Raw genomic sequence first — 57,671 nt, 5'->3', positions numbered from 1 at the left:
GTTTTGTGAAGGAACGATTCACCCGGTGCCAGTGTCCGGGTCAGGGTGTCGCGCAGGACAACCTGATCATTGACGGCATAGGCCAGCGGGATCTGCGTAAGCGTCGTCTGTCCGTGATTGCTGACCAGTACCTGAATCCGGCCGGGACCACGGCGGGCCGTAAACACATCCGGACCTTCGATCTGCCCGACGCCGGCGTCTTGTGTGGCCAGGGTAAAACCCGGACCGGTTGCCGGTTCGCCCGAACCGGCATATTCGGCCGTGATGGCCGATTTGGCCTTGTTCTTCAGCACCTCAGAGCCTGTGCCGTCAAACGGGAACCAGGCAACCAGGCCGGCTTCGTTTCCTTTCAGCGTAATCCCCCGGTCGCGGAGGATTTCGGCGGCTGTGCGGCTGCGGTTCCAGATCCGGACGTCATCAATCAGGCCGGTAAGGCCACGGTTGTCATAATAGGCTCCGCCGACGCGGATTTGTTTTCCGGAAGGAATATAGGCGGAAGCTATTGTGCGTTGGCCGGCCAGTTGTCCGTCGACATACAGGGACACCTGCTGGTGGTTTACAACGGCGGCTATGTGGTACCAGCGGCCGGCAGTCATGGTTTGCGGGCCGCGTACTTTTATCTCACGTTCGGAGGTGCTGAGGGCCAGTGTCGGGTAGGCGTTGGGGCGGTTGCCACCTGCCCGCACCACAAAACCGTGGTTGGTTTCGGGGTCTTCCGTACAGAATAAGGTACTGGCAAAATGGGTGTTTTTCCAGTCGTCGGCCTTCACCCACGCTTCCAGGGTAAAGGTCTTGCCGGCCTCCAGCGCTTCGCTGTTGAGCAGGGTCAGATAATTATCGGCTGCGCCGGATAAGCGCAGGCCGGTGCCCGGTGTTTTGGCATTCCGGACGGTAGATTGGGCCAGCGCGCGGGTGAGGAGTAAGCTGAAAAAGAATAACAGAAGACACACAGGATATGTCTTCCGTACGAGGTTACCAGGCCGGACTGCCTGATCGGTAAGTCGGAAAAGTCGGTTACGATACATGTTCCCTGCGGGAAAATTTGATGCTATGGTAACCGACAAAAGTATAGGCCTGCTACCGGTATTTCCCTACCCAAACGGGTAGTTTTTTAGCGGTAACAGGCCCTTATTGTGTGTTTTTACAAAAAAACTATTCGCTCTTCAACGATTTAACCGGATTGATCATGGCCGCTTTGATGCTCTGGAAACTAACCGTCAGCAAGGCGATGAGGACGGTCAGCAGCCCGGCGATGGCAAACATCCACCACTGAATGGCTATCTTATAGGCAAAGTCCTGCAGCCATCTGTCCATGACATACCAGGCAACCGGTGAGGCAATAACCAGGGCGATCAGAACGAGTTTGACAAAGTCAATTGAAAACAGCCCGACAATATGAGCGGAGGTTGCACCCAGTACTTTCCGGATGCCCACTTCCTTCGTCCGTGATTCGGCCATAAACGCCACGACCCCATACAACCCTAAACAGCCGATGAACAAGGCAATGCCGGCCAGTAAGCGGAAGAGTGCATAGAACTGCTGTTCATTTTTGTAGAATTTGGCCAGTGAATCGTCCAGAAACTCATACCGGAACACAAACTCCGGATAAACCGCCGACCAGGCCGTTTCGACCTCGGATAACAGGCTGTGCAGGGCATCGGCACCCCCTTCGCGTGTCGACAGCTTTATGCCCAGTGAGCCATACTGATCACGGAACGAAGCCAGTACCGTTGGCGGAGTTTGTTCATGCAGCGAGAATGTATTAAAATCCTTTACGACACCAACGATTGGTTTTTTGATGTCTTCGCCATTGACCCGCAGGTATTTGCCGATCACCTGCTCCGGACGGCGGAAACCCAGTTTTTTCATAAACGCTTCGTTAATCACAAACTCACGCATGCTGTCGGCGGGCAGGAACATACGGCCCGCCAGCAGCTTCAGCCCGTACGTATGGACGTAGGCCGTGTCGGCGGGGCGCATCAGAACGCCGTAATCCGGCTCTTTATTGTCATTTTCAAACCGGAAACCGGTTGTCCAGTTGGCGCTGGAAGAGGGTGTGGTCATGGCAAACGTGTAGGATTTTATGCCGGGTAAGCCTTTGATTTTAGCACTCAGGTTTTCGAGCATACCCGGGTCGTGGCGCGGAATCGGTATGGTGATAACAGCCTCATGGCTGAACCCCAGATCGGCCGACCGGAAAAACTGCATCTGATTATAGGCGATGATGGTGCCGATGATCAGCATCTGGGAAATGGCAAACTGAGCAATGATCAGGCCACGGCGCAACGTGAAATACTGGCCTGTGCGGGTTGCCTTGATACGGCCTTTCAGGGCCAGAATCGGTTGGTAACCCGAAAGGACCAGCGCCGGATAGAAACCGGCCAGTACGGTAGTCAACAGCCCGATGAGTACCAGAAAACCGGCCACCACCGGATTAAACACCGTTACGGCCTCCGGCTGCATGTTCAGTAGTTCGCCGACATACGGCAGCGCCAGCCAGCCGGCCAGCAAGGCCAGTCCGATTGACATACCGGTCAGGATGCCGGTTTCTCCCAGAAACTGCCGGATCAGCTGCCCGCGTGTACTGCCCAGTACTTTCCGGACGCCGACCTCTTTGGCGCGCCGGATGGCCTGGGCAGTTGCCAGATTAATAAAATTGATGCAGGCCGTCACCAGGATAAACCCGCCGATCAGTACCATCGCCCAGATCATTTCCATACTGATGCTCCGGCGGGCATAGTTGGTCGTCTTAGGGTCGAAGTGAATAGCCGTCAGCGGTTGCAGGATGTATTTCAGTTTCTGGACGCCTTCGGCGTTGTGGTATTTCTGCACAAACCCGAGCAGCCGCTGCTCCATACGCGCCTGTGAAAGGTTATCGGGCAACTGCATGTATACATGCGCCCCTCCGTAGGTCGATTGCCAGTCGTCGGGGTTGGTGGTGTAGCCGAATTCTTTCATCGACGAAAACGACAGCAGTATCTCAAACGGAATACTGCTCGTAGCCGGTTGTTCATGGACAATGCCCGTTACCAGAAAATCCATTTTGTTGTCGACACGGATGGTTTTGCCCATCGGATCGGCGTTCCCGAAATATTTACGGGCGATCCGTTCCGACAGCACGACGGTTCCGGGGCGGTTCAGGGCCGTTTGCTTGTTGCCGCTGATCCAGTCGTAACTGAAAAGGCGGAAAAACTGGGGTTCGGCCAGGGCAATGATGCCATCGGTTTCCTGAAATTTCTGTTTCCCCTCCTTACCGCCGACCGTCACTACCGCTGTTTTGACGCGGCTGGTCATGGTTACCTGGTCTTTTATTTCGGGGAAATCGTTGCGCAGAGCGGCGATGGCCGGATGCGGAATACCGGTATTCGGTTTCTGATCGTTGTCGGTTTTACTTGCCTGAAGCATCCGGTAAATTTTACCGGCGTTGGCATGATGCTGGTCAAAGCTAAGCTCGTAGCGTACGGCCACAAAAAGCAACAGACAACAGGTCAGGCCAAGGGTCAGGCCCAGCCCGTTAATGACCGAATAGCTCCAGTTGCGCTTCAGTGCGCGCAGGGCTGTAAGAAAATAACGTTTAATCATGGTATTTGCTGTTATAAATCGTAAAGTGCCAGGCGTATCAACCCTGCTAACCGAAGATTTTTTTACCACATAGCCACATAGAAAACATAGTCTAGAATAGCCCGGGAGGCAGGAAGCCCGTCACTCGTTCACCACAATCAAGGGCCGCTCATTCACTCTTTCGCTCATTCGCTCTTTAATGACCGTATCGGATTCACCAGGGCGGCTTTGATGCTCTGGAAACTGACGGTGACCAGGGCGATGATGATAGCCACGATTCCTGAGAGGGCAAACAGCCACCAGTCCAGTTCGATGCGGTAGGCGAAGTCCTGCAACCAGACGCTCATCGCGTACCACGCAACCGGAATGGCCAGTACGAGGGCAATGCCAACCAGCTTCAGGAAGTCGGCCGACAGGAGCGCAGCCACACTCATTACCGAGGCCCCCAGTACTTTCCGGACGCCGATTTCCTTTTGCCGCTGTTCGGCCGTAAACATAGCCAGACCAAATAGCCCCAGACAGGCAATAAAAATGGTTAATCCTGAGAATAGGCCCAGAATCAGACCGGTGTTTTGTTCGGCGCGGTATGTATTGGCAAAGCGCTCATCCAGAAACGAATAGGTAAACGGCGCGTCGGGCATGAATTGCTGCCATTGCTTCTGTAAGGAGGTCAGCAAGCCGCTGATGTCTGCCGGGTTTACCTTGAGAATGATCGTTCCGGTATTTTTGCCCAGCACCATAACCAGGGGCGAAATGGCCTCGTGCAGTGATTTAAAGTGAAAGTCTTTTACGACCCCGATAACGGTAAAGGTGCGCCGTGTCCCGTCATTGTCGGTATGGGTAATATGACGGCCCAACGCATTGGTTGGCCAGCCAAAGGTTTTAGCCGCCGTCTCATTCAGGATTACCCCCGACGAATCGGTACCGTAGGCCTTCGAGAAGTTCCGGCCGGCGGCCAGTTTCATACCCAGTACCGAAAGGTAGTCATAGTCAACGTCGTAGCGCAGGGTTTTTACCAGTTGTGCGGTGTTCGATTCGGGCGCTACAAAGAAGTTATTGTTGTTGGACGGACCCGCCGGTACATAGCCGGAGACGCTGGCGCTGATGATCCGCCGGTCCTGTAGAATCTGTTCGCGGAAGGCCGCTTCCTTATCGCCCAGCAACCATGTTTCAGGCAACACCAGTACCTGTTCTTTAGTGTAGCCCAGCGTTTTATGCTGGATATAACTGAGCTGGCGATAAACGACGAGCGTACCGGCAATGAGCGTGACGGCAATAAAAAACTGGAAGACCACCAGCCCGCTGCGGAGGCTCAGCCGGTTAGGAACGGCTTTGAACGTGCCACCCTTCAGGACCGAAACCGGTTTGAAGGCCGACAGGAAAAACGCCGGGTAACTACCTGCCAGTAAACCCACGAACAGGCCGAATACCAGCAGGGCCGGTAAAATCCAGGGTCGGGCCAGCAGATTAATACTCAGTGTTTTGCCGGTAAATTCATTAAATGCAGGCAGGGCCATCAGCACCAGCCCATAGGCCAGTACCAGCGCAAAAGCTGTTAGCAGCATCGACTCGATCAGAAACTGGCTGGCGAGACTTTGGCGCACCGATCCCAGTACTTTCCGGATCCCCACCTCACGGGCGCGCCTGGACGAACCGGCCGTCGACAGGTTCATGAAGTTGATGCAGGCAATGACGAGGATAAACAGAGCGATCACACTGAAGAGATACACATACTGCTTGTTGCCCGGAGGCGACAGATCGAAGGCAAAATCAGAATGCAGGTGAATATCAGTCAGGGGTTGCAGGTAAAGGCCGATGTCGTTGCCTTTCCGGCGGAACTCGGCAAGGCTCATCCCCATGCCTTGCTGAAGCTGCGGACCGATGTATTTCCCGATAACCTGCGGCAGTTTGGCTTCCAGCTGTTTGTAGTCATACCCGTCGGGCAGCACCAGATACGTATAGTACTCCGACATCATCCACGAGGGCGATTTCGCTTCCTGGTTGCCGGCCATCGCCATCAGCATATCTTTGTGGAAGTGCGAGTTGGCCGGGATATCTTTCATCACACCGGTGATTTTAACGGTTGTGTTCCAGCTTTTGAGCGTCAGCATGTTGCCCATGGGACTGGCATTGCCGAAATACTTCCGTGCCATGCTCTCGCTGATAACGGCGGTATTGGGTTGCGTCAGTGCCGTTTTCGGATCGCCTTCGACGAAGGGCAGGGTAAAGACCTGCGTAAAGTTCGAATCGACAAAGGCAATGGACGACTCTTTGAAGGTCTTGTTGCCGTAACTGATCAGCGGCGAGCCGGCATCGCGCAGGCGGGTGGCTTCGAGAACTTCGGGATAATCGCGGTGCAGGGTTTGGGCCACCGGTGGCATCACGGTTGATTCGTTGATGCGGCCACCGGCCGAACTGCCCCTGAAAATAACCCGCACGATGCGGTCCGCTTTGGCGTGGAACCGGTCGTAGCTCAGTTCATCGAGTACGTACAGGCTGATAAGCAGACAGGTTGCCAGCCCGATGGCCAGCCCGACAATGTTAATGGCCGAAAACGTACGGTTCCGGATCAGGTTCCGCCACGCAATTTTTATGTAATTTAGAAACATGATGTTGATGGCTGCGTCTTACAATGTCTGAACCGCTTTTTATAAATACCACTTAATTCTGTTCTACCAATGACTTACCCAGATATTCCGTCGTACAAATCAGTCGTCAACGAAGACGATATGGGCGTAAATGCTCCCTTACGACACCAGCAGGTTATTTCACGGCTGCATGTTGAACTGGGCATCCTTTATTACAAAACGAGAACCATCCCGTATGAACCGCTGCCTGAGACTATGCTGGCCGAAGGATACGGTAATCCGGTCCCCGACCTGTTGCTCTATGATCACGAAGCCGAACAAACCCGTATCATCATCGAAATCTGCCAGACCAACGGTGAGCGCAACGATGTCCTGAAAGTAATCCGGCTGATCGACGAACAGGATTACGGCATTCAGGAAGGTTTTGTGTTTAATTACAAAACCGGCCGTTGGCTCCGCTACCGCAAAGGCGATGGCGGGCTCGTTACCGAATCCGCTTTTTCTGACTTGTTACAGCTGGATCTGAGCGGATTCCTGCACTGATTACTCCGATTTCAGCGACTTTACCGGATCAATCAGCGCGGCTTTGATGGCCTGGTAGCTCACCGTCAGCAGCGCAATGGCCAGGGCGATAATCGCCGCTGCCACAAAGAACCACCACTCAAAATCAATGCGGTAGGCAAACTTTTCGAGCCAGCCCGACAGGAAATACCACGCAATCGGAAAGGAAATGACCGCCGCAATCAGGACCAGTTTTACAAAATCTTTCGACAGCATACCGACCAGATTCGGTACCGAAGCCCCCAGTACTTTCCGGACACCGATCTCCTTGGTCCGCTGTTCGGCGGTGAAGGCGGCCAGCCCGAAGAGGCCCAGGCAACTGATGAAAATGGCCAGGAATGCAAAGTAGTTCGACAGTTTGCTGACCGTGTTTTCGGCCTTGTAGCTGTTGGCAAACTCCTGATCGGTAAAATAGTATTTGAACGGGAAATTCGGGTTAAACTGCTTAAATACCTTTTCCATGCTGGCCAGTGCCTCGCGGGTTTTCCCGGCTTCGGCCCGTACCAGCACATTGCCCCAGTTCTCCTGTTTCGGTTGCAGGCGCAGAATCAGCGGCTCAATGTTTTCGTGCAGCGAATTGTAATGGAAATTCTTCATGACCCCGATAATCGTCCCTTTTTTGTCCCACATCGTCATTTGCTTTCCAACGGCTTTTTCGGGCGTCTGGTAGCCCATTTTCTTCGCCGTCGATTCGTTGATAATGTAGTTGCTGGTATCTACGCCATATTCAGGACTGAACTCGCGGCCGCCAAGCAGTTTGATCTGCATGGTCTTGATGTATTCGTAAGAAACCGCGTTCTGGGAAAACAGAATTTGCTGGGTTGTATCCTTGCCCGGCCACGTAACGCCCATGGTTGAGCTGCCGACTTCGAGCGGATCCGACTGCGAACAGGTAACGCCACGGATGCCCGGCTCTTTGCTCAGCTCCTGCCGGAACGTGGCAAAGTTCTTTTGCAGATCGCCTTCGAGGGGCATATACAGCAGGTTATCGCGGTCGTATCCGAGGTTTTTGGTCTGAATAAAGTTCAGCTGCCGGTAAATCACGATCATCCCCAGAATCAGCATAATCGACAGGCCGAACTGGAACACGACCAGCCCTTTACGGAACAGGGTAGCACTTGGCTTAAACTTCAGCGCGCCTTTCAGGACAATGATCGGGTTGAGCGACGACATAAACAGGGCCGGATAGCTGCCCGACAACAGGCCGGTCAGCAGGGTAAGGCCAATGAGCAGCGCCGGCAGCAACGGATTGGTAATGTTGAACGATAAGTGCTTTTCGGTCAGTGTATTAAAGGTCGGCAGTAATATCAGTACCAGCATTACGGAGAAAAAGAGCGCCAGAAACGCGATCAGGACCGACTCCCCGATAAACTGCCCGATGAGGCTGTTGCGGTAAGCGCCCACCACTTTCCGGATACCCACTTCCTTGGCCCGTTTCACCGAACGGGCGGTCGCCAGGTTCATAAAATTGATGCAGGCAATGACCAGAATGAAGATGGCGACAATCGAAAAGATGCGTACGTACTCGATGCGGCCGCCACTCTGGATGCCGGATTCCCATTTGCCGTAGAGGTATGATTCGCCGTAATTCTGCAGGAACAGCTCAACGTTGCTGTCCTTGTTTTTGGTTTTGATGTAGTTTTTAATCTTCGCGTTCACCTTGTCGATGGATGTGTTTTCGGCCAGGAGAACGTAGCAGCGCGGCCCGTTGTTACCCCACTGTTTCGCCCACTCGTTGCTTTTCAGCCAGCGGTCAAAGCTCATCAGAAAGTCAAATTTGAGCGATGATGCTTCCGGAATGTCGGCCAGTACACCCGTCACAATCACATCGTCTTTATTGTCGATGCGTATGGTTTTACCGATCGGGTTTTGTCCCTTGAAGTATTTATCCGCCAGTTTTTTCGAAATCACCAGACCATCGGGGCGTTTGAGGGCCGTTTTCGGGTCGCCCTGCGCCAGTCCGAAGGAAAACATCGTCAGGAAATCGCCCTGGACATACCGGCCTTTTTCCTTTTCAAATGTGCTGCCGACGGTAAACAGCGGGCTTTCTTCCCACAGCATCTGGCTCGCCATTTTGATTTCCGGAATATCCTTCGTGATGTTATCGGCCAGAATACCGGGCGTCGACGGATAGGTATTGATCACACCGGTATAGTGCTGGTTTTCCATAACCCGGTATAGCCGCTGGTCGTTTTTGTGAAAGCGGTCCATCGCCAGTTCATCCTGCACCCAGAGGGTAATCAGCAGGCTGCACGTCATACCGAGGGCGAGGCCCATGATGTTGATGAAGGAAAACATCTTGTTCTTCCACAAGTTCCTCCACGCGATTTTAAGATAGTTCCGGATCATGATCAATTGAGTGATTTAGTGATTGAATTATTGAGCGGTTGTGTGAATGAGTGATTGAGCGGAATGTCAATTCATAATGCGACAGCAAATCACTCAATCGCTCAATCACTCATTCACTCTTTAGTGACCTTACCGGGTTGGTGAGGGCGGCTTTGATGGATTGGAAAGAGACCGTGATGAAGGCAATCAGGATGGCGGCCAGGGCAGCTACGGCAAACACCCACCACTCAATCGTGATTTTATAGGCGTAATCCTGCAACCACTGGTTCATGGCGTACCATGCAATCGGTGAAGCAATGACAATACCGGTAATGACCAGCTTCAGGAAGTCTTTCGACAAGAGCAGGACGATGCTGCTCACCGAGGCTCCCAGTACTTTCCGGACGCCGACTTCCTTGGTACGCTGGGCCATCACCATGACCGCAATCGCAAACAGACCCATACACGACAGCAGAATCGCCAGCACGGCGGCGCTGATAAACAGCTGCGACAGGCGCTTTTCGTTCTGGTACTGCCGGTTGGTGTTTTCGTCGAGGAAACTGCCCTGAAACTCGCCTTTGGGCGAAATTTCTTTCCAGATGCGTTCCAGCATGGCCATGGTTGCCGGTACGTGGTCGGGCGCTACTTTGACCAGAATGTAGAACAGCGGCGTTTTCGGGTCCAGAATCAGGGAATTGGGCTGGATCGTGCGTTTCAGGCTTTCGTGGTGGTAGTTTTTGACCACACCAATGACGCGCATCGGCTGACCGGGATTGACGTTCAGCAGCGTGCCGACCGGATTTTTCTCGTTCAGCTGCTTCGCCATTTCTTCGTTGATGATGATGCTTTCGACGGAGTCGGTAGCAAACTGCGGTGAAAAGTCGCGGCCGGCAATCAGTTTGATATCCAGCGTTTTCAGATAGTCGTAATCAACGATCTGCCAGTGTGTTTTTACCTCGCGGTTTTTGTGCTCAAAGCCCACAATGGATGTAAAGGTGGAGCCATCGCGGCCACGACCGAAGTTTTTATAGGCTCCCGTTACACTCAGGACATTCGGCTCCTGCGCCACCCGGTCGCGGAAGAGTTTCAGAGCCTGACGACCGTTGACCCCGCCATTGACCGGAATACTGATGACCTGGTCTTCGTTGAAGCCCAGCGGCATGTTTTGCAGGAAGGTCATCTGTTGCCAGGCAACCAGCGTACAAATCATCAGCAGGGTAGCAATGCCGAACTGAACAATCAGGAGCACATTCCGCAGTGAGCCCGCCCTCCCGATCGACAGTGAACCTTTCAGGACTTTCACCGTACTGAAACGAGTGATAAACCAGGCCGGATAGCCCCCGGCAATGAGGGTAATGAACAGAAAACCCAGCAACAGGCTAACCAGAATCACCGGCTGTTTCAGGTACTCGATGGAGGTAGCGCTTTTGAAAATGCTTTTCAGCTCCGGCAGCAGCGACCAGGCTAGTATACTGCCGATTGACAGGGCAATCAGGCACAGAATCAGCGCTTCGCCCCAGAACTGGATAATCAGCTGGCTTTTGATAGCGCCCAGCGCCTTACGCATGCCCACCTCACGGGCGCGGCTAAGCGAACGCGCCGTCGACAGGTTGACGAAGTTGATACAAGCGATTAAGACAATAAAGCCCGCCACGATCAGCAGCAGGTACGGATACGATTTTTTGATCGCCATGACACTACCGCCACCAAGGTCTGTAGCGAAGTGCATTTCCTCATAGGGCAGCAGACGCAGGCTGAGCAGGTCGCCTTTTTCGTCGGGCTGACCACCGTCGCGTTTCAGGTTTTTGACGTTACCGGCATAATATTTTTTGACAAAGCCACGGAGCTGTTCTTCGACCGAAGCTTGCGTCACGGAAGGAATTAACTGTAGATAGGTGCTGTGATAGCGGTTATCCCATGTGTCTTTGTTTCGGTGGTAATCGGCTTCGGCCTCAAAACGGGCCAGTGCATCGAACCGGATACTGGAGTTTTCCGGCGTATCGGCAACCACGGCTGACACCACAAACGGCACCCAGCGCTCCTGCTGCTTCATCTGAACCGTTTTTCCGACCGGATTTTCCGCTCCGAAGATGGCTTTGGCCGTAGTTCCGGTCAGAACAAGGCTGCTCAGGTTCCGGAGCGCACCGGCACCTTTCTGCCCGTTCAGTACCGGAAAGCTGAACATGTTCAGAAAACCGGCATCAACAAACTGAACATTTTCGACGACTTCCTTATTGTTGTACCGAATGTAGTTGTCACCGCCGACAACGCGGGAAACCCGCGCGATTTGCTGCGGAAACTCCTTCCGCAGGGCCGGTTCCAGCGGAGCCGGCATGGTTTCCGATTTGTCTTTGGCACCGATCTGCTGATAGATCATGAACAACTGCTTCCCGTTTTCGTGGAATTTGTCGAACGAAAGCTCATGGTAGGCTGTGAGAAACAGCAGCAGGCAACTGGCAAAAGCAACCGACATACCCAGTACATTGATGAGGGCATAGGTTTTGTTTTTCCAGAGATTCCGGACCGCGATCTTGAGATAGTTCTTCAGCATGACTCGTTTGTTTACTGTTCTGGCAGGGTAGCTGTCTAAAACGTCGAAAGTAAACAGCTATAGCGTTAAATGTAAACCAAACGGTATACCAAAAAATATAAGTGTCTGATTGTGAGTGTTTTTTATTTGGCTTGGGCGTGGCCGGTTGTCCGTAAACGGACGACGTTCGTTCATTTGCGGACAACCGGAAGGAGGAATTCAGGAGGTACGAATTACGATGGGCATAGTTTTTAAATCGTAAGTCGTACCTCGTAAATTCCTTTACCACCGGCTGTAGGTCCGGGCCCAGTCGCGGAGTAACTGCTCGGCCTCAGGGCCAAACTGACCGGGCCGGAGCCGCCAGTTCCAGTTGCCTGAGGCTGAGGCCGGTGTGTTCATGCGGGCTGTTTCGTCGAGGCCCAGCACATCCTGGACCGGTAAAATGGCGGTGCGGGCCACGGAGGCATACACCATCCGGCCCAGCGCCAGATGCACAGTCTCTTCGGTGGCCTCGACGCCGAGATAGGTAGCAAACCGTTTCAGGTGGTGTGCGGTGGCATCTTTCCGGAACCAGCCACGGGTGGTGTTATTGTCGTGGGTACCCGTATAGGCAATGGCGTTGGGAATGTAATGGTGCGGAATGTTGACGCTCTCGGTCATGTCGGCACCGAAGGCAAACTGCACCACCCGCATGCCCGGCATGCCGAACGCATCCCGTAGCTGATACACCCCCTCGTTGATATCGCCCAGATCTTCGGCTACAAACGGCAGGTCGCCCAGCTCCTGCTGGATGACCAGAAAGAAATCGGCGCCCGGTCCCTGCTTCCACTGGCCGTTTTTCGCCGTTTTTGACTCAGCCGGCACCTCCCAGTAATCGGCAAAAGCGCGGAAATGATCGAGCCGCAGCAGATCATACAGCTCCATATTTTTCCGGATCCGGTCGACCCACCAGCCATACCGGTGATTTTTCAGAACATCCCACCGGAACACCGGCATGCCCCAGAGTTGCCCGTCGGCATTAAAATAATCGGGCGGCACACCCGCCACGCCGGTCATCGCACCCGTCTCGTCGAGGCTGAAGAATTCCCGGTTGGCCCAGACATCGACCGAATCGTAGCTGACATAAAACGGTAAATCACCAAACAACTGAATGCCCCGGTGACGGCAGTAGGTCCGCAGCCGTTGCCATTGCTGCATAAACACAAACTGGAGCCATTTTACTTTCTGAATCATATCCGCCTGTTGCTCCGCAAAGGTAGCCAGGGCAGCGGCATCACGGAGTTTATAAGGCTCCGGCCACAATGACCAGGGTTTATCGTCGAACCGGCTGGTCAGGGAGGTGTAGAGCGCATAGTCGTGCAGCCACGAGGCCTCCTGCTCACAAAAGGCCTCAAACTCCCGTTGCCGGTGTCCGGAACGGCTGTTGAGGAAGGTGCGGTAGGCTTTCTCAAACAAATGCCCTTTGCGCTTTCCGGCCTCCGTAAAATCAACGCGGTCGCTGACCGGCGGCTGCCAGGCTTTCAGGTCGTCGGGGTCAAGCAACCCTTCTTCGGCCAGCAACTCGGGGCTGATCAGCAGCGGGCTGCCGGCCATGCTGGAGGTTGAGCTGTAGGGCGAATGGCCCTGCCCGGCCTCTACCGGGTTGAGGGGCAGAATCTGCCAGTAGGCCTGATGGCTCCGGTTCAGGGCGTCGGCAAACCGATAGGCTTCCGGCCCGAAATCACCGATGCCAAAGGCTGATGGCAACGAAGTAATGTGCATCAGAATACCGGCTTTGCGCTCTTTGGGCGTGTAGGGCAGGTGCAGCAGGGCGATTGGTAAGCTATCGAAAACAGACTGAACTGCAATGCCGTCCGCCGTATTACCCGTAGCCTGATGAAGCTGGCTGACCCAGTAGGCGGGAGCTTCGTCGGGTAGCAGGATGCGGGTATCCTTCCAGTCGAGGGCATCGATCGGGGCTTTCTGGACTTCTGACAACTGCGCCAACCCGAGCGGTACGGCCACCACCACCCAGGTATGCTTGTGGCGCCGGGCAAAGGCAATGACCTGGTCTTTATACGAACCCGTTACCTGGAGCGGCAGGTACTGACCGTGAGCAAATAAATCGGGTAACTGCTGCCGCTCCTGCATCAGCTGCCGGATCAGCCATTGCTTGATGCGGGCGTCGTACCGGCATGCCCATAAATGTTCACAACCGTCAGACAGGCCGGACGTGTTCAGTTCGGTGAGGTCTTTGCTACGGGCTTCGTAGTCTACGGGCCGCCGGTTGTCGGGGTCGACCAGGCTAAGGTCCCAGCCTTCGCAGCCCTGATAAACGTCGGGTGTGCCGGGACAGGTGAATTTGAGCAGTACCTGTGCCAGCGAAATGGCCATGCCGAAATCGGCTACCTGACGGCGGAACTGATCAAAATGTTTCCAGAACGGGCGGTCTTTATCCAGCAGTCCGGTCGCAAAATCTTTTGCCGCCTGTTCGTAGGCTTCATTCGGTTCGCTCCATGATGAATGCCGTTTGGCTTCGCGCAAGGCTTTTTCGAGGTATTCCTCCATCCGGCCCGCAAAATCTGACGCATCCTGCTCCGGCATCGGGTAGGCCCCGATCAGCGTCTGGTAAATAAAGTATTCGTCGTTGGCATCGGGGGCATGGGTCAGCGAGGGATCATCCGGCGACTGCCAGGCTGTTTTCAGGTCTTCGTTGAGCGACTGCCACTGTGTTACCGCTTCGATCCAGGTCTCGGTCAGGTCGGTCAGGACATTCAGGCGGCTGCGTACGTCTTCGCCCCGTTTGGTATCGTGGGTAGATGTAGCGTTGAGCGCAAGCGGCCAGTTGGTCTGCCGGTCGGCCATCAGCCGGTGAAATTCGGGTACGGTCAGGCCAAAGAAGGTCGGTGAGTCACCGACTTCATCATGGCCGATGAAGCGGTTGTAGGTATACATCAGCGTATCTTCCATGCCCTTGGCCATCAGCGGGCCGGTAAACTGCATGCAGCGTTGATAGAAGCGGACTGCCCGGCTGTTATAGTCCGCATCATTCAGGAGCGGTAGTTGGAGCAGGGCTTTTTCGAGCAGCGCAACGGCGGGCTCCAGTTCGGGGCTGTGCCGGCGGACGCGCGCGAAGATGTCGGCTACGGCCGCTGTCTCTGGTTTGTCGAGCGGGAAATGATGGCCGTAGTAGCGGTAAACCGGGCATTCGATCAGAAACTGACCAATGGCCTGCCGGAGCATATCGGCCGGAACAGCAGTCAGTTCCTCCTGCGGAATCAGGGCAAGTTCACCGAAAAAAGCAGTCAGGTTGTCGAGTTCGCCGCCCATGTGTTCGAACAGAATGTACGCTTTCTTTTCGTTGAGGGCCTGATAAATTTTTATTTTTTCACCCAGCAGCTGCTGGTAAAAGCGGGTAAAGCTTGCTTCGCTTTTGGTACGGGTAAAGAGGTTATTCACCATCGACAGATAACCGTAGCCGGTTGTCCCCTGAACGGGCCAGCAGGAAGGCAGCTTTTCATCGGGTTCGAGGATTTTTTCGACAACGATATAGGTCTCATCCCCTGCCAGCTCCCGGAGGTTATCCAGGTAGAGGGTCGGGTCGGAGAGTCCGTCGATATGATCGACGCGCAGGCCCTGGAAAACGCCTTCGTCAACAAGCTGCTTAATCAGCGTATGAGTGGCGTCGAAGACCGGTTTATGCTGGATATTGAGGCAAATGAGACCATTGACGGTAAAAAAACGCCGGTAATTGATCTGATAGTCCGTTTCCTGATGGAAACAGAGCCGGTATATCTGCTCATGGGCAATGGTACTGATTTGCTCCGGCTGGTCGTTGAGGTGGTGCAGACACGCTTCGATGTATACCCGCGTGGCGCCGTCGTTGTGCAGGGCTGTCAGCTGGAGTTTTATTTCCTCAAAACCGGCGCGCCAGGCGGTTGCCTCCTTTACCTGCTGCAACTGATGGATTTGTTCGAGCAGCAGCCGGATGGCATCGCTGGCCTGTTCCGGACAGGCATGCAGGATCGTTGCATAAGACCGCAGGTGCAGCGGCCAGGCCGACTTGTGATAAACCAGTTCGAAGCGATCATGCTGGTAAGCAATCGTGAGTTCACCGTTTTCAATCACTTCGTCAAGCGGTGCGCCCAGAAACGGAACCATCAGCCGGCCGTGATAGACCGGGCTGTTCCAGGTCAGGTCAAAAAAAGACGCATAGGCCGATTGCTGCCCTTTTTCGAGGACATCCATCAGCCACGCATTCGTGGTGTCGAAGGCCATGTGGTTCGGGACAATGTCCTGAATCCAGCCCATGTTCAGCTCGTTCAACCGCTTACTGATTGCTCTGAGCTGCTCCAGCGTGCCGATTTCGGGGTTGATCTGCTGCGGATCAACGACATCATACCCGTGGCTACTGCCGGGAGTAGCCGCAAAAACCGGGGAGGCATAAATGGTTTTAACCCCGAGCTGATGCAGATAAGGTATGATTTGTTCAAAATCGGTGAATGTAAAGTCTTTATGGAATTGAATCCGGTACGTTGAGATTGGATTATACATGGTTCTGATAAATCAATAGTGATTGGGGTTGTAAATCCACTACCGCAGGGGCAGTCAGGGTATCAGGGGCAGCCGCCGGCCCCATCCAGTCAGGGGCGGCCGAATCAACTAGTTTGTGCCATGTCGCTGCTGGTTCGGCCAGGCTGACCGTCTGAGTTTTCATGGAAAAATTCATCAGGCAGCGTACATGCTGACCACTGTGCCAGCGATGCAGCTGAATGGTGTTAGCCACCTCATTGACCGCAATATGAAGCTGCCAGCGATTGGTTGACCGCAGGGCAGGGTGTTCTTTCCGGAGCCTGATCAGTTGCCGGTAATACCGGAGCATGGTGCGGTGAGGCTCTTCGGCCAGCAAGTCCCATTGTAGTTTCGACCGCGTAAAGGTTTCTTCTGCCACCGGGTCGGGGAAGTCGTCATGGCCGTGAAAATCAGCAAATTCCTTTTTGCGGCCTTCGCGCACTTTTGCGGCCAGATCAGCATCGGTATGACTGACGAAGTAAAGAAACGGGTTGGATTCGGCCCACTCTTCACCCATGAACAGCAGGGGTAAAAACGGACTTACCAGCACGGCTCCCGCCAGCAATTTCGCCATTTCGAAGCCAAACAGGTGTGCCGACCGTTCGCCCAGCATCTGGTTGCCTACCTGATCGTGATTTTGTGAAAACACCACAAACTGCTGCCCCGGATTCCGTTCGGCGCGGCGGCCGAAGGCTTTCTGCCGGTGAGGAGAATACTGGCCTTCATACACATACGCATCCTGATAAGACTTAGCCAGGTGCGTAAGTCCTTCAAAATCGGCATAATACCCTTTTCGTTCGCCGCCAGCCGTTACGCGCAGCGAATGATGAAACTCATCAATCCACTGGGCATCCATCCCATAGCCGTTTACCGATGGCTGATCGATCAGCAGCGGATCATTGAGGTCCGATTCTACGATCAGGTAGTGGCGGTTGCCGGTCTGCTCCATCAGCCGGTCAACATGGTACCGGATATCGCGCAGAATATGCACCGGACTTAGATCCTTGATCGCATGGACAGCGTCGAGTCGCAGGGCGTCGATGTGAAAGTCGCGGAACCACATGAGCACATTGTCAATCACATACTGCCGTACGCCATCTGAACCGGCATCGTCGAAGTTAATGGCATCTCCCCAGGGGGTGCAGTGCTTGCTGGTGAAATACGGCCCGAAATCGGTCAGGTAATTGCCCTCCGGCCCGATGTGATTGTAGACGACATCGAGCACCACGGCGAGTCCTTTCCGGTGGCAGGTATCCACCAGTTGCTGCAGGGCCCGGACGCCGCCATATTCGTGCTGAACAGCAAACGGGAAAACGCCGTCATAACCCCAGTTGCGGGCTCCGGGAAACTGGGCCACCGGCATAATCTCGATAGCCGTAATGCCGAGCGTTTTCAGGTAATCGAGCCGCTGTTCGATGCCCTGAAACGTGCCTTCCGGTGAAAAGGTACCGGTATGCAGTTCGTAAAAAATATAATCGCTGAGGTCGATGTTGTTCCAGGTCTGGTCTGTCCAGCCGAAATCGCGGAGGCTGAGCGCCATCGACGGGCCATGAGGGCCGCCGGGCTGGGCGAGCGATGCCGGATCGGGCCGGGCCAGTTGCTCGTTCAGGATAAACTGATAGAGATCACCTGGCCGCAGCACATCTGTTGTGCCGGTCCAGTAGCCATATTTGTTTTTTGACAGCTCAACAGGTGTGTTTTTATCGCAGACAGAAACGGTAACCTTTTCTGTCAATGGAGCCCATAAGCAGATATGTGCCAGTTGGTTATCCGGGAAATTAACGCCAATGGTTCTTTTCTGTATATCTATACCGTTTGTCATAACGTTGCTTGATGCCATCGTTAAACAAACCCGCGCCGCCGTGCATGGTTTTTGATTTTTATTCTGGATACCAGATAAGTGAGCCGTAAACGGTATTGATTCTTAGGAATGTACCGATTGTTTCCTGGTTAGTTTATACAAAAAGCCCGGCATAGGCCGGGCTTTCGTACTGCGTTATGGCAGGTAGATCAGGTAATAATACGGCTACGTAAAGATAGATAGCCGCAGGCAGGTTGTCTGCGGCCAGTCTACCGTTTCATCATAGGTTTGGTAAATACAAGGCGGAGCAATGTTCGTCCGGAGACAAAGCACCGCTCCGGAGGGTTAATTGAGTATCGGGCTAAGATTTTTATAGACTGTTGTGAGGGCTTCCGGCGTCACGAGTGGTGTGGCTCCCCGCTGCGTGGCCACGTAGGCACCGACCGCACAGGCATGGTGCAGGATCTGCTCGGGAGCTTCTCCGGCCAGGTACATGCTCAGGAAGGCGGCCAGAAACGAATCACCGCTGCCGATAGTGTCTTCAACCGATACCCTGAAACCGGGGTGTTCGGTAAAGCCGTCGGGCGTTAGCAGGATCGCGCCCCGTTCGCCGCGCGTAACGCAGATCGTTTTTATGTTAAAGGTTGTTTTGATAAACTCCATGCACTGAAGCTCAGTCATAGGCTCGCTGGTGTACCAGCTACAGACTTCGGCCAGTTCATGGTGGTTAAGTTTCACAATATCAGCGTGTTTTAATAAGAAGTCAATCTCCGCCGGTGTGTAAAAAGGGGCACGGAGATTGACATCGAACACCTTTAGCGCTGCCTGTGAAAGTAAAGTCTGTAAGGTCTGGCGGCTGGTTTCACTGCGGGCAACGAGGCTGCCATAGACCAGAATGGATGATGTATAGAAATCGGTTAACGTATTGTCGTACTGAATGAAGTCCCAGGCGACCGGCTGCACCAGTGTGTAAACCACCTCATTACGGTCAGTAACGTTGGCCAGGGCAACACCGGTCGGGTGGGTATGGGTCACCTGCACATAAGCGGTCGGCAGGCTCTTGTCGCGCAGAAACGCCAGTAATTCCAGCCCCGGTTCGTCGGATCCGACACGGCTGATGAGGTGCGCATCCATCCCGAAGTTGCGTAAGTGTACGGCAACGTTCATGGGGGCGCCGCCGGCCTGTTTACCGGTTGGCAACACATCCCAAAGTACTTCTCCGAAGCAAATAATGGACTGTGACATGGATATAGGGGTTAATGGACGACAAAGGTTCGTTCGATCTGCTCTAAGCTGGTTCCTTTGGTTTCGGGCATGATGCGCCAGCAGAAAAGCAGCTGTAGTACCATCATCACACAGAAGAACAGAAACGTAGCAAACCCACCTGCCTGCTCGGCGAAATACGGGAACAGGAAGGTGATGAGTGCGGCCATAAACCAGTGCGTAAAGCTGCCTAATGCCTGCCCGCTGGCGCGTACCTCGTTCGGGAAAATCTCGGAAATAAATACCCAGATAACTGCGCCCTGCGAGAAAGCAAAAAAGGCAATGTAGATAAAGAGTAAGATTGGAACGGACAACCCATTGAAGGATTCAAGATAAAACGCCCGCGACACGAGCCCCAGGGTGATAATCAGGCCGAAGGAGCCGATAATCATCAGGGTGCGGCGGCCGAAACGATCGATCAGATTGAGGGAGATCAACGTAAAGGTTAAATTGATTACCCCGATGCCAACCGATGAGAGCAGGGCCGAGCTTTTGCCCAGACCTGTCATTTCAAAAATGCGGGGCGCGTAGTAGATAATGGCGTTGATGCCTGATACCTGGTTGAAAACCGCAAACAGCACCGCCAGCATAACGGGTGTTTTGTAACGCGACGAAAACAGCCGGACACTTTGCGGCGGGTTGCCTTCTGCCGGATGGGCACTCAGTTGAAGCGTCAGCAAAATCTGCCCGAACGATTCAGGGTCGATCATTCGGAGTACCTCACGGGCTTCGTCGACCAGTCCCTTTTTCAGCAGCAGCCAGCGCGGGCTTTCCGGAATATTCTGTACCGTAATCAGGAAAAGCAGCGACGGCAGGGCCTGGACTCCCAGCATCCAGCGCCATGCCTGATTGCCGATGTCCTGCAACAGGAAGTTCGACAGGTAGGCAATCAATATACCCAGCACCACATTGAACTGGAAAAGGGCTACCAGCCGGCCGCGTGATTGTGCCGGAGAAATTTCGGTAATATACATCGGTGCTGCCACCGACGATGCCCCCACACCCAGACCACCCATGAAGCGGAAGAACAGAAACAGGTACCAGTTGCTCACCAGGGCCGATCCCAGCGATGACACCAGATACAGAATGGCAATCCAGAACAACGTCTTTTTGCGGCCCATCTGCTCGGCCGGAATGCCGCCCAGCATCGAACCGATTACCGTACCGATCAGGGCAATGGATACCGTCAGGCCATGTTCCAGCGTGGTGAGATTCCAGAGCGCCTGAAGCGATTGCTCCGCGCCGGAGATCACGGCTGTATCAAAACCAAACAGAAATCCGCCCAGGGCTGCGGTAACTGACCAAAAGAAAATACGATGTTTTCGTGCCATAACTGTTTCTTCAGTAACGCATTGAATGGGTCAAAGCTACGAAAGGCAAACTATGGTCACTTTTGATTTTCGTTCGGAATACTTTAAAAAGTATCAAAATGATAATTTTCTGATATACAGCTTATTGGGTCTGTTTACGGCCGCGCAGATTTTGCCGATGTTACACACTGTTTTGCCATTGATTCACCGGGCTTCTGAAGTCAACCTGTCTTATTGCCCGCGTTCAATAAAGCGCACGACCATGTTGCGCACTTCCTCTTTCAGTTCCGGGCTGCCGATATCACTCAGATCACCGTGTTTGACGCGGGTCATGCGGATAATTTTAATGCCTGTTTTCTTTTGTTCTGCCGGAGTAGGTAATACACCTTTGTCGGCTTCGAACTCGTCGGCACGGATGGTCAGAATGGCAGGTTTACTCACGCGGGGGACCGGCATCCGGCGATGGTCGAGGGTAATGGCTTTGGCTACCTGTCCGGGGTATTGCCGCGCATAAAGCATACTGATGTCGCCACCCATCGAATGCCCGATCAGGATGAGATTCTTCGTATCAAGGCGACCGTATGCCCGGTGCAGTTCCGCAATAACCGCCTGAATATTCTGTACACCGCTTTCCCAGGCCGGCATCCGCAGCGTATACAGATCCCCTTCCGTCGCAATGGGCGGATCACTGGCCAGGTCGTGTTGAATACCGACCACGAAATAACCCATCGTGGCCAGTTTTTCGGCCAGAAACGAGTATACATTGCTGCCGCACTGGTAGCAGGCACTGATAATGACCAGTTGTTTTTTACGGGCCGGTAGCGCGGCCGCATTGTAGAGGGTCACCGGAATCTCCCGTTTGCGGGCAACATCCGTAACCGTCAGCGCCTGTGTCTGTACAGTAACGGGTGTTTTTTGACGGACACAGCCGGTCAGCAACCCGCTCAGGGTGATCATAATCAAAAAGAAACGATTCATCAGTACGTTGGTTTACGATTGACCGGTCGGCGACTTACGGTAGTCGGAGGGTGTCCGGCCGGTTTGTTGTTTAAAAAAGGTGGTAAAGTTGGCCGGCGAACTGAAACCGGTTTCATAGGCCACTTCGGCAACCGTTTTGGTACTTTCGGTCAGGAGTATTTTCGCCTTCCGCAACTTGATTTCGGTGATGTATTCATTGACGTTTTTCTGGAGCAATCCCTGTACTTTCCGGTACAGCTGCACCCGCGAAATACCCATTTCCCGACTAAGCCGTTCTACGCCAAAACCCGGGTCGGCCAGGTTCTGTTCGATCAGCAGGGTAAGTTCGTGCAAAAACTTCTTTTCCTGCCGGTTCTCTGCCTTGGTCAGATAGTCGGTGGTATAGCGTTGCTGCCACTTCTCGCGGTTGGTCAGCGTGGTGCGGATGGTTTCCCGCAAAAAGGTGAGTACAAACGGCTTCGTGATGTATGCATCGGCCCCGGCGCGGGTTCCGGCTATCTGAGCGTCGATCTGTCCCTTGGCCGTCAGCAGGATAACAGGAATGGTTGACGTGCGAAAGTCCTTTTTGATGCGTTGGGTAAAGGTAAGGCCGTCGATGCCCGGCAGCATGATATCGCTGATAATCAGGTCCGGGACGGCGTCAATGGCCCGTTGCCAGCCTTCTTCGGCCGTGCCGGCGGCAATGATATCGAACTCATCGCCGAGCTGGCGGGTCAGGTAGTCGCGTAATTCGTCATTGTCTTCTACGACCAGAATGGTGCTGCTTTTCGCCCTGTTACCGGCGAGAGGCTGGTCAGGGTCAGGCAAAGTTGTCTCTGCCGACGGACTTTTCCGCAAAAGAAATTCCGGTGCCGACGTATCGACAATCGCTGATGCATCGAGGTGGCTGTTTCCCAGCGGCAGCCGGATGGTGAAGGTCGTTCCCTGCCCTTTTGCCGAAACCACACTGATCTCGCCCTGATGCAGGGTAATAAATTCGCGGGAGAGCGCAAGGCCCAGGCCGTTGCCGAGGTTAAACTGGCGGGTGTTGGTGTAAAACAGATCAAAGGCCTTTGCCTGCTCCTCGGTCGTCATGCCTTCGCCGTTATCCTGCACCTGAATCCGGACCGTATTTTCCTTCACATCCAGCAATACATGAATTAACCCACCCCTTGGGGTGTACTTAAAGGCATTCGACAACAGATTGAACAATACCTTATCCAGTTTTTCGTGATCGAACCATAGCATCACTACCGGACTTTCGGCTATAAACTGAAGGTCGATGCGGTGGCGCTCGGCTTTGTGTTTAAAGTCGTTGACAATGTCCTGAATAAAACGGACCACGTTTTGCTCCGACGCCCGCAGTACCAGTTTGCCGCTGTCGGTTTTGCGCAGATCGAGCATCTGATCGACAAGCCGGAGCAGCCGGTGGGCATTTTTCTGCACTAGTGACAGGTTATTTTTCAGCTCCGCCATTCCCACGCTTTTCTTCGACAGCATGTCTTCGGTCGGGGTCAGAATGAGGCTGAGGGGGGTGTTAAATTCGTGGGAGATGTAGGAGTAAAAGCGCAGTTTTTCCTCGGTTGCCAGCCGGGCCTGCTGCGAAACCAGATCAATTTTGTCCCGCTGTTCGCTGATTTCGTCGTTTTGCCGCGCCAGAATCTGGTACGCCCGTTGTTTAGACCGGACCAGATAAAACGCCCAGGCGCCCAGCAGGATCGCCCCGATGAGGCTGGCCAGCATGATCGACAGCGTGTTGCGCTGGGTCAGATAGGTGCGGGTCAGCTCCGCAATACGCTGGCTCTGGCGCTCAATATCCCGCTGTTGGGTCAGCAGTTTGTCGCTCTGGGTTTTCAGGGCCTTTACGTTGCCGGCATCCACCTGCACTGAATTGAGGACATTCTCCCGCTGTACGGATTTGCCCTCCAGAATGCGGATTGCCGTTTCAATGGCTTCTTCGCCGCCCGTCGGATAGAGGAAGGTCGCTTTCAGAATACCGTCACTGACGAGCTGCATGCCGCCCGTTGGTCCGGGCAGGGCGTCAATACCGACAAACGGGAGCCGGTTGGCCAGTCCGTTGCGGCGGCAAACCGCATACATACCGAGCGCCATGACATCGTTGTGGGCAAAGACAATGTCAGCCGACTGGAAGGCGGGCAGTTGCCGTTGGGCCAGCAGGCGGGCCGAGTCCTTTTCCCAGTGGCCGTCGAAGGTAGCGATGGTTTTGATGGCCGGGAATTGCCGCATAACCTCCGTAAACCCCTGATGACGGTCTTGTGCGGGCGATGAGCCGGTGAGGCCGGTGACCTCGATAAGGCGGCCTTTTCCCTTCAGGTAGTTGCCGATAAACCGCGCCGCCAGCCTGCCGATTTCAACGTTATCGCCCCCGATAAACGCATTGTAAGATGCTGAATTGATGCGGCGGTCGATCACAATCACCGGAATACCCTGCCGGAATACATCGTCGATGGCTTTGGTGATGGGTGCACTTTCGTTTGGCGAAACAATCAGTAAATCAATGTTTTGGCGGGCAAGGCTGCGGATCTGAGCAATTTGTTTTTCGGTGCTGTTGTTGGCGTCTTCATAGAGGAGGGAGCAATCGGGGTGGAATGACAAGGCCCGCTTCATGTCAGACAGCATGGTTTGCCGCCATAAATCGCCGCCGGTGCACTGCGAAAAAGCAATGCGGTAGGCCGGACCGGTTTCGTTGGTCGCACAACCTGCCAGTAATCCGGTCATCATGATCCCGACAACACTGATCCACACCGGCATGAGGCCATAGGCGGACTTCTTTCCCTGCCAGATTACACGCGAAACAAAAGGTATAGACATGTAGCGCTCTGCAAAAAAAATAGCCCGCCAGTCTTTTCTTCCTTGGCGGGCCACTAACTGGCAATAAAGCAAACAAAATCCATCCAAAATTACAAATGTACGGGCGACCCCACGTGGTCGCCCACTGCTATATTAATGGTCGCCCACTGCTATATTAATGGTCGCCCATCGCTATATTAATGGTCGCCCATCGCTATATTAATGGGCGACCACTGCTTAAACTAATGGGCGACCACGTGGGGTCGCCCGTACATGGCAGAGGTGATTGCCCGCTGATGGGCAATTATTCCGAGCGCAGCGACCGGACCGGATTCATCCAGGCGGCCTTAAGGCTTTGAAAACTAACGGTCAGGAACGCAATACCGACTGCCAGCAGAGCCGTGAGGGCGAAAACCCACCATTCAACAGACACTTTATAGGCAAAGTCATCAAGCCATTTGTTCATGGCGTACCAGGCCAGCGGTGAAGCAATCAGGATAGCGATCAGAACGAGTTTCAGGAAGTCTTTCGTCAGCAGGAAGATCAGGCCGGGGATGGAGGCCCCCAACACTTTCCGGATTCCGATTTCTTTGGTGCGCTGTGCGGTGGTAAAGGCCGACAGACCGAATAGTCCGAGGCACGCCAATAGAATCGATAAACCGGCAAATACCGTGAAAAGCTGGCCGGTACGGGTTTCGCCGGCGTATAGTTTGTTAAACTCCTGATCCATAAATTGGTACTCAAACGGATAGTTGGGAGCAAGTTTTTTCCAGGTGCCCTCAATCTGCCGGATAGTACCGGTAATGTCGTTTCCGGCCAGTTTGACCAGCATGCTGCCTCCGCCGTATTCGGTAAACAGCACGATCGGTGAAATTTTCTGACGCATCGACGCAAAGTGGAAGTTCGCCACCACCGCCTTGACTTCGCCCTTCCGGTTGCCGCCCATATCGACCCGTTTGCCGATGGCTTCCTGCGGTGTTTTCCAGCCAAAATCCTTAACAGCGGCTTCGTTCAGAATAAACCGGTAGCTGTTCAGCGTATCACCCTTAGGGTCATTGGCACGGATCATGTCCTGTTCGGTCAGGTCTGAACCGGCCACGATCTGCAACCCCGTCGTCTTTACAAAATCTTCGTCGACGGGCAGGCCGGTAATCATGCGGTAGGTGTTTTCGGGCATATCGAACCGGCGCATGCCGTAACCGCCATTGACGAACGTCGGCGATTCATACACGAACGAGACATGCTTTACGCCGCTCAGTTGGGTTAGCTGCTGTTTAACGGCACTGATCTGACCGTTTACCTGCCGGTTGGCCGGCAGAATCAGCACGTGCTCTTTATTGTATCCCAGTTTTTTCTGCTGGATAAACGACAACTGCCGTTTTACCATCACCGTACTGACGATCAGAAACGCTGTAATCGCAAACTGAAACACAATCAGTGACTGACGGAACCGGCTGGCAGAATGACCTTTCAGGTGACCTTTGAGTACCTGCACGGGTTTATAGCGGGTGAGGATCAGCGCCGGGTAGCTGCCGGCAATCAGGCTCACGAGCGTACCTACGGCCAGCACGATCATAATTGTTCGGGGATCCAGCCAGACCGCTGCAGAAAACTGCCGGTCGGTCAGTGAATTAAAGACGGGGAGTAGTAGATAGCTGAGGAGCCCGCCGATGAGCAGCGCCGTAAACGTAACCAGTGACGACTCGCCCATAAACTGACCGAAAAGTTGCCGGGGTAATGCTCCCATGACTTTCCGGACGCCGACCTCCTGTGCCCGTTCGACGGCACGGGCCGAGGCCAGGTTGATGTAGTTGACACAGGCAATGACCAGAATCAACAAGGCAATTGCCCCGAAAATGTAAATGTAGGTAACGTTGCCGGCGGGTTCGAAAACCCCCGATACGGCCGAATGCAGGTGTACCCCGGGCATGGGCTCCAGAAAATACGTCAGGTAATTCTTGCCTGTCATCTCGGTTTCGGCCGATTTTGTGCGCATGTAGGCCGGAATTTTGGCTTCCAGACTCCGGATCGATGCCGGCGTGCGCAGCAACAGGTAAGAGGCATAATTGGCCGACCACCATTGCTCGGTTTTGGCGTCGTCGAGCGAGGTAAAGGAGGCCAGTAAGTCGTACTTGATCTGCGAATTCGGCGGACAATCGGCCACCACCCCGGTAACCATAAAGTCCTTGTCTAAACCAATACGCAGCGTTTGCCCCACCGGGTTCCGGTCGCCGAAGTATTTTCTGGCCGTCGATGCCGACAGCACGAGCTGATTGGGAGCCGCCAGCGCCTTGGCAGGGTCGCCCTTCAGCAAGGGAAAGGAAAAAAGATGGAAGAACGCCGAGTCGGCATACACAAAGCGTTTCTCCCGAAAGCGGATGGATTTATTCGAAACGACCGCCTGGCCAGCCAGCATCCGTACGCCCGATTCGACTTCGGGGAACGACCGGCCAAAGTCGGGAACGACTTTGGTGCCGGTGACACCGTACTGACCAACCTGTCCGTCCATGCTGTATTCCATCGTAACACGGGCAATCCGGTCGGCCTTGGTATGGAAGGTGTCATAGCTGGCTTCCTGCGAAATGTACAGCAGCAGCAACAGACAGGAGGCCAGTCCCACGGCGAGGCCGAAAATCGTAATGAGCGAGAACGTTTTGTGACGCAGCAGATTACGGAAGGCAATGGTCAGGTAGTTCCGGAACATGAGGATGCCTTAAACGTGGAAGTTTTCGGTTACAACTTTTCCGTCGAACAGGTTGACGATGCGGTGGGCAAAACCGGCATCGTATGGCGAGTGCGTTACCATGATAATGGTGGTGCCTTCGTCGTTGAGCTGGTTCAGGAGTTTCATAACTTCTTCGCCGTTGGCCGAATCGAGGTTACCGGTTGGTTCATCGGCCAGAATCAGTTTGGGTTTAGCAACGACCGCACGGGCAATGGCCGTACGCTGCTGCTGACCGCCCGAAAGCTGCTGCGGGAAGTGGTTCCGGCGGTGCATGATGTTCATGCGGGTCAGGGTTTCTTCCACGCGGACTTTCCGTTCGTCGGCCGGAGTCTTCAGGTACAGCAGCGGCAACTCAACGTTTTCGTATACCGTCAGTTCGTCGATCAGGTTAAAGCTCTGGAACACAAACCCGATAGAGCCTTTCCGCAACTGGGCCCGCTGGCGCTCCGACATTTTCGACACTTCGGTGCCGTAGAAGTGGTATTCGCCGCCGCTGGGGTTGTCGAGCAGGCCGAGAATGTTAAGCAGGGTTGATTTACCGCAGCCGGACGGGCCCATGATGGCCACAAACTCGCCGTCCTGTACATCCATTGAAATGCCGTTGAGGGCGGTGGTTTCTACCTCTTCCGTAGCGAAAAGCTTCTGTAGGTTTACTGTTTTGATCATGGTTTCTGGTTCTTTTCTTAATGGACACGATGTGCGTATGTGGTAATCAATTGCTTAAAATTCAAGTACCTCATTGTTGCCGAAGTTCTCGTAGCTGCTGGTGATAACCTGTTCACCGGGCTGCAGCCCTTCCAGTACTTCGTAGAACTCAGGATTTTTACGGCCCAGGGTGATAGTACGTTTCACGGCACGTTTGCCCGAATTATCCAGGACATACACCCAGTTACCACCCGTATCGGAGAAGAAACCACCAACCGGCAACAGGGTCGCCTTAGCGGCCTTGCCCAGCTCCAGCTGCAGCGGCGACGACTGACCCCGCTTGATACCCGCCGGTGTTCCGGAGGCAAAGATCATGTCTACTTCGAAGCGGCCGTTTTTCACTTCCGGATATACGCGGGAGATTTCCAGTTCATGCTTTTTGCCGTTAAACTCAAAGGAACCTTTCAGGCCGACAAAAATGCGGCTGATGTAGTGTTCATCGATACCAACGCGCATTTTGAACCCGTCCATGTCGTCGATCTGACCGATGTTCTGCCCCTGATTGATGTTCGAGCCTACTTCCACGTCCACGCTTGACAGCTGCCCTGAGACCGGTGCCTTTACCACCAGGTTTTCCAGCGTCTGCTGCCACAGCGCTACGTTGCGTTGTGTACGGCCCAGGGTGCCTTCCAGCTGTTTAATCTGGAGATTGGCATTTTCTTCCTGGTATTTCTGTGATTCAACCTCAATTTTGCGCTGCTCAACCAGCCGGTCGTAGGCCCGTTTCGCTTTCAGGTATTCTTCTTCCGACACCACTTTGTCTTTAAACATGCGGAGCTGGCGATCATAGGTATCTTTGGCCTGATCAAGCTGATAATCCAGTTCGGCCAGGGATTTGCGGAGCGCAAAGCGTTCAACCCGTAAACGCTGGCGTGTGTTCTGAAGATCGTTAACCAGTCGGTTGGCTTCCGTTTCTGATTGCAGGAAGTTTAACTTCAGGTTTTGGTTTTCGAGGCGGAGAATGATATCGCCTTTTTTCACCATGCTGCCGCCTTCAACCATTTTCTGGGTTACATAACCGCCGACAATCGCATCGAGCCGGATGGTTTTCAGCGGTTGAACAACGCCTGTTACAGCAATAAAATCTTCAAAAGGCCCCGTAGTGACCGTTGAAACGGTGAGTTTATCGCGTTCGACGTTTAATTTCGAACGGTAATCGGCAAACAGAAAAGTGTACGCCAATAAGCCAGTGATAACGGTGGCTCCAACGGCAATAGCTATGCGTTGGTTGGTCCAGAATCGTTTAGGTAATACGCGGTCCATGTTCTGAAAGATTGAAAGAGATGAAGAGCGGTGGCGCCTTTTACAGCTCTAACGTATAAAATTTCGTTGAACAGTAATAGCCAAGGAACGTGCCAGAATGGTAATGCCTCTGATGGTCAGAATGTTAACCCGAAAGCGTGTTTGGCCCATGTCCGTAATCGGACAAAACCCGTCCAGTGGCGGACAAAAGATAATTGACCCGGAAAATACGCCTGTCAGTGCTGAGATGGACATTTGTGCGGCCGGACATTAATTATCAGCGTGTTGGCTATCCCGCTAGCGTACTGTTCTGGCCATACGCGCTGAAAGTAAGTACCTGCGGAATCATTTTTGCTAACTATCTTTAACGTCGCCAGGCTGTCCCGAATGATAAACCGGACAGATACAGCCTTCTGAACAATAATACATTCCATAGGCCATCCTCCGGCGAGGAGGCGATAGACACAACCACATGAGCAAACTTCTCATCATTGACGACGATCCTGATGTATTGATGGCCGCACGGCTGTTGCTGAAACGCCACTTCGGCCACGTTGATATTGAAAAAAATCCGGAACGCATTCCGTTTCTGATCAATAACGGGCAATATGATGTCATTCTGCTGGATATGAATTTCGAGCGGGACGTGAGCAGCGGCCGCGAGGGCTTCCTCTGGCTCGACCGCATTCTGGACATTGATCCCATGGCGACCGTGATCCTGATTACGGCCTATGGTGACGTGGAAATGGCGGTCCGGGCGATCAAGCTGGGAGCGACCGATTTTGTACTGAAGCCGTGGGAAAATACCAAATTGCTGGCTACTATCGAGTCTGCACTGGCCAAGAGCGCCAAAGCTGCCGAAGCGACGGGCCGGCCCAAGGCAGGAGGTGATACGGCGAAGAAGGGGGCCGTGAAAAGCGCCTCACCCGCCGGAACCGTCCTGATTGGCAGCAGCCCGTCCATGCGTCAGGTCTTCGCAACGATTGATCAGGTTGCCGGCACGGATGCCAACGTACTGATTCTGGGCGAAAACGGAACGGGTAAGGATGTAATTGCCCGTGAAATTCACCGCCGGTCACACCGGTCCGATAAACCGTTTGTCAGCGTTGATATTGGTGCCCTGAGCGAATCGCTGTTTGAAAGTGAGCTGTTCGGCCACGTGAAAGGCGCGTTTACCGATGCCCGCGACGACCGGGCCGGGCGGTTTGAAGAGGCCCATACCGGTACCATCTTTCTGGACGAAATCGGCAACATTTCCCTGCCGCAACAGGCCCGGCTGCTGACGATTCTGCAACAGCGGAACGTAACGCGGGTAGGGTCTAACAAGCCTAAAGCGGTGGATGTGCGGCTAATCTGCGCGACCAACGCCGATGTGTACGGGCGCGTGGCCGACCGGTCGTTCCGGCAGGATTTGCTGTACCGGATCAATACAATCGAATTGCGGTTGCCGCCGTTGCGGGAGCGGGTCGAGGACATTGTGCCGCTGGCCGAGCATTTTATGAAGCAGTACCGGCAGCAGTATAACCGGCGGATTATGGGCCTGAGTCCGGCGCTGGTGCGTCAGATGCAGCAATATGCATGGCCGGGCAACGTGCGGGAGTTGCAGCATGCCGTAGAGCGGGCCGTGATTCTGGCGCAGGGCACTGAGCTGGAACCGGCAAACTTCTCGCTCGTACAGTCGCCGCTGCAACCGACTACGTCAGCCGCCGAGTCGCTGCACATCGAGGATATGGAGAAGCAGATGATTCAGCACGCGATGCAGAAGTACCAGGGCAATATCACGGATGTGTCGCGCGAACTGGGCCTGTCGCGTCAGGCGCTGTACCGGAGGCTGGAGAAGTATGGACTTTAGGGATTTACGAGGTACGAGGTACGATTTACGAGGTTTCTTCAATCGTGTGATTAAGCCTACGTTAGGTATTTACGAGGTACGAGGTACGATTTACGAGGTACGATTTACGAGGTATTGGCAGCAGTGTGGAATCACGTGATGGGTACAGATATGGTAAGTCAGCTAGTTTGAAAGCATGTTCGGTTTTAGGGCTGTAAGTTCTTCGTATGAAACAGTGCGGCTGTTTTCTGCTTTATCAAGCCGGTGTTGTAAATCTGCCGGTGATAACTGAGAGCCTTCTGTCGGATAATCCTGATCATCTACCAGCGCAATGATCTGTTTTTGTGCCAAGCCGTTCAGAAGAGCAATAACCCATTCTTCGTCGGATTCGGCAAGGATACTGAGTGCTACTGTACGCATACCAATAATTTTTTAGTGAAGCTACCGCTTTCACTAACTAAAACCAATAACACGGATGAATCGTTTTTCCATTGGTATTTCCTGGCGGATTGCCCTGATTGTGCTGTCGGCGTGGGCCGTCGGGTACCTGTGGCTTGACCGGCAACAACCGTTTCTGACCCTGCCGCTTTTTATCGTCCTGATCTCGACCTACGTCAGTCTGTACCGGTATGTGACGGGTATGAACCGCAAACTGACCCGCTTTCTGGAGTCGGTGCAGTATTCCGATTTTGCCGTTTCCTTTAAAGCCGACGACAAACTGGGCGAGAGTTTCCAGGCCCTGAACCAGCAGTTCAACGAGGTTCTCGAAGCCTTCCGGCAGGCGCGGGCCGAAAATGAAGCCAATCTGCACTACCTTAATACCATTGTCCAGCACGTAAGCGTCGGCTTGCTGACGTTTGATGCGGCCGGTAAGGTCGAGCTGGTTAATCCGGCGGCGCTGCGGCTGCTGGAGGTCTACCGGCTCCGGCAACTGTCGGACCTGCAACAGCCCCATCCGCAGTTGCTGAACATCCTGCACTCAACCGAAACGTCGGCGCCGGTTATGTATCAGATGACCAACGGGTCTGAAGTCTCGGTGCGGTGTGCCAATGTGCGGCTGCGGGGGCGGTTAGTAACGGTCGTGTCGCTGCAAAACATCCGGACGGAGCTGCAGCGGCGGGAACTGGATGCGTGGCAAAATCTGACGAAAGTTCTGCGCCACGAAATCATGAACTCACTGACGCCGGTCGTCTCGCTGACGGGTACCATGCGCGACATTCTCGACAACGATCTGGCACCGCATGTGCACGCGATGGAGCTGGCCAACGGTTCGGCGGAAGAAACGGGCGGCTATAAAGTTAGTGATGCCGTATCGGATTTGGGGGATGCGCTGGTGACTATCGAAAACCGGGGGCGCAACCTGATGCGGTTTGTGGAGGCCTACCGGCATTTTACGACCATTCCCCAGCCGCAGTTTGCCGATGTGCACGTAGTAGACGTGTTCCGCCATATCGGGCAGCTGGTACAGGCGGATATTCAGCCCAAAGGGGTAAAACTGACCACTACGCTGCCGTCAGCCAATATGGTGGTCCGTGCTGATGCCGGACAGATAGAAATGGTGCTGATCAACCTCCTGCGGAATGCCGTTGAGAGTCTGGATAACCGCCCGAACCCCGAAATTGAGGTGAGTGCCGTTATGGAAGGTCCGCGTATCCATCTGAACGTGCGTGACAATGGGCCTGGCATTGAGCCGGAAGCCCTGGAACAGATTTTTATCCCGTTTTATACCACCAAAAAGACGGGCAGTGGCATTGGTCTGAGCCTGTCGCGCCAGATTATGCAGCTCCACGGCGGTCAGCTCACTGTCGAATCCAAACCTGGTGAGGGCAGTTTATTTACCCTTATCTTCTGAGACTATGATTAGTATGATTGAATGATGGACTCAGGATTGGAATGATTGAATGATGACTATGATTAAAAAATAATAATGATAGAAATCGTTTTAATCATAGTCATCATTTAATCACATTAATCATAGTCGTCATTCAATCACACTAATCATAGTCGTCATAGTATTTTATCCAGCGTGATCGGCAGTTCGCGGATGCGTTTGCCGGTAGCGTGGAAGACCGCATTGGCAATGGCGGCCGGCATCCCTACGATCCCGATTTCGCCTAAGCCCTTCACTCCGAGCGGATTCACAATATCATCGTGCTCTTCCACAAAAATCACGTCCAGGTCGTGAATGTCGGCGTTGACCGGCACATGGTACTCGGCAAGGCTATGGTTCATAAACCGGCCGATGGTGTGATCCATCACCGATTCTTCTTCCAGTGCCTTGCTGATGCCCCAGACCATGCCGCCGATAATCTGGGAGCGGGCGGTTTTCGGGTTCAGGATTTTACCGCCCGCAATGGCACTTACTGCCCGCGTGACGCGAATGGTGCCCAGATCTTCATCTACCATTACCTCCACGAATACCGCCGAATGCGCTGCCCGTGAATAGTTTTTCTGCTTCATCATGGCGGGCAGAGAAGTTGATTTCTGCCAGACGGCCGCACCGCCGTTTTGGTCCACCGCCTGTTGCAGGGAGACCGCAGCGGCCGGATTCTGTTTCAGCCGGATGTGCTTGTCAACAAACTCTACGTCGTCCCACTTCGCTTTGGCCAATGGTGACCCCGGAATTTTCTGCGCCAGTTTAAACAACTTCCTGCCCAGTTCTTCACACACGACCTTGACCGCCGAACCGACCGTCGCGGCTGTCCAGGAACCCCCTTCGATCGGAGCGAGCGGCATGTCGCTGTCGCCAAGTTTAAAGAGGACATCCTCCATCGGCATCCCCAGCGTATCGGCCGCAATCTGCGTCATGATGGTATAGGTTCCGGTGCCAATGTCGGCCGTTGCCGAGGTAACCCGCAGTTTGCCGTTAACGGTCAGTACGGCTTCGGCGCGGGCAGGCATCTGGTTGGCTTCCCACATACCGGTACTCATGCCCCAGCCAATCAGATTGTGACCGTCGCGCATTGATCCCGGTTTTGGGTTCCGCTTCGCCCAGCCGAAGCGCTCGGCTCCCTGCCGGAAACACTCGCGCAACTCCTTGCTGGAGAAGGGTTTGTCTTCGGCCATATTGCGGTCCGAATAATTGATGAGCCGGAGTTCAAGCGGATCAATGCCCAGTTCGTAGGCCATTTCATCAATCGCCGTTTCGATGGCCGGTACGCCCGTAACGCCACCTGGCGCGCGCATGTCGAGGGGCGTAAAAACGTCGAGCGGTACAATCTTGTAGTCAAGCGTTACGTTCTCCGCCGGATAAATCATCGGCGACCAGGTCGGGACAATTTCCGTATAGTCTTCAAACTGCGACGTTTCACCGACCGCATCGTGGTAAATGGCGTTAATTTTCCCATTGCTGTCCGCTCCGAGGGCAATGTTCTGGATTGTGGCCGGCCGGTGCCCGAACGTAAACATTTGCTGACGGGTGAGCGTAACCCGCACCGACCGCTTCAGTTCGCGGGCGGCCATGACCGCCAGAAACAGCTGATACTGTGGCCGCAGTCCCGACCCAAAGGCACCACCGACAAAAGGCGAGATAACCCGTACATCGCTGAACGACATGTTAAAGGCCTGTGTGACATACAACTGGCTGTTCTGAGCACCCTGCGTTTTGTCGTAGATCGTCAGCTTACCGTCTTTTTCATAGACCACCGTACTCGCAAACATCTCCATCGGATTATGGTGTTCCGGCGAATGGCTGTAACGGCCTTCTACTTTCGCCGGTGAGGCCGCATATACCTCATCAAAATTCCCGCGCGGCTTTGGCGGTGGTGGCTTCAGCAGGCTGGCCAGCCCTGATTTAGGCTTACGGGCCCGATGCAGGTTGGTGTCGAGGTTGGTTTCATGGGGCGCTTCGCGGTAATCGACCCGGATCAGTGACGCCGCATAGCGTGCCAGTTCAAACGTTTCGGCAACGACCAGTGCAATCGGCTGACCGCTGTAACTGATTTTATTGTCGCGCAACGGCCGGAACGGCGAACCGGGAGGGGCGTCCTGGTCCTTGTAACTCATGTCGAGCCACGCGATTTTCGGGCGGTTTTCGTGGGTTATAACCGACAAAACGCCGGGCAAGCTCAGGGCTTCGCTGGTCTCGATATGCGTAATCCGGCCTTTTGTAATTGTACTTGATACCACGTAGCCATAGGTCAGATCGGGCGCATCGAACTCGGCGGCATATTTTGCCTTACCGGTTACCTTCGCCACGCCATCGACACGGCTGAGGGGTTTTCCAATGTAGTTGCTCATAAGATGTCTTCCTGTTTATAGGCGTCGCCCGCCTGTGTCGAACCTGCATAGGCCATATCCAGCGCCCGGACAATCGCCCGTTTGGCCAGCTCAATCTTGAAGGTATTGTTGCCGTAACCCTGCGCACCGTCGAGCAATTGCTCAGCGACCTGCCGGAACAGCGTTGTATCGGCGGCTTTGCCGGTCAGCAGCGCTTCGGCGGCCGGATTTCGCCACGGTTTGTGGGCCACGCCGCCCAGCGCAATGCGGGCTTCTGCAATCTGCCCGCCCTCGTCAAGACGCAGCGCCACTGCCACCGAAACCAGCGCAAAGGCATAGGACGCCCGGTCACGGAGTTTCAGATAGGTGTAATGGGTATTGAAGTGCTCTGCCGGCAGGTCAATGGCCGTCACCAGTTCGCCCGGTTCGATGGTGTTATCCCGTTCGGGCTCGTCGCCGGGCAGGCGGTGAAAATCGGCAATCGGTATCGTCCGGTCTCCGTTCGGGCCTGATACCCGCACTACGGCATCGAGGGCCCGGAGTGCTACGCACATGTCCGACGGGTGAGTAGCAATGCACTGAGGCGTATTGCCTGATGAAGCCGTGCCCAGAATGGCATGAATGCGGTTATAGCCGGTTAGTGCGCCGCAGCCCGAGCCGGGCTCCCGCTTATTACAGGCTGTTGCGGTATCGTAAAAATAATAGCAGCGGGTCCGCTGAAAAAGGTTGCCGCCGTTTGTGGCCATGTTCCGGAGTTGCGGAGACGCACCGGCCAGAATCGCCATCGACAGTAGCGGATAGTTTTTTTGTACCAGCTCGTGGTAGGCTGTGTCGGCATTGGTGACCAGGGCCCCCAGGCGCAGACCGCCTTCCGGCAGTTCGTCAATGAAGCCTAGTGGCAGATGGTTAATATCGACCAGGTGTTGCGGATGTTCGACATTTTCCTTCATCAGGTCAAGCAGATTGGTACCGCCGGCGATGAATTTTGCCTGTGTTTGTTCCGAAATCTCGCCGACCGCAGCGTTTACGTCATCGGGGCGGCTATAGGAGAAGCTGTTCATGGGCTATGCGTTTTTAGGGGTTTGCTGCATGACCTCCTGAATCGCATCCGTGATGTGCGGATAGGCACCGCACCGGCAGATGTTGCCGCTCATGAGTTCCTGTATATCGGATCTGGATTTTGCATGGCCTTCGTTCATCAGTCCGACAGCCGAGCAGATTTGTCCTGGTGTGCAGTAGCCGCACTGATAGGCATCGTGTTCGATAAAGGCGCGCTGCATCGGGTGCAGGCTTTCCGGATTGGCCGGATCGCCGGTGGCCAGGCCTTCGATCGTCTGAATATCATCGCCCTCTTTCATGACGGCCAGCGTCAGGCACGAGTTAATGCGTTTACCGTTGACGAGCACCGTACAGGCGCCGCACTGACCATGATCGCATCCTTTTTTGGTGCCGGTCAGGTGCGCATACTCGCGCAGCGCATCCAGCAGCGATGTCCAGGGCGCCAGCTGAAGCTGATGCGGCGTCCCGTTGATCGTCAGCGTGACAGGCTGTGTGGGAACCAGTCGGGGGGCCGGACGCGTAACCGGTTGTTTGGGAAGTGTCGTTTGCATAAAAGTCCACTGTTTTTGTAGATAAACACAAAACAGCGGACTTCCGGAGATGTTTTTAAATGTTATTCAGGCGGTGAGTGTAGTCTCTGAACAGGGCTATACTTCTCGTTTCCAGACGATGTAATCGGTGGCGGGCACGTCATCGCGGACGGTTTTCAGCAGTTGAATTACCTGTCCGCGATGGTAGGCTGAGTGGTTGCCCAGGTGCAGCAGAATGTCCTGCATGGTATTCTGAAACGGACCATCGCCTTGCAGATTCCGGTACGTAACGACAGTAATCAGCTCTTCGTTGGTCAGGTTAACCAGCCAGTTTGTATAATTCGTATAGTACTTTTCGGCCAGGTGCCGCAGCGACGTAACGGGCGTCTGCGGCCACGATACACCCGGTTCGGGGTTGTTTGTCATGCGGTTAAACCAGACATCCTGTGCGCCCAGGATATGTGCCATGAGCGTAACTGCTTTTTCCGGCGGATTGCCGGTGGTTTCCAGAACCCCGATTACCCGCTGATTCGCCCAGTACTCATAGGCCATCAGATTCAGAATTACGTTTTTCATATTTTTTTGGGTAATGTAAACTGGACAATGTCTAATGAATAATGCGGGAAGAGTTCCGGACATTACACATTATCCATTTTACATTAGTCTCTAAATTCCCCGCTTAATGCCCTGATACAAGGCTTCGACCACATTGGTACGGACATTCAGCTCGCTGATTTTATTGTTGTTACGGGTCGGATAGACGCGGTTCGACAGGAAGACGTAGCTGATACCGTAATCCGGGTCAATCCAGGTGAATGTACCTGTGAAGCCAGAATGGCCGTAGCTCGACGGACTGGCTGACCGAGGCGCATTACCGCTGAACCGGAAAGTTGGCTTATCGAAACCAAGGCCACGGCGGCTGCCTTGCTCAGGGAACTGGTAGCGCGTAAACTGCGTCACCACATCGGCGCTCAGGAACTGCTCGCCGCCGTAATTACCCTTCCGGCGGTACATCTCAACCAGTTTCATCAGGTCATTTGCCGATCCGAACAAACCGGCATGGCCCGATAAACCGTCCAGCATGGCGGCTCCCTCATCGTGTACGCGCCCCCAGATCAGCGACTTGCGGAACAGCGAATCGTATTCGGTTGGTACAATGCGGTCGAGGGCATAGAACCGGCGCGGATTGAAGGTCAGCGTCGTGGCGCCCAGCGGGCGGTAGAACGTGTCTTTAATAAAGTCTTCGAAATCAATCCCGGTCTGGCGCTTCACGATTTTCGGGTAGAGGTAGAACGACAGATCACTGTAGATATATTCTTTTTTGGCGTTCAGCGGCGAGTCGCGGATTTCGTCGTAGATGTGCTCCGGATACTTACGGTACTCGAACAGACTGTCGGTGACGGCAATCGGGTAGCGGCGGCTTTTTTCGTCGTCCAGGGTTTTTGGTTTAAACGTACCGTCGGGATTAACGGTTTCGCGCCAGAACGGAATCCATGCTTTCAGCCGCGCCTGATGCGTCAGCACATCGCGCCAGACAATGTCTGCCTTGTTCGATTTTGCATAGCCCGGCATATACTCGGCCATTGTAGCGTCAACGTTGAACTTACCCATATCCACCAGCTTCATCAGCGCCGGGGTTGATGTGCTGATCTTGGTTACCGAGGCCATGTCAAACAGGTCGTCGAGGCGGACGGGCCGTGGCGCAACGCCGTAGGTATTGTCGTACGTAATGGAGCCATAGGCTTTCCGCAGGATCACTTTGCCGTCTTTAGCCATCTGCACCACGCAGCCCGGCATGGCTTTCTGCTGAAGGGCGTAGTTCACAATTGAGTCAACGCGGGCGGTCAGATAGGCCGACGAAATGCCCACTTCTTCCGGAATTGTGTATTTCAACCGGCCGAGCGACGGCGTCGGAATGCTTTGGCCGTAGGTAAACTGTTTATTGACCGTCACCGGCAAATGCCCGACCGCGCCGAATGCCCCGAAAATCAGCTGTGCCGATAATTCTTCGGTAAAGTTCGTCAGCTGGTATGGCATCACAACGGCCCGTGCCTGTTCGATACCCGGCAGTTTGTCCAGCACATACGGGTTTCCGAAAACGGTCATTACGGCTTTGCCGGTAGCGGCCAGTTCGGCAACAAGGGCAGCGGTTTTGAGCTGCATCCCGTAGCGCGCACCCGGACGGATGTTGTTCAGGTGAACGCCTACCAGCAGGAGGTTGTAGTTTTTCAGCTGCTCGCGAATGCGCGTCAGCGTCGTATCGGCCATGCCGCTGGTGATGTTAAAGTGATCGACCTGCGTGTAGTTTCCGAGCATCTGCTGGAAGGCCGTCGGGGTAGCGGCTTCGAGCGAAACCGACGCAATTCTCAGTGTATCGAGTTGCTGAAGCGGCAGCAGGTTGCCGTCATTTTTCAGCACGGTAATGCTGTTTTCGGTCAGCTGGCGATTGACCAGTTCTGAAAACGGCTGGTTCAGATCACGGACGAGGTTGTCGAGCACGACCGGCTTGTACTGGTTCAGACCGGCATAGGCTTTGGCCTGCAGCATCTTCCGGCAACGTGTGTCGATTGACTCTTGTGTAATGCGGCCTTCGGCAATGGCTTTCCTGACTTCGGCAATGGCCAGCGGCACGTTTTCGGTGAACTCAAGCACGTCCATACCAGCCTCCAGTCCATAGCGGTCGGCCTGGCCCGACGGGAAGTATTTCGTCAATCCCTTCATGTTCATGGCGTCTGAAAAGACGAGACCCTGAAAACCAAGCTCATTCTTGAGCAGGTTGGAAACGATGTTCGGCGAAAGCGTCGACGGGCGGTTTGGGGTAGGGTCGAGAGCCGGAACACTCAGGTGCGCGACCATGACGCCCGAAGCACCGGCGTTGATCAGCTCGCGGAAGGGGTATAGTTCCAGCGTATCGAGCTGCTGGCGGCTTTTGTTAATCAGCGGCAGGTCGTAGTGCGAGTCGGTGCCCGTATCGCCGTGGCCCGGGAAGTGTTTAAGACTGGTCAGCAAGCCTTCCGACTGCATCCCGCGCATGTATTGCAGGGCTTTGCGGGCCACTTCGTATTTATTCTCGCCGAACGACCGGAAATTAATTACCGGGTTATTCGGGTTGTTGTTGACGTCCGCTACCGGGGCGAAATTCACATGGATACCCATCCGGCGGCATTGACGGGCCATATCGGCACCCATTTGGTAGATGAGGTTTTCGCGGTTGGCCGGCAGCGCACCGAGGGTCATCTGGTACGGATAGCGAACAGTACTGTCCAGACGCATCGCCAGTCCCCATTCGCCGTCGATGGCGATCAGGAGCGGCACCTGCGACATCGCCTGGAGACGGTTGTTCAGTTTAGCCTGCCGGACCGGACCACCCTGGAAGAACACGACACCGCCGACTTTGTAATCATGTACGAGCATCGTCAGTGAGTCTTCATAGGCACGGCTGCGGTTGGAATAACCGGCCACCATGATGAGCTGGGCAATGCGTTCGTCGGGGGTAAGGGCGTTAAAAACAGAGTCGACCCAGCGTTGGGCCTTATCGTTCGGAATTGTACGCAGAAAAGAGGGGGTAACCTGGGCGTTAAGTACAGTTGTTGAGACGGTTAGCAGGCAAACTGCCAGCCAGCGTTGGAAGCGTAGGGTCATACAGATACACATAGAGAATCCCAAAGTTAATGAAATCGGCCAATTCTGCTAAGGAACAGTTATTATGTGATGTGTTTACAAACAAAAGCAGGACAAATGACATAGGAAAAGCAAAAAAAAAGTTAAAATGCCGTGCAACGTCGGGTGTCTATATTTCGTAATGATAGACAGATGCCCGTTGCAGCTAACCATCGTACTATTGATCTAATCTGTCTTATTGAATCATGGAACAAATGACGCGTGTAGAGTTTTTGAAATCGATGGGCTTTAAGGGGGCAGCCCTGATGGCGTTACTAACATCGTGTGTGCGGGAAGAGGATACCTATGTAGATGCCATTACCATAGGCGGGACAACAACGCCAACCTCAACCTCAACGTCGTCGTCGACAACCTCGTCGCCGGTATCAACGACAACCTCTTCGACAACGTCGTCGTCCGGCACCACAAACGGTGTAGATCCTACGACGATTACCAGCTATAAACTGAAGATTGACCTGACTGCCTCATCGAGTGCTAACCTCAAAAAAGTGGGTGGGTACATTGTGTCAGGCGGCATTGTGGTAGCCCTGTCGAGCGCAGGGGTGTATGTCGCGGCTACGCAGACCTGTACGCACGAACCTAAAAAACAGGTGATCTACAGCAGCGGCGAGTTTTACTGCACCGCTCACGGCGCGCGTTTTTCCCTGACCGGTCAAGGGCTGAACAGCCTCGGCTCAAAAGGCCTGACGGTCTATAAAACAGCGTCTAACGGTTCAATTCTTGTTGTTTATTAATCTGAAAACCAACGTAACTCCACATGAAACTGCTGACTATTTTGTTGACGGCGTTCCTGCTGCACGTATCGGCTGACTGGAACCTTGATTTTGAGAAAGCCAAAAGCGAAGCGTCGCAAGGGCACAAGTACATTCTGCTGAACTTTTCCGGTTCAGACTGGTGTGCCCCCTGCATTAAATTGAAAAAAGACATCTTTGAGGCCGACGCCTTCAAGGCATATGCGACTGATCATCTGGTGCTGGTACGGGCAGATTTCCCGCGTTCAAAAAAGAACCAGCTCGACAAAGCACAGACCGCACGCAACGAAGCACTGGCCGAAACGTATAATACCCAGGGTAAATTTCCGCTGACGTTGCTGCTGGATGCTAACGGGAAAGTAGTAAAGGTTTGGGATGGCTATGTTGATAAAACACCGGAAGCATTTGTAACAGAGTTAGATGGAGCCACCCGCGCTGCAAACTGATCCGACAGGGCTTATTCATCAGAAAACCCTGCGGCTGATGGGTAACCGGTTTGACATCAGCGTGGTAGGTGAAGATCATCAATGGGCTGGAAAACAAATTGATACCGCCATTGATGAAATCCGGCGTATAGAGAAGCTGCTGACGACATTCAGCGAAGACAGCCAGACGGCACTGATTAACCGGCAGGCGGGTATTGGGCCCGTACGGGTCGATCGGGAGGTATTCGGATTAATCCAGCGATCGCTCCGGCTATCAGCACTAACGCAGGGAGCTTTCGATATTACCTACGGCTCCATCGACAAACGCCTCTGGAACTTCGACACGCAGATGACGGAGTTACCCGATCCGGCTACCGCCCGCAAACTTGTCCGGCTGATTAATTACCGGAACGTTATCCTGAATGAAGCGGACCAGTCGGTTTTTCTGCGGGAACAAGGCATGCGCCTTGGTTTCGGGGGCATCGGGAAAGGCTATGCCGCCGAAATGGCACGGCAGCTGTTACGCGGCCGAGGCGTAAGCAGCGGGGTGGTGAATGCCGCCGGTGACCTGACAACCTGGGGCGACCAGCCAAACGGGAAGCCATGGACCATCGGTATCGCCAATCCGAATGCCCGGCATGAAGCGTTTTCCTACATGAATATCAGTAATATGGCCGTTGCTACGTCGGGTAATTACGAGAAATATGCCGTCATTGACGGAAAACGCTACTCGCATACCATCGATCCGAAAACGGGCTTACCCGTAACCGGTATCAAAAGCGTAACAATTATTTGCCCGAATGCCGAAATCGCAGATGCGATGGCAACACCTGTAATGGTGATGGGCGTACGGGCGGGCCTGAACCTGATTAACCAGATCCGCCAGCTTGCCTGCGTGATTGTCGACGATCAGGACCGTGTCTACACATCGGCCAACATAAAAATTGATTCGTAACGAACTCCCCTATGAACTATTCAAAAAAAGCAGCGGTCTTTTCAGGCCTGGGTCTGTTGTTTGGCCTGGCGTCGTGTGTGCCGGTTAAAGAATACCAGAAAAACCGCATCAACGACTCGGAAATGGAACTGGCCGGCCGTAAGTCGGAAAAGTTTGAGACCAATTTCTACCTGTACCGCGAGGGTGCGGCAGGGGCCAACGGCGGCAAGAGCGGGGGTGGGTGTGGGTGTAACTAAGCAAAGCAGAACATGAAAAAACTCACCGTAACCGTTGGCTTATTGCTTAGCCTGTTTACTGCCCGCGGGCAGGGCCAGCAGCCGGCGCAGACTACGTCTTATACATCCAGAAAGCTGAAACTGGAAGAAATCAATCTTGTTTCGAGCTACTATGAGCAGGATGGTAACCGTTCGGCCGTAACGGGCGGGATCGGCACCGAAAAACTAACCGACTATGCGACCTCACTGGAAGTCCGCCTGTCGTTCCGGGATAAACGCAACCGCCTGCATACCATCAACGCCGACGGAACCATTGATTATTACACCTCTGCGTCGTCGGATAACATTGATCCGCGTACTATTTCATCGGCCTCGATGTCCGATACTCACCGGTATGGTACCCTGTCGTGGAGCGTGAAAAATGAGGTAACCAACAGTACGGCGGGTATCAGCGGCTATTTCTCGAAAGAATATGATTACGTATCTCGCGGGCTGACACTCAGCCTGGCGCAGGCTTCCCGCGATAATAACCGGGAGGTGAGTCTGAAAGCCGGTGCGTTTTTCGATACATGGTCGGCTATTTTACCGGCTGAGCTACGGTCGCTAACCTATGGGTCGGGGGCGAAAGGGGATTTTGCCCCGATTGACTATAAGCCGCGTAATTCGTACAATGCGTCGCTTTCGGTGTCGCAGGTGGTCAACAAGCGGTTGCAGATGTTATTTACAGTTGAGCCGTCGTATCAGGAAGGGTTGCTGAGTACGCCATATCACCGGGTATATTTTACGGACGGCTCCGAGCGGGTAGAAAAACTGCCGGGCAACCGCATGAAACTGCCGGTCGGGATGCGGGCCAGCTACTTTCTGGGGGATAAAACCATTCTGCGGTTTTTCTACCGCTACTACATGGATAGCTGGGGAATGACGGCTCATACGGCCAGTCTGGAAGTGCCGGTTAAGTTTACGTCGTTTATCTCCCTGAGCCCGTTTTACCGCTTTAATACACAGACTGCTGTCCGGTATTTTGCTCCCTATGCCAAACACCTGGCCACGAGTCAGTATTATACCAGTGATTATGATGTCTCTGGTTTCGACAGCCATTTTGTCGGAACCGGCTTGCGGGTATCGCCTCCGGGGGGGGTACTTGGTATCAAACACCTGAACGCTGTCGAACTCCGCTACGGTCACTATTACCGTACCACCACCATGGTGTCGAATATCGTGACGTTGCTTATGAAGATAAAATGAGTGAAAGAGCGATACGCTAAAGCGGCGTATCGCTCTTTCGCTCTTTCACTCTTTAAGAATCCTGACTGTCTGGAGGGGTTGGGTATCGTCGGAAATACGGAGGAGGTAAAGACCGGTCGGGAGCTGATTCAAATCTACTTCGAGCTGGTTGCCGCGCATCGCCGGCTCAGGAATGGAAACGGGAACACCGCTTGCCGAGAACAGCACGACGCGCAGCGCCTTACCGGATGCCGTAACCGGTACGGATACGGTTGCATACCGATTGACCGGGTTGGGCCAGGCACGCCAGGTTGCTTCCGGTGACGAAACTGCGGCTTCACTCACAACTGCCTGCCGACCTGCCGGTGCCCAGACGCCAAACACCCCGTGACCCAGGGTTACGTCGGTGCTGATGCCCTGGCCGGTATCACCCGCCAAGCGTGCGGATAACCGGTAGCGTCCCGGCTCAACACCACCCACACCCATCGATAAGGGGTTGTATGTCCGGAAATTCGTATAGCCGGCATACTGATTACCACTGGCTGCGGTTGCCCAGTTTGTTTCACCGAAATAGCCGTCCAGTCGTTCCAGTTTCACCTCAACAGCTGTCGTTGCATTTATCAGCAACTGAAAGCCATGTGTCGGCATGTCATATTTATAACCGATAGCCGTAAGCTGACCGTTTGCCGGAGCAGGCTGAGGGGTAATGACTACGTCTTGTTTGGCAGAATTGACAGTACCTGTACCAACAGCAAAAAGTCCGTTCTGTAAATCTACCTCAACGGACTGGCCGTTGCTGTTATCGCCGGTTTTGCGGACCGAAAGCCGGTAGCGGCCTGGTTCGACACCGGCCACGCCCATAGCGAGGGGAGCATAATAGCGGGTAACAGAGTAGCCCCCAAACTCGCTGTTGGACGTGGCCGAAGCCCAGTTTGTTTCGTTAAAGGTTCCGCCATCGATACGTTCCAGACGCATCTCTACGGCTCCGGTCACATCAGCCAGCAAATGAAAACCGTGGGTTGGCATGTCGTATTTGTACCCGATAGTACGGATGACTACATCCGCTCCCGGATTAACAGGCAGTGGTTTATCCCATGGGGTAGGCGTGGTCGGTTGGCCGGTGTCTGTAAACGTTATCGTATGGATGCCGTTTTCAAGGATAACTTCGGTGGTAACGATAGCGGTATTGTCGTTAGGTTTCCGGATGGATAACCGGTAGCGGCCTGGTTCAACGCCACCTACTCCCATCGCCTGTGGGGCATAATAACGGAAGTTGTTGAAGCTGAAGAATTCTGTGTTTTGAACAGCGCTGCCCCAGTTCGTTTCGCCGAAAGTGCCATCGAGCCGTTCCAGTTTCATGTCAACCAGGCCACTGGCCTGAGCCAGTAACTGAAAACCGTGGGTTGGGGCATCATACTTGTAACCAATGCGCTGTACGTAGGTCGTGACCGGCGGGGTGCCCGGCTGGGTTGTCGGATCCGGCGTGGTGGAGACGGGTGGGGTTGTGGTAGTTGTGCTTGGCGGAGTCGTGGTGGTGGTGGCTGGCGGCGTGGTGGTTGTGCCGTCGCTGTCGGCCTGGAAAATAGTATTCCGTCCGTTGACCAGCGTTACTTCAACCCATTGGCCGGCGCCGCTGTTACCTGCTTTCCGGGCAGATAACCGATAGCGGCCCGGCTCTACGCCACCGACGCCCACCGAAACGGGTGAGTAGTAGCGGCCGAAATTAAAGCTGCCATAGTCGGTATTCGCCGGGGCAATGGCCCAGTTGGTTTCGCCGAAATAACCGCCATCAATACGTTCCATCCGTACTTCTGTTGCCGATGTGGCATTGATCAGAATAGAAAAGCCGTGGCTTGGTGCGTCGTAGCGGTAACCCATCCGGATAATGGTCGCATCGAGCTGACCACCAACTACATTTTGCAGAACCGGCGACTCACCGCTGCCCGACGGAGCGCCCCCCTGAATAATCCGGAACGCCTCGCCGGCGACCCCTGCGATGGCTGGCTGCGTAGCAACGACGCGAACGCGGTACATACCCGTGGCCAGGTTACCCGGCAACTGGAGCGGTAGCGGATTTTGTGTGCTGGTACCTGATTCGGCGACTACATTGCCGTTGTCTGCCAGGAGCTGCGCCTTAAACTGGTTCGTGTTTTCGAACGGGCCGCGTTGTACGTACGGTACCCAGATCTGTTCGCCCGAGGCACGGTTGTAGGGGGTAATGTGGCCGGTCGTAATAAGCGGAGTATCACCGCTGACACTGAAGGGCGTTGAGCGGTTGAAAAACTCATTGTTCAGACTTTGATCCCACAGCTCGGTTAACCGGATCAGGCCGGTACCGCCAAAGTGAACGTTATCCGGGCGGTTTTCGCCACCGGTCAGCACATCGGTATAGGGGCCTTCAAAGGCATTCGGGACAAGGTTAATGAGCCGGTTCTGAGCCGAAATGACGCTTTCGTCGGTCTGGCCGTAGGTATAGGTTGCCCGCGAAATAACCCAGGCCAGGTTACCGAAATGAAGCTGCTCCCGGCTTTTATTGATGATATACTGTAGATTACTGAAATACTGGTCGCCGCCCCGGCCGACATCGCCTTCACCCTGATGCCACAAAATACCGCGGAGACCGGTACGGGAGGCATAGTGCAGAATGGCAACGCCCAGCCGCCGGTAAGGCAGGCCGGATGCATCGCCGGTGCCCTCAGCCGTACGCCGCCACTGCTCACTGCTGGTGGCCGCCTGCGCAGCGCCCAGTATCAGCACCGGTACATTCAGCCGCTGTACGAGCCGTTGCCCGAGCATACCCCAGACGTGTAAAGGATTCGACGGGCCGATGTTGGCGCCGGTCACTGCCTGGCTGAAGGCAACCGGCAGCAGTTGTTCATGAAGCTCGTTGTCGCGGAAATCCACGCAGGAAATCCGGTCGTCGGTAGCGCCTTCGGTGTCGTGTACGCCCACGGCATTCGACTGCCCCGCCACGATAAAAACTTCACCGATACCCACACGATCGATCGTACTTTCGCCGAGTAGGGAGCTGTTACTCCATACCCGTACATTGAGCTGATACCAGCCAGCCTGGCCCGTCAGCGAACCTTTAAATGCTTTTCCGGAAGAAAGAAGGGGAATCGTAGTCCAGTCTGTGGTTTGACCGCCGTTGAGAGCCACCAGACGCGCTTCGGCACGGGTTGCGTTAGCGGGTGCTGTGCCGGCTACCATCACGTTAGCCTGATTACTCTTGTTACGCTGGTAAACAATGCGTGATTGAGGAGAGGAAATTTGTACCTGTGCTTTCAGTGAAGAAACACCAAAAGCAAGGAGGGAAACCAGTAAAATAAAATGTCTCATTCGGTTAGTCGCACAATACCCGGCGGGTACGGCAGGAAAAAGAGGAACGGATCTGGCTGATTATCAGCAGACGTTTGAGCAGTGATATTAAAAGCAAGGGTATTATATACCGTCTGAAGATCGATGCCCGCCGTGCCGGCCAGTCAACAGACTACAGAAAAAAAGGCTTAAACAGGACTGTTTGACTTACCGGGAGATTAATAGTAGCTGGAACCTGCCTTCACAACCATACCCCACATCCAACATACACTCACACTACACGATTCATTTTGAACTGAAATTGTCTTTTTTATAGGCTTCCTTAGTGAAGTCCACATGTTACGGTTCTGATTATTACTATATGCAAAGGTAACCAGATAATTTTAGAGTGAAATATTATTTGGATTAAAATTGTAATAAAGAATAAAATTTAGTAATTACCTTAAAAACGTATTGTTTATTTTTCACTCTACAACTTCGAAAGATTAACCTTTATTAATTTGAAAAACCAGTGGTTGTTTTCGATAAAATTGTAATAAAAGCTACTTTCTGGTTAGTACAACGAAATCAAAAGAGGTTTCGTGACGCTCATCAACGGGATGATGTATGCGACTGACTTCATTCCATTCACTCCGATTAACATAGGGAGCATGTGCATCGCCTTCGTAGGTTTTATGTACTTCCGTAATGTACAGGGTGTTGGCCAACGGGAGAGCCTGCCGGTAAATTTCTGCGCCGCCAATGATAAAGATCTGTTCCTGATTAACGGCCTGTGCGGCCTGAATGCCTTCTTCCAGACTATTAACGACCGTAACGCCTGCCGGCCGGAAATCGGGGTTACGGGTAATGATGATGTTGGTGCGTTTGGGCAAAGGCTTGCCGAGGGATTCGAACGATTTTCGTCCCATGATAATCGGATGGCCGCTCGTTGTTTCCTTAAAATACCTGAAATCGTCGGGTAAATGCCACGGCAGGTTATTGTTGCGCCCGATGGTGCCGTTTTCAGCTTCGGCCCAGATCATAGAAATTTTCATCTGTAGTTGTATTTGATACATGTAGAGACGCAATATCTTGCGTCTCGTGGCTGTGTCTTAGTCAACAGTTTCGGTAAGGCCCGTCGTTTGGAGACGCAAGATATTGCGTGCGTCTCGTCGGTGGTTTGTTTGGAGACGCAACATATTGCGTCTCTACGGGGCAAAAATACCGGTTTTAGATTTTATTTCCCCGCAAATACTCCTCGGCAGTCATGCGCCGTTTACCTTCGGCCTGGAGGAGGTCGATGGACAGCCATTCGTCAGCGGCACGGACGAGGATCTTTTTTTTGTGATCGGACCAGGCCACGCCAGGCTCCGCGCCGAACGGTGATTCGCTGGCTGCTGATACTGCAAAGACTTTATAAAACTTATCATTTATCATGGTCCAGGCCGCCGGAAAGGGCGACAGACCACGGACAAAATTCCGGATTTGAGCCGCAGGCTGCTCCCAGTTGATCTGCGTAGTCTCGCGGAACAGCTTCGGTGCAGGCTTCAGGTCATCGGAAACCGGTTGCGGCGTGCGCGGATAGTCACCTGCTTCGATCGCCCGGACCGTTTTCAGGACCAGGTCGGCGCCCAGGGCCATCAGGCGGTCATGCAGGGTACCGGCCGTATCATCGGGATGAATGGGCTCAGTGGCCTGGAAAATCATCTGGCCCGTATCAATTTCTTTTTCGATGAAAAAAGTGGTTACGCCCGTTTCGGTTTCGCCGTTGATCACGGCCCAGTTGATCGGGGCAGCCCCGCGGTACTGAGGCAGAAGCGAGCCGTGCAGATTAAACGTACCGATGGTTGGCATGGCCCAGACCACTTCCGGCAGCATCCGGAAAGCTACGACCACCTGCAGATCGGCGTTGTAGGAGCGGAGCTGTTCGAGAAATGCCGGATCACGTAATTTTTCAGGTTGTAAAACCGGTATACCGGCCGCTTCAGCGGCTTTTTTAACCGGTGAACCAATCACCTGTAACCCCCGGCCCGAAGGACGGTCAGGCGCTGTGACGACAGCCACAACCTGACAGCCAGCGTCAATCAGTTTTTGCAGGCTCGCCACGGCAAAGTCCGGCGTACCCATAAAAATTATTCGCAACGGAGGAATCATTTTTTGCGTCATTGTTTTTAAGAACAGGGGCCTGTTACTTGAAATGGCCCCGAAGTATTATTATTTTTGTCATCCCAACGACGACCAGTCTGTTGTCGGGGAAACAAAACTGAATCGACATATGCTATCAAAACGTTTCGGTATGGCCGGTGTGTTCTGACGTAGCTGCAAAGAAAAGAAATTGCTTGCAGAACGGTCAGTGTACCGTTCTTTTTGTTTTTATAATACGGGGCATGACGGGTAAAGCGATGAGATTCGCATCGGTTACGCGTCATGCCTCTCGTGACTAAAACCAGTGTGAACAGAGTAGATTAATTAAGTTATGGCAAAGATTTCGTATTATACTGAGGAAGGACTAACCCGGCTGAAAAACGAATTAAGTGATCTGAAAACCAAAGGCCGGGCCGACATTGCCCGTCAGATCGCTGAGGCACGCGACAAAGGTGATTTAAGCGAAAATGCTGAATATGATGCGGCTAAAGATGCCCAGGGGCTGCTGGAGCTGAAGATTTCGAAACTGGAAGACATCGTGGCAAATGCCCGGATTCTGGACGAATCAACCGTGGATACGTCGCAGGTATCGGTGCTGTCGAAAGTAAAGATTAAAAACAAGCGCAACGGTGCTGAAATGACCTACACACTGGTATCGGAAGAAGAAGCCGATCTGAAACTGGGTAAAATCTCCGTCAGCTCGCCGATCGGTAAAGGCTTGTTGGGTAAAAAAGTTGGCGAACTGGCCGAAATCAAAGTGCCGGCCGGCATGATGGAGTTTGAGGTTATCGACATTGGGCGTTAATTTGTCCGGCGTTGCCGTGCAGCAGCACGGCGCTTTCACCCTACAACAAAACTGGCATGGCTTCTATCTTTTCGCGTATTGTTGCCGGCGAAATTCCGGCCCACAAAATTGCTGAAACCGACGACTATCTGGCTTTTCTGGATGTGTTCCCGTGTGCCGTCGGGCATACGCTGGTGATCCCGAAAAAAGAGGTGGACTACCTCTTCAACCTCGACGATGAGTTGTATACGGGTCTGATGCAGTTTGCCAGACAAATTGCTCCGGCTATTGAAAAAGCGGTTCCCTGTAAACGCATCGGGGTGGCCGTTATTGGTCTTGAAGTACCCCACGCGCACGTTCACCTGATTCCGCTCAACAGCATGGCGGACATGAATTTCAACAGTAAGCTGAAATTAACGCAGGAAGAACTGACCGAAACGGCCGAAAAAATCCGCCAGCACCTCGCCTGAGGCGATGCCCGTCCGGCTTCATTCAGGACACGGGCACCTTTTTCCTCCAGAAACAAACATCACGCAGCGATGCATGGGCTCACCGTTCATACGTGAACTCATGCATCGCTTTTTCTGGTACCCGTGCGGTGCACGGGGCTGATGATGGTGGCTTTTCTGGCCGTGTTGCCGGAGGCTATGGCCCGTAGGGCCTGTACAGCCGCAGGCGTCGGTAGCTCGTTGTCCGAAAACAGAGCGTGCCGTTAGCTACGCCACACAGGCATGGCCTGACGGCACGCGGTTTACGGTATGCCGGTCATTTTATTTCTTCGCTACATTGCCTTTCAGCTGCTCCAGCAGCCAGTTATTCATTTTTTCGGTTTGCTCCGGGTATGTCCAGTGGCCGGTTTCGCGGTACAAATCGAGGCTTTTGGGAGCCGTGATCAGGTTGTAGGCGGCATACATGGATGTGGGCGGACAGGTTTCATCATTGAATCCCCATGAATACCGCCCCGTCACTTTTACCTGCCGTGCAAAATTGACAACATCGTAATAACCAACCGTTTTGATTTTGTCGGCCTTGTTGGTAAACGTGTTGTTGCCACCCATAAACATGTGCGGCCAGCCACCGGCCCGGCCCTTCAGATAACCGGTCATGTCGCTCAGGGCAGGGTAGTAAGCCGCCAGGTATTTGATACGGTTGTCGAGCCCTGCCGTTACAATCGACAAGGCACCGCCCTGACTGCCCCCCGTGACGGCCAGCCGGTCGGCGTCGCACTGGGGCAGGCTCGTCAGGAAATCAAGGGCCCGTACGCAGCCGAGATACACACGTTTGTAGTAATACCGGTCGCGGTCGTCGAGGTTAAAGAGCATGTAGCCCGACAGCGCACCGGCTGCCAGGTTGTTATAGACCGACACATCCATCGTCACCGGAATGCCGTGGATACCGATTTCAAGCGTAATGACGTCTTTTTCGGCGTTGGCCACATCACCGAAATAGGGCCGGATGCCCGCGCCCGGCACCTTCAGCATGGCCGGGTAGGTGCCGGGTGCTTTGGGTACACACAGGATGCCGTACAGCCGTGAGTTGCCCCAGTTCTGGATATTGACGTGGTATACGTTTACCCGCTCGGTGCAGCGTTCGGGCAGAAGCGTCATGCGGGCGTCGAGCGGAATTCTGGCCAGTTCGGCCTTGGCGTTATCCCAGAAGCTGGTAAAGTCGGCAGGATTTTCGACGGTCGGGCTGATATCCTGCGGGTTAAAACCGGCGGTTCCCAGACCCTTGTACTCTTTTCCGTCGATTTCCGTATAGGCAGTGCAGCGCAGAAAGCCGCCTGTTTTCATCGTACCGCCCTCAATGGTAAGCGTACCGGTGGTAAGGGTGACCGTCTCTTTGCGGGTCGGGTCCATTTTTTCCGGACCGAGCTCCAGGCGCACCTTTGCCCCTTTGACAGGGTTGCCGTCTTTAAGCACCGAAATGGCAAAGCGGGCCGTTTCGCCGGTTTTATAGGTCCAGTCGGTATGGTCAGGGGCCACGACTACCTTAATGAGTCGTTCGGCGGGCTGCGCCAGGAGGACCTGGGCTTGCAGCCAGAAGAGGATCAGGCATATCTTTTTCATACCGGTAAAAGCACATACCGGGCAGAACCTACGCACTGTATCACAGGAGTATGGTAGCTGGCAAGCCATCCGTTATGTAACTAACTGTATGGTAAGGGTATTGATTTTAGGTGTTCTTTAATTGCAACATTGTTGCGTTTGTTTGATTTGGTGTTAATTTTGCAACTATGTTGCATTTAAAAGGTATTAAACTAATGAACAAACGCTTTTACTTTTCAGTCCTTGCAGGGGTATGCCTGGCCGTTCTGGTCAGCGCCTGTAAGCAGAATGACAATGTGGATCCACAGGATGCGCTGGAATTCAAACATATCCGTGTATTGGTGACGGACGAAAAAACGACGGATGTTTCGTTGATTAACCCACGGACGGGGGAGGTGTTGGTCCAGCAGGCCCGCTTTCCGATGGCGGCAACCTATGCGATGCAGTCGGGGCGGTATGGTATTCTGGTACATCGTGCCGACAATCTGGTGCAGGCATTTGACACCGGTCTGGAAAATCACGGCGATCATGTAGATGTGAAAGGTACGCCCAAGTGGGCTGCCATTACGAGCGACGGAAAACTGCCGACACACTTCAAGAGCAAGGGCAATGAACTGATTATTTTCAACGATGGTGATGGTACGCTCGACATTGCGCAGGAGACGGATTTTCACAATGTCGGTGCTAAAATGACGCGGATTAGCGCCGGTAATGCAGCGCACCACGGAGCCATGACAAAATTTGATAATGGTCTGTATGCCATCACGGAGAAAGATGGCTCAGTAGCCGGAACGTTGCCCGAACGCGTGAAAGTTATTGACGCGGGCGGTAAGCAGGTGTACGCATCGACGGTACAAACCAAAGGTATTCACGGGAATGCGAGCGATGGCAAAGTGGCCCTGTTCGGGTCGTCGGGCGGGATTCTGGTTGTCGACGCCAACGGACGCCAGCGGTTGATTGCCCATCCGGCCGATTTCGGCACCGCCTGGTTCGGCACAATTCTGGAAGGAAACGGCGTATTTGTCGGGTATACGGCTGCAATGGGCGCTTACCTGATCGACGTAGCCAACAGCAAGGTGACGCCGGTGGTTGCCAGCAAGGACATTATGCAGTGTAAAGTTGACTACTCCGGCAATCAGCTTGTGGTGCTGCTTCATTCCGGCGAAGTGCAGGTATACGACCTGAAAACCAACAAACTGCTGAGAAGCGCAGTCGTCATCGCGGCGACCGACAAGGCTGAGACACAGAAGCCTCAGCTTGAAGCAACTTCGAAATACCTGTACATTACCCAGCCTAAAACCGGACAGATTCTTCAGATAGAGACGGCTAACATGGCTAACAAGAAAACCATCAAGGTCTCGGCAACACCTTACCGGTTGTCGGTAGTGGGTGTTGAGTCGAACGCCGATCATTAACCGCAGATCTGCTGATAGAGACGTCCCCGTCTGCCGGAACACGGGCAGGCGGGGACGTTTTTGTTGCGCGGTGTTGCCGGAATCGCTGATGTGAAAATTAACGTACTGCTTGGCATTGTTTAAACTTACTTTATACATTGTAAGGTGTTTTTCGTCTGTACATTACCTGCCCGAAAGGTATTGGATATACCTTTTTTGTACCTATAAAACGCATAAACGCCGGAACCTGCGCAAGAACAATCGTACAGGCCAAATGTCCGGCACTTTTTGTATATTTGACTAGATACCAACGTAAACAGGATATGATCGCAACTGCTATAACACCGGATAACCTGCCGGTAACGCTGCAAACTGTCGATGCGTTTGAGCAGTGGGAGCGGGAGCACCCGACCGGGGGGAATTATGAGTTTGTAAACGGCAACATTATTCCTAAGCCTGCCATGAAGCAAAATGAAATTTTTATTGCTGAATTTCTGACCCGCTCCTTTATCAAAACTGCTCAGTTTCAGCATGGAGATGTGTTGTTGCCGGAAGTGGATTCGTATGTCGATGCAACGCGGAAGCGCATACCTGACCTGACCTACTTTACGGTGGCGCAGAAAGAGGCGATCCGGCGTGGCGAACGGGTGCAGACACATTTCGCAATTGAAATTCTGTCCGATTCAGAATCGCACGAGGATGTGCTGGAAAAAATTCAGGACTATTTCGACGGCGGCGCGCAGTTAGTATGGTATATCGTGCCTAAACGCCAGCGGATTTATGCCTATACCTCACCGGAAACGTTACACATTTATACGGCAACTGACCTGATTACCGCCGCTCCCGTGGTTCCGGAATTAGCCTTTACGGTGGGCGATATGTTTTTGTAGGACAGCCGTTAATCATCCGCCCGTTATACCGCCGCGACCTGTGTCGGCGAGTAGCCGAATTCTTTCTTGAACGCAAACGAGAAGTGGGATAGATCCTCAAATCCGACCTCAAGGTACACATCGGTGGGGCGCTGATGTTCTTTCGTGATTTTAAAATGCGCTTCCTCCAGCCGCCGCTTTTTGAGCCAGAGCCCTGGTGTTGTCCCGAATATCCGCTCAAAATCCCGCTTGAACGATGACAGGCTCCGGCCGGTCATGAAGGCAAACCGCTCCAGACTGACGTTGAACCGGAAATTGCGGTTCATGAATTCTTCAAGGTCTATTTTATCTGGTGTTCCGAACGTGAAAAGAACCTGCGCGAGGTGCGGTTCTGCCTGCAACAGAATGAGTAACAGTTCTTCCCGTTTAATATCGGCAAAGGTTGGGTCCAGCTGCAAACCTCCCGCATAGTAGGGCTCCAGCGACCGGATGTAGGATCTCAGAAGCGTGTTATCCTGTACGTGTAAAAACGCATCATGGTTTGTTGGCGGACTAACCGTATACGGATGACGTTCCAGAAACAGCTTTAAAAACGGCTCGTCGAGCGTGATAATGATCTTCTTAAATTCATCGCCGTCTTTAAATTTGGTGTAGCGCATCAACTGGTTTTTCCGGGCAATAACCGCGTCGCCCGGCGCCATGCTGTACCGTTTCTGTCCGTCATAGGCTTTCACCGCGCCTTTTAACAGGTACATGAAAAAGTGCTCCGGAATGAATTGCTCCGGTGAGATGTCGGGGCCTAAGTGGCAGGAGTGAATCGGGTTAATGTCCAATGGTCGTCTGTAACAAAAAGCGCGAATGCAGAAAGTACGATAAATTCTGCATTCGGGATCAGAAATCAGCTTTATTTTTTCAGCGCGCGATACTATCCAGACTCGCCAGTACGGCCGCTTCTTTCGCACGCGGATGCCAGTCCAGCAGCTCCTGCGCCTTTTGGTTCGACAGCTCAATGTAAAAGGTGTCGCCGGTCGGCTGCATGGCGCCGATGCCCGTCGCCTGTTCAGGCCGTTCCTGCCTGATGAGTTGAGCAACATCATAAAAGCTCATTACACCGGCCGACGTAGCCAGAAAACGCTCGCCCCTGGCTGCGGGGTGAAGCATGGCTTTGATGTGGATATCGGCCACGTCGCGGACATCGACTACCCCAAACGTAAATGCCGGGCTTTCGGTCACCTGGCCGGCCAGAATTGGCCTGATTACGCCGTCGATAGATGCCGACGCAATGCCCCCCAACATCGGACCGAAAATGGCTACGGGATTGATAACCGTCAGTTCCATCATACCGCCTTCAGTACGTATATACGCCCATGCGGCTTTCTCTGCCACCGTTTTAGACTTAATGTAGGCCATGATGGGAGCCTGCTCGTCTGTCCAGTCGGTTTCGGTAAAGACGTGTCCCGGTATGCGGGGACCATACCCGATGGCCGCGAAAGACGAGGTCAGAACCACGCGCTTGACGCCTGCGGCCTTGGCGGCTTTCAGGACGCGTAACGACCCGTCGCGGGCCGGAATGATCAGTTCGTTTTCGTCGTCGGGTTGGGTCATGGGAAACGGTGAGGCGACGTGCAGCACATAATCGCATCCAGCAACGGCCGTATCCCAGCCGCTGTTGCTAGTCAGATCGGCTTCATAAAACGATAACTGATTAAGGTCGGTGAGGCCGCCCGCCTGCAACGCCTCAATAATTTCGGTTTTCCGGTGCAGAGACCGCAAGGTGGTCCGGACGATATAGTTTTGTTGCAGCAGCTGCAAAATCGTGTGTATACCGACAAAGCCGGTTCCGCCGGTTACTAAAACTGTTTGCTTGCTCATGATTGTGTTTGTAATTACGGCAGCAAAATTCAGTAGTAAACCGACAGCCGGCTTTGTTGTAGCGTTCAATTTTACTTTGTTATGGAGGTCATCCCTGTCTTCGGATAACAGGCTATTATCTCGCGGAATATCATTCCGCGTTACCGCCGCATAAACGAGGGGTAGGCCAGGGCGAAACAGACAACCGTGGTAGCCAGCAATCCGCTTACCTGCGGCCATACAATGAGCAGGCGCTCGCGGAAGGGCAGGGGCGTGGGAATGGCACCGGCCATCTACTCAATCGTCAGCAGGTCCGGGTCCGGGCTCCGTACCGACGGCATCAGCAGCGTGATGGTCGCGTCGGTGTAGAGCTGTCCGGGTGCCAGCCGGAGTCATAGAAAACTCTCAAGGTCTCTGCTACACCTTACCGATTATCGGTAGTGGGTGTTGAGTCGAACGCCGGTCATTAACAGCGAATCTGCCAATAGAGACGTCCCCGTCTGCCGCAATACTGGCAGGCGGGGACGTCTCTATTACGTGGTATTGGCGAAATAGCTGATTTTGAAAAGCTGATGTTTTCTGATTATATGTATGTGTTAATTTACTTTTGATGCCATGAAGTGCTCTTGGCCTGGTTATTACCTGTCGGTTTAGGAGCAGTGTAATCATTATCATTATGGTAAGTCGGATAAAGATTCTGCAAACTGCACGTTTGTCGTTGATCATCAGTATGTTATTCTTTGGTTTTTCGTCCTCGGCGCAGGTAATCCGTTACGTCAGGCCGGTGGCAACCGGATCGGGCGACGGCAGCAGCTGGCAGAACGCGACGGCAGACCTACAGGGAGCCATTGATGCGGTATCGGCCCTGAACGGCGGGCAGGTGTGGGTGGCCGGCGGACTCTACAAGCCCACTACCGGCTCCGACCGTTCGGCAAGCTTCCGGCTGCGGAACGGGGTGCAGCTCTACGGGGGCTTTGCCGGTACGGAAGCTAGTCTGAGCGAGCGGGCAGCAATCCGGCCGGTGACGGGACAGCCCTCAAGCACCACGCTGTCGGGGGACATCGGTACATCGGGTCATGCGGCGGACAATGTCTACAAAGTAGTACGCAACGAGGGCAATGCGGGTACGGTGGTGCTGGACGGATTTGTCATCAGCGGGGGCTACAGCCGGGGAGACGGTAGTCTGGAGTCACTGGGTGCGGGGTTGTATACCAACGGGGGCATCCTGCTGGTGTCGGGCTGTGAGTTCAGCGATAATGTGGCTAAGGGTACGTCCGGTTTAGGCGGGGCGATGTTCAACAATCAGACGAGCCTGACGGTAACGGGTTCACGTTTTGCCAACAATGTAGGCGAAGGCGGCGGGGGAGCGGTGTATGAGTACCGTAGCAGTGGTTACTACCTGAACAGTCTGTTTGTGAACAACAGGGGGGGGACGGGCGGTGGCGTGATGACCGAGAGTG

40 protein-coding genes (1 of these 40 running past the window's edge) are annotated in these 57,671 nt (G+C 53.8%); 13 read left to right on the top strand and 27 right to left on the bottom strand.

Annotated features, from left to right (window positions below; genetic code table 11):
* The 3 genes from BLX24_RS25685 to BLX24_RS25675 form a co-directional block, all read right to left on the bottom strand.
* Positions 1-950, bottom strand: partial view of a LamG-like jellyroll fold domain-containing protein gene (locus tag BLX24_RS25685; protein ID WP_177225924.1) — the beginning only. 1,387 nt of this gene lie to the left of the window's left edge; 950 of the gene's 2,337 nt are visible here — the first part of the coding sequence; its start codon is at positions 948-950; its stop codon lies off the left edge, out of view.
* Positions 951-1,152: 202 nt separating this feature from the next.
* A complete protein-coding gene (locus BLX24_RS25680) occupies positions 1,153-3,582 on the bottom strand; it encodes an ABC transporter permease (protein ID WP_071506090.1) in 2,430 nt (809 codons plus the stop codon).
* A 164-nt stretch (positions 3,583-3,746) separates the two neighbouring features.
* Positions 3,747-6,170 (bottom strand): ABC transporter permease, encoded by a 2,424-nt coding sequence (locus BLX24_RS25675; protein WP_071506089.1) that lies wholly within the window; start codon positions 6,168-6,170, stop codon positions 3,747-3,749.
* A 69-nt stretch (positions 6,171-6,239) separates the two neighbouring features.
* Between BLX24_RS25675 and BLX24_RS25670 the strand changes: the two genes are divergently transcribed.
* Positions 6,240-6,692, top strand: a complete 453-nt coding sequence (locus tag BLX24_RS25670) for a PDDEXK family nuclease (RefSeq protein WP_071506088.1) — start codon at positions 6,240-6,242, stop codon at positions 6,690-6,692.
* Here BLX24_RS25670 and BLX24_RS25665 read toward each other — a convergent pair whose 3' ends face one another.
* The 11 genes from BLX24_RS25665 to BLX24_RS25615 all read right to left on the bottom strand — a co-directional run bounded on the left by BLX24_RS25665 (position 6,693) and on the right by BLX24_RS25615 (position 28,954).
* Entirely contained in the window at positions 6,693-9,059 is a 2,367-nt protein-coding gene (locus tag BLX24_RS25665; RefSeq protein ID WP_071506087.1) for an ABC transporter permease, read from the bottom strand.
* 109 nt (positions 9,060-9,168) lie between these two features.
* Positions 9,169-11,589: an ABC transporter permease gene (locus BLX24_RS25660; RefSeq protein WP_071506086.1), complete on the bottom strand. Its 2,421-nt coding sequence runs from the start codon at positions 11,587-11,589 to the stop codon at positions 9,169-9,171.
* Between the two features lie 261 nt (positions 11,590-11,850).
* Complete coding sequence (treY, locus tag BLX24_RS25655) at positions 11,851-16,101, bottom strand: malto-oligosyltrehalose synthase (protein WP_071506085.1); 4,251 nt, start codon at positions 16,099-16,101, stop codon at positions 11,851-11,853.
* Positions 16,094-17,941: a malto-oligosyltrehalose trehalohydrolase gene (treZ, locus tag BLX24_RS25650; RefSeq protein ID WP_071506105.1), complete on the bottom strand. Its 1,848-nt coding sequence runs from the start codon at positions 17,939-17,941 to the stop codon at positions 16,094-16,096. Before treZ ends, treY begins: the two co-directional genes overlap by 8 nt.
* A 324-nt stretch (positions 17,942-18,265) precedes the next feature.
* The gene (locus tag BLX24_RS25645; RefSeq protein WP_071506084.1) at positions 18,266-19,165 is read right to left on the bottom strand and encodes a carbohydrate kinase family protein; all 900 of its coding nucleotides are present in this window, start codon (positions 19,163-19,165) and stop codon (positions 18,266-18,268) included.
* Between the two features lie 11 nt (positions 19,166-19,176).
* Positions 19,177-20,514 carry a sugar porter family MFS transporter gene (locus tag BLX24_RS25640; RefSeq protein ID WP_071506083.1) on the bottom strand — a complete coding sequence of 446 codons (1,338 nt, stop codon included), beginning with the start codon at positions 20,512-20,514 and terminating at the stop codon, positions 19,177-19,179.
* A gap of 210 nt (positions 20,515-20,724) precedes the next feature.
* Positions 20,725-21,471, bottom strand: coding sequence for an alpha/beta fold hydrolase (locus BLX24_RS25635; RefSeq protein ID WP_083422177.1), 747 nt, complete (start codon positions 21,469-21,471; stop codon positions 20,725-20,727).
* A 12-nt stretch (positions 21,472-21,483) separates the two neighbouring features.
* On the bottom strand, positions 21,484-24,282 hold the full coding sequence (locus tag BLX24_RS25630) for a hybrid sensor histidine kinase/response regulator transcription factor (protein ID WP_071506082.1): 2,799 nt from the start codon (positions 24,280-24,282) through the stop codon (positions 21,484-21,486).
* A gap of 283 nt (positions 24,283-24,565) precedes the next feature.
* Positions 24,566-26,965 (bottom strand): ABC transporter permease, encoded by a 2,400-nt coding sequence (locus BLX24_RS25625; protein WP_071506081.1) that lies wholly within the window; start codon positions 26,963-26,965, stop codon positions 24,566-24,568.
* Positions 26,966-26,974: 9 nt separating this feature from the next.
* Positions 26,975-27,652 carry an ABC transporter ATP-binding protein gene (locus BLX24_RS25620; RefSeq protein WP_071506080.1) on the bottom strand — a complete coding sequence of 226 codons (678 nt, stop codon included), beginning with the start codon at positions 27,650-27,652 and terminating at the stop codon, positions 26,975-26,977.
* Positions 27,653-27,706: 54 nt separating this feature from the next.
* Positions 27,707-28,954 carry an efflux RND transporter periplasmic adaptor subunit gene (locus BLX24_RS25615; RefSeq protein WP_071506079.1) on the bottom strand — a complete coding sequence of 416 codons (1,248 nt, stop codon included), beginning with the start codon at positions 28,952-28,954 and terminating at the stop codon, positions 27,707-27,709.
* A gap of 451 nt (positions 28,955-29,405) precedes the next feature.
* Between BLX24_RS25615 and BLX24_RS25610 the strand changes: the two genes are divergently transcribed.
* On the top strand, positions 29,406-30,785 hold the full coding sequence (locus BLX24_RS25610; RefSeq protein WP_071506078.1) for a sigma-54-dependent transcriptional regulator: 1,380 nt from the start codon (positions 29,406-29,408) through the stop codon (positions 30,783-30,785).
* A gap of 162 nt (positions 30,786-30,947) precedes the next feature.
* On the opposite strand, the gene BLX24_RS25605 is transcribed toward BLX24_RS25610, so the two are convergent.
* A complete protein-coding gene (locus BLX24_RS25605; RefSeq protein ID WP_071506077.1) occupies positions 30,948-31,184 on the bottom strand; it encodes a hypothetical protein in 237 nt (78 codons plus the stop codon).
* 55 nt (positions 31,185-31,239) lie between these two features.
* Between BLX24_RS25605 and BLX24_RS25600 the strand changes: the two genes are divergently transcribed.
* The gene (locus BLX24_RS25600) at positions 31,240-32,616 is read left to right on the top strand and encodes a sensor histidine kinase (protein WP_071506076.1); all 1,377 of its coding nucleotides are present in this window, start codon (positions 31,240-31,242) and stop codon (positions 32,614-32,616) included.
* 155 nt (positions 32,617-32,771) lie between these two features.
* Here the strand turns inward: BLX24_RS25600 and BLX24_RS25595 are convergent, their stop codons facing one another.
* The 5 genes from BLX24_RS25595 to BLX24_RS25575 all read right to left on the bottom strand — a co-directional run bounded on the left by BLX24_RS25595 (position 32,772) and on the right by BLX24_RS25575 (position 40,213).
* Positions 32,772-35,003 (bottom strand): xanthine dehydrogenase family protein molybdopterin-binding subunit, encoded by a 2,232-nt coding sequence (locus BLX24_RS25595; RefSeq protein ID WP_071506075.1) that lies wholly within the window; start codon positions 35,001-35,003, stop codon positions 32,772-32,774.
* Positions 35,000-36,043 (bottom strand): FAD binding domain-containing protein, encoded by a 1,044-nt coding sequence (locus BLX24_RS25590; RefSeq protein ID WP_071506074.1) that lies wholly within the window; start codon positions 36,041-36,043, stop codon positions 35,000-35,002. Before BLX24_RS25590 ends, BLX24_RS25595 begins: the two co-directional genes overlap by 4 nt.
* 3 nt (positions 36,044-36,046) lie before the next feature.
* Positions 36,047-36,592 (bottom strand): (2Fe-2S)-binding protein, encoded by a 546-nt coding sequence (locus tag BLX24_RS25585; RefSeq protein WP_071506073.1) that lies wholly within the window; start codon positions 36,590-36,592, stop codon positions 36,047-36,049.
* Between the two features lie 96 nt (positions 36,593-36,688).
* Complete coding sequence (locus BLX24_RS25580) at positions 36,689-37,147, bottom strand: DinB family protein (protein ID WP_071506072.1); 459 nt, start codon at positions 37,145-37,147, stop codon at positions 36,689-36,691.
* 90 nt (positions 37,148-37,237) lie between these two features.
* On the bottom strand, positions 37,238-40,213 hold the full coding sequence (locus tag BLX24_RS25575) for a serine hydrolase domain-containing protein (RefSeq protein WP_071506071.1): 2,976 nt from the start codon (positions 40,211-40,213) through the stop codon (positions 37,238-37,240).
* 224 nt (positions 40,214-40,437) lie between these two features.
* Between BLX24_RS25575 and BLX24_RS25570 the strand changes: the two genes are divergently transcribed.
* Genes BLX24_RS25570 through BLX24_RS25550 form a run of 5 tightly spaced genes read left to right on the top strand, consistent with a single transcriptional unit; the run spans position 40,438 to position 43,844 of the window.
* Positions 40,438-40,986, top strand: coding sequence for a Rieske 2Fe-2S domain-containing protein (locus tag BLX24_RS25570; protein ID WP_310590803.1), 549 nt, complete (start codon positions 40,438-40,440; stop codon positions 40,984-40,986).
* A 23-nt stretch (positions 40,987-41,009) separates the two neighbouring features.
* Positions 41,010-41,450: a thioredoxin family protein gene (locus BLX24_RS25565; protein ID WP_071506070.1), complete on the top strand. Its 441-nt coding sequence runs from the start codon at positions 41,010-41,012 to the stop codon at positions 41,448-41,450.
* Positions 41,425-42,384 (top strand): FAD:protein FMN transferase, encoded by a 960-nt coding sequence (locus BLX24_RS25560; protein WP_071506069.1) that lies wholly within the window; start codon positions 41,425-41,427, stop codon positions 42,382-42,384. The genes BLX24_RS25565 and BLX24_RS25560 overlap by 26 nt, the downstream gene beginning before the upstream one ends.
* Positions 42,385-42,395: 11 nt before the next feature.
* A complete protein-coding gene (locus tag BLX24_RS25555; protein ID WP_071506068.1) occupies positions 42,396-42,620 on the top strand; it encodes a DUF4266 domain-containing protein in 225 nt (74 codons plus the stop codon).
* Positions 42,621-42,632: 12 nt separating this feature from the next.
* Positions 42,633-43,844, top strand: a complete 1,212-nt coding sequence (locus BLX24_RS25550) for a DUF3570 domain-containing protein (protein WP_071506067.1) — start codon at positions 42,633-42,635, stop codon at positions 43,842-43,844.
* 45 nt (positions 43,845-43,889) lie between these two features.
* Here the strand turns inward: BLX24_RS25550 and BLX24_RS25545 are convergent, their stop codons facing one another.
* From BLX24_RS25545 to fmt, 3 genes are all read right to left on the bottom strand, one after another.
* A complete protein-coding gene (locus tag BLX24_RS25545) occupies positions 43,890-47,162 on the bottom strand; it encodes a sialate O-acetylesterase (protein ID WP_071506066.1) in 3,273 nt (1,090 codons plus the stop codon).
* A gap of 521 nt (positions 47,163-47,683) precedes the next feature.
* Positions 47,684-48,175, bottom strand: coding sequence for a dihydrofolate reductase (locus BLX24_RS25540; RefSeq protein ID WP_071506065.1), 492 nt, complete (start codon positions 48,173-48,175; stop codon positions 47,684-47,686).
* Positions 48,176-48,350: 175 nt separating this feature from the next.
* Positions 48,351-49,274, bottom strand: coding sequence for a methionyl-tRNA formyltransferase (gene fmt / locus BLX24_RS25535; protein ID WP_262483004.1), 924 nt, complete (start codon positions 49,272-49,274; stop codon positions 48,351-48,353).
* 322 nt (positions 49,275-49,596) lie between these two features.
* Between fmt and greA the strand changes: the two genes are divergently transcribed.
* On the top strand, positions 49,597-50,070 hold the full coding sequence (gene greA, locus BLX24_RS25530; RefSeq protein ID WP_071506063.1) for a transcription elongation factor GreA: 474 nt from the start codon (positions 49,597-49,599) through the stop codon (positions 50,068-50,070).
* 56 nt (positions 50,071-50,126) lie between these two features.
* Complete coding sequence (locus BLX24_RS25525; protein ID WP_071506062.1) at positions 50,127-50,519, top strand: HIT family protein; 393 nt, start codon at positions 50,127-50,129, stop codon at positions 50,517-50,519.
* 300 nt (positions 50,520-50,819) lie between these two features.
* Here the strand turns inward: BLX24_RS25525 and BLX24_RS25520 are convergent, their stop codons facing one another.
* Positions 50,820-52,118, bottom strand: coding sequence for an acetylxylan esterase (locus BLX24_RS25520; RefSeq protein WP_071506061.1), 1,299 nt, complete (start codon positions 52,116-52,118; stop codon positions 50,820-50,822).
* A 194-nt stretch (positions 52,119-52,312) separates the two neighbouring features.
* Here BLX24_RS25520 and BLX24_RS25515 point away from each other — a divergent pair, with 194 nt between their 5' ends.
* Entirely contained in the window at positions 52,313-53,512 is a 1,200-nt protein-coding gene (locus tag BLX24_RS25515) for a YncE family protein (protein ID WP_071506060.1), read from the top strand.
* Positions 53,513-53,814: 302 nt separating this feature from the next.
* On the top strand, positions 53,815-54,381 hold the full coding sequence (locus BLX24_RS25510; protein WP_071506059.1) for a Uma2 family endonuclease: 567 nt from the start codon (positions 53,815-53,817) through the stop codon (positions 54,379-54,381).
* Positions 54,382-54,404: 23 nt separating this feature from the next.
* Here the strand turns inward: BLX24_RS25510 and BLX24_RS25505 are convergent, their stop codons facing one another.
* The 3 genes from BLX24_RS25505 to BLX24_RS33945 form a co-directional block, all read right to left on the bottom strand.
* Entirely contained in the window at positions 54,405-55,193 is a 789-nt protein-coding gene (locus BLX24_RS25505) for a helix-turn-helix domain-containing protein (protein ID WP_071506058.1), read from the bottom strand.
* 79 nt (positions 55,194-55,272) lie between these two features.
* Entirely contained in the window at positions 55,273-56,232 is a 960-nt protein-coding gene (locus BLX24_RS25500) for an SDR family oxidoreductase (RefSeq protein WP_071506102.1), read from the bottom strand.
* Positions 56,233-56,372: 140 nt separating this feature from the next.
* Entirely contained in the window at positions 56,373-56,504 is a 132-nt protein-coding gene (locus BLX24_RS33945; protein WP_262483003.1) for a hypothetical protein, read from the bottom strand.
* A 437-nt stretch (positions 56,505-56,941) separates the two neighbouring features.
* Between BLX24_RS33945 and BLX24_RS32290 the strand changes: the two genes are divergently transcribed.
* A partial coding sequence (locus BLX24_RS32290) for a hypothetical protein (RefSeq protein ID WP_218160720.1) occupies positions 56,942-57,671 on the top strand: 730 nt, incomplete at its 3' end.

The sequence above is a fragment of the Arsenicibacter rosenii genome (genome assembly GCF_001870735.1).
Classification (GTDB): Bacteria; Bacteroidota; Bacteroidia; order Cytophagales; family Spirosomataceae; genus Arsenicibacter; species Arsenicibacter rosenii.
The sequence above is the reverse complement of the archived record's forward strand: the minus strand, read 5'-3'. Positions and strand labels throughout refer to the sequence as shown.

What these genes read in the sequence shown, in the direction of transcription:
- BLX24_RS25665 (WP_071506087.1), bottom strand. Translation starts at nt 9,059, where the DNA reads ATGATCCGGAACTATCTTAAAATCGCGTGGAGGAACTTGTGGAAGAAC.
- BLX24_RS25595 (WP_071506075.1), bottom strand. Translation starts at nt 35,003, where the DNA reads ATGAGCAACTACATTGGAAAACCCCTCAGCCGTGTCGATGGCGTGGCG.
- BLX24_RS25590 (WP_071506074.1), bottom strand. Translation starts at nt 36,043, where the DNA reads ATGAACAGCTTCTCCTATAGCCGCCCCGATGACGTAAACGCTGCGGTC.
- BLX24_RS25500 (WP_071506102.1), bottom strand. Translation starts at nt 56,232, where the DNA reads ATGAGCAAGCAAACAGTTTTAGTAACCGGCGGAACCGGCTTTGTCGGT.
- BLX24_RS25585 (WP_071506073.1), bottom strand. Translation starts at nt 36,592, where the DNA reads ATGCAAACGACACTTCCCAAACAACCGGTTACGCGTCCGGCCCCCCGA.
- BLX24_RS25565 (WP_071506070.1), top strand. Translation starts at nt 41,010, where the DNA reads ATGAAACTGCTGACTATTTTGTTGACGGCGTTCCTGCTGCACGTATCG.
- BLX24_RS25640 (WP_071506083.1), bottom strand. Translation starts at nt 20,514, where the DNA reads ATGGCACGAAAACATCGTATTTTCTTTTGGTCAGTTACCGCAGCCCTG.
- BLX24_RS25550 (WP_071506067.1), top strand. Translation starts at nt 42,633, where the DNA reads ATGAAAAAACTCACCGTAACCGTTGGCTTATTGCTTAGCCTGTTTACT.
- BLX24_RS25540 (WP_071506065.1), bottom strand. Translation starts at nt 48,175, where the DNA reads ATGAAAATTTCTATGATCTGGGCCGAAGCTGAAAACGGCACCATCGGG.
- BLX24_RS25680 (WP_071506090.1), bottom strand. Translation starts at nt 3,582, where the DNA reads ATGATTAAACGTTATTTTCTTACAGCCCTGCGCGCACTGAAGCGCAAC.
- treY (WP_071506085.1), bottom strand. Translation starts at nt 16,101, where the DNA reads ATGTATAATCCAATCTCAACGTACCGGATTCAATTCCATAAAGACTTT.
- BLX24_RS25625 (WP_071506081.1), bottom strand. Translation starts at nt 26,965, where the DNA reads ATGTTCCGGAACTACCTGACCATTGCCTTCCGTAATCTGCTGCGTCAC.
- greA (WP_071506063.1), top strand. Translation starts at nt 49,597, where the DNA reads ATGGCAAAGATTTCGTATTATACTGAGGAAGGACTAACCCGGCTGAAA.
- BLX24_RS25525 (WP_071506062.1), top strand. Translation starts at nt 50,127, where the DNA reads ATGGCTTCTATCTTTTCGCGTATTGTTGCCGGCGAAATTCCGGCCCAC.
- BLX24_RS25645 (WP_071506084.1), bottom strand. Translation starts at nt 19,165, where the DNA reads ATGTCACAGTCCATTATTTGCTTCGGAGAAGTACTTTGGGATGTGTTG.
- BLX24_RS25605 (WP_071506077.1), bottom strand. Translation starts at nt 31,184, where the DNA reads ATGCGTACAGTAGCACTCAGTATCCTTGCCGAATCCGACGAAGAATGG.
- BLX24_RS33945 (WP_262483003.1), bottom strand. Translation starts at nt 56,504, where the DNA reads ATGGCCGGTGCCATTCCCACGCCCCTGCCCTTCCGCGAGCGCCTGCTC.
- BLX24_RS25545 (WP_071506066.1), bottom strand. Translation starts at nt 47,162, where the DNA reads ATGAGACATTTTATTTTACTGGTTTCCCTCCTTGCTTTTGGTGTTTCT.
- BLX24_RS25635 (WP_083422177.1), bottom strand. Translation starts at nt 21,471, where the DNA reads ATGAATCGTTTCTTTTTGATTATGATCACCCTGAGCGGGTTGCTGACC.
- BLX24_RS25575 (WP_071506071.1), bottom strand. Translation starts at nt 40,213, where the DNA reads ATGACCCTACGCTTCCAACGCTGGCTGGCAGTTTGCCTGCTAACCGTC.
- BLX24_RS25570 (WP_310590803.1), top strand. Translation starts at nt 40,438, where the DNA reads ATGGAACAAATGACGCGTGTAGAGTTTTTGAAATCGATGGGCTTTAAG.
- BLX24_RS25580 (WP_071506072.1), bottom strand. Translation starts at nt 37,147, where the DNA reads ATGAAAAACGTAATTCTGAATCTGATGGCCTATGAGTACTGGGCGAAT.
- BLX24_RS25510 (WP_071506059.1), top strand. Translation starts at nt 53,815, where the DNA reads ATGATCGCAACTGCTATAACACCGGATAACCTGCCGGTAACGCTGCAA.
- BLX24_RS25515 (WP_071506060.1), top strand. Translation starts at nt 52,313, where the DNA reads ATGAACAAACGCTTTTACTTTTCAGTCCTTGCAGGGGTATGCCTGGCC.
- BLX24_RS25675 (WP_071506089.1), bottom strand. Translation starts at nt 6,170, where the DNA reads ATGTTTCTAAATTACATAAAAATTGCGTGGCGGAACCTGATCCGGAAC.
- fmt (WP_262483004.1), bottom strand. Translation starts at nt 49,274, where the DNA reads ATGATTCCTCCGTTGCGAATAATTTTTATGGGTACGCCGGACTTTGCC.
- BLX24_RS25610 (WP_071506078.1), top strand. Translation starts at nt 29,406, where the DNA reads ATGAGCAAACTTCTCATCATTGACGACGATCCTGATGTATTGATGGCC.
- BLX24_RS25560 (WP_071506069.1), top strand. Translation starts at nt 41,425, where the DNA reads ATGGAGCCACCCGCGCTGCAAACTGATCCGACAGGGCTTATTCATCAG.
- BLX24_RS25520 (WP_071506061.1), bottom strand. Translation starts at nt 52,118, where the DNA reads ATGAAAAAGATATGCCTGATCCTCTTCTGGCTGCAAGCCCAGGTCCTC.
- BLX24_RS25600 (WP_071506076.1), top strand. Translation starts at nt 31,240, where the DNA reads ATGAATCGTTTTTCCATTGGTATTTCCTGGCGGATTGCCCTGATTGTG.
- treZ (WP_071506105.1), bottom strand. Translation starts at nt 17,941, where the DNA reads ATGACAAACGGTATAGATATACAGAAAAGAACCATTGGCGTTAATTTC.
- BLX24_RS25670 (WP_071506088.1), top strand. Translation starts at nt 6,240, where the DNA reads ATGACTTACCCAGATATTCCGTCGTACAAATCAGTCGTCAACGAAGAC.
- BLX24_RS25555 (WP_071506068.1), top strand. Translation starts at nt 42,396, where the DNA reads ATGAACTATTCAAAAAAAGCAGCGGTCTTTTCAGGCCTGGGTCTGTTG.
- BLX24_RS25615 (WP_071506079.1), bottom strand. Translation starts at nt 28,954, where the DNA reads ATGGACCGCGTATTACCTAAACGATTCTGGACCAACCAACGCATAGCT.
- BLX24_RS25620 (WP_071506080.1), bottom strand. Translation starts at nt 27,652, where the DNA reads ATGATCAAAACAGTAAACCTACAGAAGCTTTTCGCTACGGAAGAGGTA.
- BLX24_RS25660 (WP_071506086.1), bottom strand. Translation starts at nt 11,589, where the DNA reads ATGCTGAAGAACTATCTCAAGATCGCGGTCCGGAATCTCTGGAAAAAC.
- BLX24_RS25630 (WP_071506082.1), bottom strand. Translation starts at nt 24,282, where the DNA reads ATGTCTATACCTTTTGTTTCGCGTGTAATCTGGCAGGGAAAGAAGTCC.